We start from the raw sequence: 49,381 nt of genomic DNA on the forward strand, positions 1-49,381 counted from the left end.
GCGTTCGCCCACGCCCGCCGCGGCAGGCGCATCATCAACCAGAACATCATCCTCTCGCTGCTGATCATCACCGCACTGCTCCCGCTCGCCCTCTTCGGCATCCTCGGACTCGCCGCCGTGGTCCTCGTGCACGAGATCGCCGAGGTCCTGGTGATCCTCAACGGGCTCCGCGCCGCACGCGGGAAACGCTAGACACAGAGCCGCCCACCGCGCTCCACCACCACATCCGAGCACCGGCAGAACAGGGTGAGGTCGCATCTTCCGTGAAGATGGGGCCCCCCCCCCCCCCCCCCCGCGCGCGTGATGGGCCGATCAGCCCTTCAACAGGTCGTTGCACTCCTTCTCGGCATCGGAGAGGGCCTGGTCAACGGTCTTCTTGCCCTGCAGGGCAGCCTGCAGGTGCGGGACCAGGGCAGCCATCACCTGGCGTGCCTTGGGGTTGACCTCGCCGGCCCGGGCGTATTCCAGGGCCTTCTGGAAGGTGGCGTTCATCGGATCACTGGCGTCCACCGTGGCGTCCGAGCGGGCGGGGAAGAAGCCGGCTTCCTTGGCCAGCTTCGCGGCGACATCGGCCGAGGACAAGTACTTCAGGGCGGTGTTGGCGCTCTCGTCGTCCTTGCCGATGGAGGTGCGGGTGAGCAGGCCGGGCAGGCCGAAGGTCACCTGCTCCTTGCCCTTCAGCGGCATGCCAACCTCGACGGCGTCCTTGCCCAGCGCCTTGACCATGACCTCGGCCTCGGTCTTGTTGAGGGCGTAGCCCATGGCGGTCTTGCCGGAGGCCAGACCGCCGCCCTCAACCTTGTTCGGCTTGGTGGCTGCGTCAGCGGGCAGCCCCTTGGCCTTCTGCAGGTCGACGAGGAACTGCAGGGTTTCCTTGCCCTCGGCGCTGTTGAACGCCACGGTCTTGCCGTCCTCGTTGAAGACCTTGCCACCGGCCTGCCACAGCAGCGGGTAGAAGGAGAGGTTCAGTGTCATGGAGGGGTCACCGGAGTAGTCCATGACCGCGACGCCCTTGGCAGCGAGCTTGGGGGCGGCCGCCTTCACTTCCTCCCACGTGGTCGGCAGGGAGCTGATGCCGGCATCGGTGAACGCCTTCTTGTTGTACACCGTGGTGGTGATGGTGTGGTAGATCGGGACGGCGTAGATGTCGCCGTCGACGGTGGCTGCCTCGATCGCCGAGGGGAGGAACTTGCTCTGGTCGTCGATCCCGCCCTTGGCGGACTTGAGGCCACCGGAGGCATGGTACTGGGGGATCTGGTCCGGACCGAGCAGGACGAGGTTGGGGCCCTTGCCCGAGGCGATCGCCGTGGCGATCTTCTCGTCGCGGCCATCCCAGGGCTGCAGCTCGATGTTCAGGTCGATGTTCGGGTTCTTGGCCTCGAAGTCCTTTTCGGTCTGGGACCAGAACTGCTCGCTCTTGCCCGAGTCCGCGATCACCGGGTACATCCAGACGGTGACCTTCTTCTTCTCACCCGACGTGCCGCTCCCGTCATCCGAGGAGGAGCAGGCAGTGAGGGGAGTGATGGCCAGGGCAAGTGCCGCACCGAGGGCGACAATACGACGCTTCATGCAAACCTCCATTGGTTCACGTTCAGACATGTGGCTGCCCGGGTGAGCAGCCGTCGAAAACGTTTACTAGAGTGACTGTAGCGTGGGGCTTCGACGCCACGCAATGGGCCGCGACGAGATCGTTACAAATCCGACAACGAAGGGGTTGACCATGCTGAGGCTGGGCATCGTGGGGACCGAAAGTTCGCACTGCGCAGAGTTCCTGACCTTCCTCCGCTCACCCGAGGGGGCCAGCGCCGCGCAGCTGGCCGCCGTGTGGCCGGGGGCGGGCGAACCGGTCGAGGGCGCCGACATCGTGGGACGCCCGGAGGAGCTGCCGGGCCGGGTCAATGCGGTGGCTCTGTTCGCGCGGGACGCGCGTGAGCACCTCGAGCTCGCGGCCCCGCTGCTGTCAGCCGGTCTGCGGGTCTTCATCGACAAGCCACTCGCCGCCAGCGTCGCTGATGCCGAGCGGCTGCTGGAACTGGCCGCACGCCATGGGGGAGCGGTGACCTCGTTCTCGGCCCTGCGATGGGCACCGGAAGTCCTGGCATGGAGCCGGGAGGTGGCCCGGGCCCGTCGTGAGGGGACGCTGCTCGAGGTGGGCGCCGCAGGAGGGGCGAACCCCAGCGATCCCCACGCAGGCGCCTGGTTCTACGGGGTGCACCCGGTGGACATGCTGGCCTCGGCGGTCGGCGAATCCCTCCTGACCGGGGAGGCGACCCTGACCCACCAACCCGGCCTGGTCGAGTCGCACTGGTCGGTCGACGGAACCGAGCTCGGCCTGCGCCTGGAGGCCAACCAGGCGGCCCCCTTCAGGGTGTGGTGGGCCGCGCGTGACGGGAGCCGAAAGGAAACGGTGGTACCGGTGGGTGCCGGGTACTTCACCACCGCTGCCGAACGCATCCTCGCCTTCCTCTCCGGCAACCCGAGCGTGGGCCCCGAGGAATGCCTTGCGGTGGTCGCGCGGACCCAGGAGTTGGTGGCTACACTCCGTCCATGGCCGGAAACCTGAAGCAGGTCGCCAACCGCGCCGGCGTCTCTCTCGCCACCGCCTCACGGGTGCTGTCGGGCAGCGACTACCCGGTCAGTGCCGAGCTGCGAGAACGTGTGCTCGCCGTCGCGGCCGAGATGGACTACGTCCCCAATGCGCACGCCCGCGCCCTCATCCAGGGCGCCCAGCGCACGGTGGGCATCCTGGTCGGTGAGGTCGGTGATCCCTACTTCGATGCGATGCTCAACGGCGCCCACCGGGTCGCCACCGAGGAGTCGTGCCTGGTCACCATCGTCAGCACCGGCCGTGACCCCGAGAAGGAGCTTGAGGGGTTCCGGCTGATGCAGTCCCACGGCTCCACGATCATCGTGGTCGCGGGGTCGGGCCTGCACGACCCGGCCTACCAGGAAGCCCTGAGCGCGCGCATCCGCTCCTTCACGGGGAGGACGGTGCTGATAGGCCGCCACGCGCTCAGCGAGGGGGTCAGTGCCATCCGGGTGGAGGCCGACAACGTCGGGGCCGGCCGCATGCTGGGGGAGCACCTGCGTGAACACGGCCACCGTCACGTCGGTGTCATCTCGGGTTCGGGTCGGGTGACCTCGACCGGCGACCGGATCGAGGGCCTGGCCCAGGGGCTGGGTTTTCGTCCCCAGGTCCTGGAGGTGCCTGCCACGCGCGACGGCGGCTACGAGGCCACCGCCCGCTTGCTGGAGGGGCAGCACGACCTGACCGCCATCGTCGGCACCGCCGACCAGATGGCCATCGGTGCGCTGGCCTACTGCGCCGACCATGGCATCTCGGTGCCCCATGACCTGTCGGTCGCGGGCTGCAATGACATCTGGGTGGGGCGGGAGCTGACTCCCTCCCTGACCACGGTGCACATCCCGCTGGAGGAGATGGGGGCCGCGGCCCTGCGCCTGGCGCTGAGCGACGACGTGCGCTCCACGGTGCAGAGTTTCCCGGTACAGCTGGTGGTGAGGAACTCCACCGGCCCCTCACCCGACCTCACGTCGCCGGCGTAAGGGCTCCTTCAGGCGTGTGAGTGCAGGGGACGCCCGGCCAGCGCGAGACAGGCCTCCCCCAAGGCCTCGCCCTGGGTGGGGTGGGCGTGCAGCAGCGAGGCGACGTCCTCGGGCAGCGCCTCCCAACCGGCGGCCAGCTGCGCCTCCCCGATCATCTCGCTGACACCCTGCCCGATCATGTGGACGCCCACGATGGGGCCGTTCTCGAGCCTGAGCACCCGCACGAACCCGGACGCTCCGCGAATCAGGCTGCGGCCGTTCCCCGCGAGGTTGTAGTCCTGCTTCAGCACAGTCCCCAGCCGTTCGGCGGCGGCCGTGGTCAGGCCCACCGAGGCGACCTCGGGGTTGGAATAGGTGACCCGGGGCAGGTCCCGATCCCTGGGCAGCGTGGGGGCCCGATCAAGCCTGCCCATCTGGTGGGCGATCACCTCGGCGACGACCATGCCATGGGCGAAACCGCGATGGGCGAGCTGCAGCCCGGCGACCACGTCACCGACGCCGAACACCCCCCGCACGGAGGTCATCAGGCGGTCGTTGACGCGCAGGTGACCGCGCTCCAGGGTGACGCCGGCTTCGGCCAGCCCCAGCCCGGCGGTCCGCGGCTCGCGTCCGACGGCCACCAGCACCACGTCGGCGGCCAGCGCGGAACCGTCCGCGAGCCGAATCGTCGCGTCCGCCTCGGTGGTGTCGATGCCGGCCACCGTGGCGCCGAAGCGGGTCTGGATGCCGCGCTTGCGGAAGGCCCGCTGCAATCCCTTGGAGAGGTCGGGTTCCTCGGTGGGGATCAACCGGTCCAGGGCCTCCACGATGGTGACCTCGACGCCGAGGGAGCGCCAGGCCGAGGCGATCTCCACCCCGATCACGCCACCACCAACCACCACGGCCGTCCCCGGCAGTTCGGTGAGGCGCAGGGCGTCGTCGCTGGTCAGCACGCGCTTCCCGTCGATCGGGAGCCCCAGCGTCCTAGGCTGTGAGCCGGTGGCGACCACGACATTGCGGCCCCGCACCACCTCGTCGGCGATGCGAACACCGAGCCCCTCTCGATCACTCACCAGCGTCCCGTGGCCGCGCACGACCGTGACGCCCGAAGCGCCCTCGACGAGCCCGGTCAAACCCTTGTGCAACCGGTCGATGATGCCCTGGCTCCACGCCTGCAGCGCGCCCGCGTCCACGCCGGAAAAGCTGGTCGCCACTCCCATCGACGACCCCTCGCGGGCGAGGTCGGCGACCTCCGCAGCGTGCAGCCAGGCCTTGGTGGGGATGCAGCCCCGGTGCAGGCAGGTCCCACCGAGCTTGTCGGATTCGACCAGCGCCACGTCGAGGCCGAGCTGGCTGGCGCGCAGGGCGGCGGCGTAGCCCGCCGAGCCCGCTCCGAGGACGACGACGTCGTGGCGCTGGTTCATCGGGGGTTCCTGCTCACGAGTCAGGCTCAGAGAGCCATGTGCTGGGCGAGGGCGACCAGGGTCCGGACGCCGAAGCCGGTGCCTCCGGCGGGGATCTCGGCGTAGGCGTCCTTGTCGTTCCAGGCCGGGCCGGCGATGTCCAGATGCGCCCAGCTGATGCCGTCGGGCACGAAGGTCTGCAGGAACGCACCGGCAGCCAGCGCCCCGCCGTAGCGGTCACCGGAGCTCTTGACGTCGGCGATCGAGGACTTCAGGCCCTTGGCGATGTGGTCGGGAATCGGGAGGTGCCAGAAGGGTTCCCCGGCGACCTCGGCGGCGTCCAGCACCGTGTCGGCGGTGAGGTCGTCGTTGGCCATCAGGCCGGCGATGCGGCGACCCAGGGCGACCATGCAGGCGCCGGTCAGGGTAGCGACGTCCACGACCAGGTCGGGGTTGTCCTCCCCGGCGCGGGCCAGCGCATCGGCCATGACCAGACGGCCCTCGGCGTCGGTGTTGGCGTTCTCGACGGTGGTGCCGCCGTACATGGTGAGCACGTCGCTGGGGCGGTAGGCACTGCCCGAGGGCATGTTCTCCGCCATCGAGGCGTAGGCGATCACGCGCACCGGCAGGCCGAGGGTGGCGATGGCGGCGGTGGCGGCCAGGACGGCGGCGGCACCGCCCATGTCGCACTTCATGTCGTACATGCCGTCAGCAGGCTTGATGTCCAGGCCGCCGGAGTCGAAGGTGATGCCCTTGCCGACCAGGGCCAGGGTCTGCTTCGCGCCACGCGGGGAATACTCGGCGCGGAACAGGCGGGGCTTGCGCTCCGAACCGCCGCCGACGGCCATGATGCCGCCGTAACCGCCCTTGGCGAGGGCCTTGTCGTCGAGGACCTCCACGTTCACCTTGAGCGGCTTGAGGTATTCGGCGGCATCGGCCGCGAAGGACTCGGGGTAGAGCAGGTTCGGGGGCAGGTTGACCCAGTCACGCGCGGTGGCGACAGCAGCGGCGATGGCGGTGGCGCGCTCGACCGCGTCCCCGGCCTTCGCGTTGTTGGAGATGATCTCGATGACCGGCCCGGCAGCGCGCTGGTCGCGTCCCTGCTTGGCGATGGAGTAGGCACCCAGGATGGCGCCCTCGGCAGCGGCCTGGATCAGCTCGGGGTCGACGATGTCGAAGCTCACGGCGATGTCGCCGGTGACCTTCTCCTTGCCCACGATGCTGCGCAGCGCGCTCGCGGCGGCCTGGCGAACCTGGGCGGGGGTGACGTCGACCTCACCGACGCCCACCACGACCAGACGCCCCTCGGAGGTCTTCGGCAGCACGGTCACGGCGCCGAGTTCGCTGGTGGCACCGAGTTCGGTGGCGAGCTCCAACACGTCGCTGGAGAGCTGCTTGCTGTAGGCCTTGGAGAGGTTCGCGGGCACTCCCAGCAGGTTCGCGTCGTCACCGGAGCTGCTGGCCAGGCCCACGACGACCACGCCATTCGAGCGGGAGGGGGACTTGGCCAGCGAAACGGCTGGGGGAGTGTAGACAGTCAGTCGAGTCATGGCCCCCACGTTAGCGGGTGGGTCATGGACGGCGACGGGGTCGCTGAGCGAGTTAGGGTAACTTAACTTTCATGACCACGTCGGAGCGGACCGTTGCGGTGGGGCCGGATGCAACGGCCGCCGCGAGGCCCGCCCAGACGGCGATCTCCCGCCTGCTCGGCCCCGCTTTCGTCGCCGCGATCGCCTACGTGGACCCGGGCAATGTCGCCGCCAACCTCACCGCCGGCGCCCGCTACGGCTACCTGCTGGTCTGGGTGCTGGTGATCTCGAACGTGATGGCCGTGGTGGTGCAGTACCTTTCGGCCAAGCTCGGCGCGGTCACTGGACGCAGCCTGCCCGAACTCCTGGGCAGCTCCCTCTCGCGCCCGGCCCGGCTGGCCTACTTGGGCCAGGGCGGGTTGGTGGCGATGGCCACTGACCTGGCGGAGGTGATCGGTGGGGCGATCGCGCTGCAGATCCTCTTCGACATCCCGCTGGTGGTGGGCGGCCTAATCGTGGGTGCGATGTCGATGGCGATGTTGGCCATGCGTGATCGCCACGGTCAGCGCACCTTCGAACAGGTGGTGATCGGGCTGCTGCTGGTCATCACCATCGGTTTCGTCGCCGGGCTGCTGGTCGAGCCTCCGCACCCTGGGCAGGCCCTGGGCGGGCTGGTGCCGCGTTTCCAGGGGTCCGGGTCGGTGCTGATCGCGGCCAGCATGCTGGGAGCCACGGTGATGCCGCATGCGGTCTACCTCCATTCGGCGCTGGTGACCGACCGTCACGGTGGCGGGGGAGAGCCCTCCCGGATTCGGCAGCTGCTGCGCGCCTCCCGCTGGGACGTGGTGTTCTCCCTGCTCATCGCCGGGTCGGTCAACAGTGCGATGCTGCTGCTGGCTGCAACCCACCTTCCCGGGGTGCCGGGCACCGACACCATCGAGGGCGCGCATGCGGCGGTGGCGGCGGCGACCGGGCCGGTGGTGGCGACCCTGTTCGCGGTGGGGCTGCTCGCCTCGGGACTGGCCTCGGCGTCGGTGGGTTCCTATGCGGGGGCGAGCATCATGTCCGGTTTGCTGAAGGTTCGGATGCCGCTGCTGGTGGGTCGGCTGGTCACCCTGGTGCCGGCGATCGTGCTGCTGGCGGTGGGTGCCGACCCGACGTGGACGCTGGTGCTCTCGCAGGTGGCACTCAGCCTGGGGCTGCCGTTCGCCCTCTTCCCGCTGGTGGTGCTCACCGGTCGGCGCCGGGTGATGGGTGAGTTCGCCAATGGACGCCTGCTGGCGGCGGCCGGCTGGGCCGTCGCCGGCGTGATCGTCGTACTGAACATGACCCTGCTGGGGCTGCTTGCGTCCGGGCGGGGGGCGTGAGGACGCGGCTATCGTCGTGTCCATGCCCTCCCTGCATCCCGACGCGCTGAGCCCGGTGGCCCAGGACTACCTCAAGGTGATCTGGTCCCAGACCGAGTGGGGTGGCAGCCCGGCGACCACGTCTGACCTGGCCGCACGCTTCGGGACCTCAGCAGCGAACGTGACCGAAACCGTGCGCCGGTTGGCGTCCCAGGGATTGCTGGACTACACGCCCTACAAGCCCGTGCGACTGACCGAGGCGGGCAGGTCGGCGGCGGTGGCGATGGTGCGTCGGCACCGGCTGATCGAGACCTTCCTGGTCAACATGCTCGGCTACGGCTGGGACGAGGTGCACGACGAGGCGGAGCGGCTGGAGCACGCGGTCTCCGACACCCTCATTGAGCGACTGGACGCGATCCTGGGGCACCCGACCACCGACCCGCACGGGGACCCGATCCCCGACGCGGACGGGCACACGGCGCTCCCGGACGGGGCGGTGCTGCTGGCCGATGCCGAACTGCTGGGGAGCGTGCGGGTGATCAGGGTCTCCGACGCCGACCCCGCGGTCCTGGAACTGGCCAGGGATCACGGCCTGCAGCCCGGCCAGGCGTGCGAGGTTTCGGGGAGTACGGTGCCGGAACGGCTGGCCAGGGCCGTGTGGGTGGTGCCGCACCCCGGCGACTGAGCGTTCGTCGAGGGGGGCTCAGGCGAGGCTGGAGGAGCGGGCGTTCCCGTCCTCGTCGACGCCCGGGTCCGCGGTCAGCAAGCGGGCGATGTCGTCCAGGCTGCGATCGCCGGCATCGCCGGTCACCCGGTAGACGTCGATGGCGTCCTGGTAGCGGACACGTGCGACCCTGTGTTCGAGGAACAGCTCGACCGGGCCGGTGATGGCGCCGACCTCCTCGGTCATGATGCCGCCGGGCGGGGTTTCGATCAGCCGGCCCTCGTTGCCGTGGGCCCGGGTGGGCTCACCAACGGTCGACTCGGCTCCGTCATTGGCGCCGAAGGGCAGCGGACGCCCTGGGCCCGTGTTGGTGGTGGAGTCCGACACGTCAGGAGGGCTCGCCGGGCTGGGGATCCTCCGACAGCGGCTCGGTGGCCTGGTCGCCCTCGTCGAAGGCAGTGGTTTCGCCCTCGGCGGCGCGATCGCGAGTGTCCTGCTCGGGCTGCTGCGGTTCGCTCACCACGTTGCCGGGGATGGCGTCGGCGTCCAGCTCACCGGCGGCGTTGACGTTGTCGTCGTTCAGGTTCTGGGTGCTCTCAGTCATGGGTCGACTCTAGGACGCCTGCGGCGGGGTGCGCGGGCGTTCGGCGCAGATCGCAGGTTTTGCGCGTGGTCGGGGAGGGGGCGTATCATGGTGCGTCGCGGCTCGGGCCGCACCCGCTGAGACCGCTGGTCGAGGCGTCGGGGCTATGGCGCAATTGGTAGCGCACCTGCTTTGCAAGCAGGGGGTTAGGGGTTCGAGTCCCCTTAGCTCCACATTGGGGTGTCACAGACAAAGACACCCATCCCCTCCAAGAAATGCCTTGGTCAGGGGCCTGTTTGTCATCGGACTTTGACACGCCGTCAGGCTACGTCACGAGCGCTGGTTCAAGCCGTGAGCGGCACCGCGTTGTCCATGATCAGGGGCGTGGCCAAATCCACGCTTCTGACCACCAGGATGGACCGGCCTTCCAATGTCACGACTCCCCCTTATGCCACTCGATGCGGTGCCGGACGTCGAAGTGCGCTGGACTGCCGAGCCTCCGAAGGGTGCGTGCGAGTTGGGTGGTGTGTACGACGGCGACCGAGGGCCCGCGCTGATCACCATTCGTCGGTACCGGAACGACAGTCGCAACTACTTCACCTGTCTCCACGAGTTGGGCCATCACCTGTTCGCCCTGGACTAGATGTGGCAGTACGACGTTCTTCCCCTTCTGGGGAGCACGCTCGACTCACCGAGGACAAGATCGTCAACGACTTCGCGGCCTCACTCCTCATCCCCGAGGATCGGGTTGTCGAACACCTCGGGACCGGGGTGACGGCGGGCGGCATTGTGGCTCTGGTGCAGCAGACCCAAGCATCCGCCACTTCGTGCTGCGTTCGAGCCCTCTATCGACCCGGGGAGCGCCTGATCATGCTGGCCGATCATGCGGGCCACATCTGGTGGGCCGACGCCAACGGTTCCCCCTTCAACCCGGGGAAGAGAGTTCACCAGCCCTCTCTCCTCCGCGCCATCCAGCGAGCGGGAGAGGACGGGGTGAGCACACAGTGATCGGAGGAGAAGGGATCCGTTACTCCTCCGGGAAGGCAATGACGGACGTCAGGATCGAGGTGGCGCTCCACGAGGGGCTCGCCATCGCCGTCGTCACCTCGACGAACCCGCAGACCCGACACTGGGTCGACTCGCAGTGGGAGGAAACCTGCGGAGCGTGCGGGGCCGACTTCGAGATCAGCGACTCTCCAGGTCACTGCGACAAGTGCGACGCCTGGAAGTGTCCTGACTGCCGTGCTTGCGAGTGCGCTGTTCACAAGCCGGTCTACTGCATGAAGTGCTTCATGCAGATGTCACTGGTGGAATCCGCTGGAGGACGCACCGAGCACGACGGGTGTCCCTGAGGAGGGCCAGTAGAGGGCCAGCATCGCCGTGCCGTCGTCGGAGCAGGGCGGTGGCGTGAACGCCACCGGCCGGGGCGGCTTGGACAATCCACCGAATCCCTAGGGACCAGACCCCACCGGAGGGGGCGCATTGTCCCTATTCAGAGGTTCACGGAAGATCACACAAACAAACCGCAGGTCAGAAGCCCTTTCCCGATTCGGGGCCGGCCTCTGTCGTGTCACCAGATGGCTCGACCGCGTGGTCCCCGGTGGTATGAGAACGGTCGAATCCAGTTGTTACACGTGTTGGGCTGGGTGCGTCCCGTGCGTCCCCGGGATCCGCGGAATCACGCGGAAGGCGACCCGGTGATTCGACCATGTGCGTCCTCGGCGAGAGCCGCGATCACGGGGCCTTGCCGGGGCCCCGCGTGGGCCCCGTATTCGTGCCGCGTCGCGGGTTAGCGTCGATGCATGGCTGGCATCGCTGACTACTTGGCGACGCGGGAGGACGCCGTGCGAAGAGGACGCGGTTGAGCGGCACATGGAGGACGGGTAGACCCGTCTCCTAACGCCGAAGGAGGCTCAGCCTCACCGGGCGCGCATGCCGTCCACCGGAGGAGACGAGTCGATCAGGACCCCGGCTGCCGCGAGGTCAAGTACGTCAGGGTGACTTCAATGAGATCGACCAGATCGCGCGCGGTGGCTGTCCCGAAGTCGATCTCGGCGATGGCTTGGAAGCGCAGCGCGCCGTCGCCATAGAACCCGGGCGCAGTGCGCTGCCGGTTGTTCTTGCGTCCGTCCAGGAGCGGTGCGTTGGCAAATCCGTGAGTGATGACCGGCTCCCAGTCACCTTTGGACTTCGGTCGGCTCGGCCGGTCGCGCCGAAGCAGCGTCGCGAGGTCGGGTCGTGACTCGGTGATTGCGGCCTTCAGACTTGCGTACTCGAGATCGGCATCCATGCTCATCGCCAGGTCGTAGGCCGCGCGGCGTACGACTTCGTCCTCGACACCGCCGGGCCGCGGCTTGAAGTCGACGCCGAACCGGAGCTCGCCACCGGGTTTGGTCTCCCACCACCGGATCTCGGCGATGAAGGCTCGCTCGTCTGTCTCCCCACGCACGTTGGTCCATGCCTGAACCAAGGGCAGCCCACCGCCGCTGGTCACCCCGGCCCATGCGCGCCGGCCACGCTCGGCGATGTCGGATGCGACCCGTCGGGTGACGACTCGCGCGAAGAACTTCTGGTCGAGCGAACTGAGCGGCTGCGAGTCCTCGGCACCGCGGCGGGCGAACACCCTGGCGATCGAATTGTCCCAGCTGCGAAGCACGGCTGCCGCCTCGCGCGCGAGGACACGAGCTGACTCGTCGCTGGAGTCCTCCCACGCGCCGACGAAGTCGCTCAAACAGAGGAAGCGCCAGCGCGCGGCGTCGGCGTCCACCCTCCCGGCGTCGAAGCTGAGCGCTGCTAGGTAGAGGTCGGGCTGGGACGCAAGGACCTCGTACTTCTTCTGCTGCTCCGCACTCATCGAGTGGCCGAGCTTGACCTCGATGACCGCACGTCGCGCGGCGCTGGACAAGAGCAGATCGGCGTGGTTCGCATCGCGTGCTTCGCGGCTGACCGTATCGGGTACGAAGCCGACGAGGTCCGCCCACGGTGATGGATCGCGATCGCTGAGGAACTGGACGACATCCGAGATGTTCGTTTCCTGGGCTAGAAGTCGACCCATCCCTCGCGCTCTGACCCACGGCGCTGCGTTGTTGCTCATACGACCCAGCATCGCATGGCGGCAGATAAGGGCCTTTATCCGGGCATGGATGACCGCGGGTGTACGTAAGCCGCTGACGGCCCCTGGGTTCCACCATCGTGCACAACAACGACCCTCTCGGAGGCACAACTCACGCATCAAGCGGTGGCTAACCTGAGATCGTCGACCGAAACAACACGGTCTTATCAAGGGCAGATCCAAGGGGGCTCGCGACCGTGACCTGGATCGAACGGACCTATCACCGCCGTCGCCGACAAGCCCGACTCGGCCGGCTCACACCCATCGAGTTCGAAATGGTTCAATCAACACAGGCGGCTGCCGCCGCCTGACTCTTCGTGTCAATCAAACTCGCGGCAGACCCCCACCTCAATCGCGTGCTCATTCCGCGCCCAGGACCGTCGCCCCACGCCACACATCACGTCCCACAGCGGTCAGGACTTGATGACCTCGTCCACCCGCTCCGAACCGTCCAGCGACAGCCCGAAGCCGCCGTTGATCGAGTTCCCGATCCCGGTTCCACCGCCGTTGTGCAGTGCCACCAGGCTCATCCCGCGTGCCGCATTGCCGGCGAAGCACTGGGTGGCCATGTCGGCCATCACGTTCGACCCGTCCTTGATGTGGGAGGCCTCGGTGGAGAACCGGTAGCTGACTAATCGTGGCGGTCGCGCGCAAGCACAGGGGGTCCACGTGGCTAGCAGGGACCCCGACGATCCTCTCGAAATTGCCGTGCTCAGCGCAGTGCGCCCCCGCTGGTCAGCGGAGGCGCACTGTGGAATGACGTGGGACTGATCAGGGTTGGCCAGCGTTTTGGTTCCCCCCGACATTGCCGCAGCCCGGTCGTCCTCGGTTCGACTTGTTGTTGTCGCCGTGGTTGCCGCAGCCCTTCTGGTTGCGAACCACCACCTGAACCAGGCGGGTGCCCTCGACGTTGCGGTCACGGTCGATCGACCGGTACTCGACGCTGTAGGTGCCCCCAGAGGGGAAGGTGATGGGCTTGGTATAGGTCTGCCACGGTCCACCGTCGACGCGGTACTGCGTCTCAGCAACACCAGCCCCGGAATCCCTGGCCGTCAGGGTGACGGAGACTCGGTCAGGGCGCTGGCCAGCGTTGGCGACAGTCGCCAGGGTCGCAGGCGCTGTTCCGTCGACAGTCCTGGCGAGGTCGAAGTTCCATCGGAACAATCTGGAGACTCGGCCGTAGTAGAGGTTGCCTGCTCGATCCATCGTGAGGTGGCGGACGCCATTGCTCGCCATGCGAATCCGCTCGAACGACACACGGTCCACTCGCCAGAGCGACCCGGCGCTCGTGGCGTAGAGATAGCCATCGTCACGGATGACGATCTCCTGCTCGGCGCCGTACATGGTGTTCGTCCTGGGGAACACCTGCTCGATCGCCTCAAATCGCCGCTGCTCCGGATCGAACTTCAGCAGGGCACCGTTGGCGATGGCCCAGAGCTTGCCGTCAGTGTCGAACTCCAGCGCGGCGATGCTGGTCGCGCCCGGGATCGGGGCGCTCTCGAACAGCTTCTTGCCGGTTTGGGGGTCGAGGATGATGAGCTTGGCGTCCGTTGCGACCGGGTCGATCCCGTAGCCGCCGTTGATACTGGTCCCCGCGTAGATCAGCCCGTCCTTCTCGGCCAGCGACACGATGGACTGGTTCTCGACGATGTCGTTGAAAACGCGCATGGCCCCGGTCAGCGGGTCCCACATGGTGATGGCACCGCCGAGTCGGCCCGACTTCGGGACGGAGCTGACGGCCACCTCGTTGCCCACACGGACCATCGATTGTGGTCGATCCTGCTCGAAGCCGATCGAGAGCGGTTCACGCGGGTTGCTGCCGTTGGCCCAGGGGCGGGTGGTGTCGTAGGTGGCGAGCAGGCCGTTGGGGTAGCGACCCATCAGCAGCAGGTCATCGAAAGTTCCCAGGCCTTCCACCTGGCCGGCTCCGGGCAACTGGGTGAAGGTGTCCGTGGAGGGGTCGAACTGGGCCATGCTCGGGGGCGACAGGAAGCCCGGCACGTAGATTTTGCCGTCAGGGCCCGTTCCGATGGTCTGGATCGGGTTTGGTGTCGGTTCCAGTTGCGATTCGCCCAGGTAGGCGCTCTTGCGGGTCTGGAAATTGTAGCTGTAGGCGCGACCCCGGTAGAAGGTCATCACCATCGTGAAACCGGGGAAATTGACCTGGTCGTCGAAGCGATGCCAGATGAATGCGCCAGGCAAGGCGTTGGGGTTGAAACCGGAGTACTCGACGCGGTGGTCGGCCAGGTAGTAGCGGTAGAGGCCGGTCGGCGTGACGCCATTGGCCATCCGGAACAGGACGAACGAGCCGGTGGGATCCAGACCTGAGATCACCCGTCCGGTGACCTTCTCCACCGTGTTGACCACCGAGAGGTTATCAAGGTCGTAAACCACGATGGTGTTGGCAGACTCGACGCGCGCGAACAGGTACCCACCGGCGACCGTGAGGTCGTAAACGGCGTTCTTGGACGCGACAGGGACCGCCATCTCGATCCTCGCGCCCGTGCGGCGGTCAACCCGCGCCAGCTTGGCGTTGGGCTGGCTGCCGACGTAGACGTAGTCGTCGTCAGCAGCGATGGAGCGGACATAGGTCTCGCCCTCGTTGACCTGCCCCAGGCTGGTGACAGTGCCAGTCACGCGATCGAAGGTGAACAGCAACCCGCCGGGGTAGGTGCCGCCGTAGATCGTCCCATCCGGAGCGGCAGCCAGACGCCAGATCCCCTGACCGGGGAAAGGGATCCCGTGCGATGTGATGGTTGTGTCACCCGGCGCCCACGAGTACAGGTGTCCCTCGGTCGAGGCGAAGTAGAGCCGCTTCTCCACCTCGGAGTAGACGTTGGCCCAGGAATTGATGCCGGCTTCAACGCGCTGCTGGAAGACGACCTTCTGGCGCTCGACATCCATGACCTGCAACATCATCGGCACTTCGGAGTTGCCATTCGACACGTAGAACGCGAGAAGGTTGCCTTCCCCGTCCACGCCCAGCGACGACTCTGGAGACAGGAACGAGCCCGGGATGGCGTGCCCCAGGCCCTCCTCGGCACCCGTGACCGGGACGGAAACGGGCAGATCGGGGGCTGTCTCGGCGCGAGCGCTGGAGCTCGGGTTCAGCAGCGACATGACCATGGCGATGGTCACGCCAAATGCGATGAGTGGGTTACGCATCTCTCCTCCTTGAAAGAAAACCTTTGCTGAAAAGTAGCATTGTGCCGGCGGGCAGGGAAGAGGCCACCTTTTACCGAAGCAGGTGCCAGTGCGTCCCGATGACGGTCCGGTCGCCGGGGAACGGCGCGGTCGCCACGGTGTGACACTTCGAACAACATGGACGCGTGAGTCGCCAACAGAGCGGGTTCGTCTGCACTTGGCATTACCATGACCTACATCCAGCGGATCGACGAGCTTCCCATGAGGACATGCTCCCCCGCACACATCGTTGTGCTGCCCGGGAGCCAATCAGGTGCCGTCCTCATTGTTGCGAGTCTCCGCTCGCGAATTCTCCTCAGTAGAAGCCGCATTGGCTGAAGTGTTGACCGCGAACATGGTTCATCAGGTCGGTCATCGACCGAGCCAGGGGGAGCTGCGATCGTGGCAACGTAGTGCGTCCGTACTCGCAGCGGACCTCCTACGGGCAGGGCGACCAGGCGTGGAGATTCTGTTGGAGTACCAACTCCCGTTCACGTCCAAGCGTGCCGATGCCGTACTCGCCGGCATTGACCGTTCCGGAGCGCCCAGGTACGTCGAGGTAGAGCTGAAGCAGTGGTCCGGCGCGGCTCGTTTCGAGGACAGCGACGACCTCGTCACCGTCGAGGGTTATGGGCTCAACCGGCCTGTCACCCACCCGAGCGAACAGGTGCGGAGCTACTGCGAGTACCTCACTGACTACACCGTCGTACTGTCAGAGCATCCGTCATCGGTCGCGGGGGTTGCCTACCTGCACAACGCGACCGACCTCGGCGTCGCCGATCTTCTGGACGCGCCGGCAGCTTGGGCAGCCAAGCTCTTCACCGGGCAGCGACGCGGTGAGTTCGTCGACTACCTGAGATCGACTTTCGCCGACGCCGATGGCACCCACGCCGCGGATGCACTGCTCGGAAGCAAAGTCACCCCGTCGAAGCAATTGATGGCGCTGGCCGCGGAGGAAGTGCAACGTCGCGAAATGTTCGTCCTGCTGGACGAGCAGCGTGATGCCTTCAACGCTGCGCGCCATGCGGTGGACAGCGCGCGCCGAGCGAACACGAAGACGGCAGTGCTGATTTCGGGCGGGCCTGGGAGTGGCAAGAGCGTGATCGCGCTCTCGCTCCTCGGCGAGCTGGCGCGCCAGGGAAGGCCGTCGTCCACGCGACTGGTTCACGTTCGTTCACTCAGACTCTGCGCAAGGTGGCCGCCAAGGGTGCTCCGCGTGTGCAGAAGAGCTTCCAGTACTTCAACTCCTTCATGCAGAGCGAGCCGAACGACCTCGACTGCCTCATCCTGGATGAATCTCACCGGATCAGGGAGACCTCGGCGAACCGTTACACGAAGGCAGCGCTTCGCACCGGGAGACCACAGATCGACGAGTTGCTCAGCGCCGCCCGGGTCCCGGTCTTCCTGCTGGACGAGAACCAGGTGGTGAGGCCAGGGGAGCTGGGCACCGTCGAAGACATCGAGGATGCTGCTGGGGAGCGAGGCATCGACGTCATCCGCATCGACCTGGACGCGCAATTCCGCTGCGGTGGATCGCAGAGGTACGTGGACTGGGTCGAAGGATTGCTCGGGCTCAAGGGAGAAGGCCCTCATCGGTGGCAGTCCGACGGACGATTCGACGTGCAGGTCGTGGATTCACCCGAGGACATGGAAGAGCGCCTCGCTGCCCGGGCACGGGAGGGCTTCGGAGCGCGCATGGCAGCTGGCTACTGCTGGCCCTGGAGCGATCCCAGGCCTGATGGCTCCCTGGTGCCCGACGTCCAGATCGCCGGCTGGGCTCGACCCTGGAACCTCAAGGGGGACCGATCAACCGGAGGTGCTCCTCCAGCCGCTCTGTGGGCAACTGACCCGGCCGGTTTCGGTCAGGTGGGCTGCGTGTACACCGCGCAGGGCTTCGAGTACGACTATGCAGGGGTGATCATCGGCCCGGACCTGGTGTGGAGGACAGACAGGTGGGTCTCCGTTCGTGATCGCAACCGTGATCCCGATTTCCGGAATCGCTCGAGGGTTGAGGATGCGTTCTTCGACCGCTTGGTGAGGAACGTGTACAAGGTATTACTCACGCGTGGGCTATTGGGAGTCGTGATCTACAGCACGGATGCCGAAACCCGGGACATGCTGCGGGGACTGGCGGGTCAGACATCCGACGGCGTACCCTCCACATCGAAACCTGCGGCATCGTCACGATGAGCACGGGGTACGTCGCGGACGGCAGCGCTGCCATTGCAGGGATCAAGAGTCCCTGGCCTGCAACCGGGCCGGGCGTCGTGCTCAGAAGGCCCAGTCCTCGTCCTCGGTGTCCTCGGCGCGCCCCATCACGTAGCTCGAGCCCGACCCGGAGAAGAAGTCGTGGTTCTCGTCAGCATTGGGGCTCAGGGCTGCCAGGATGGCGGGAGAGACGGCTGTGGCCTTCTTGGGGAAGAGCGCCTCATAGCCCAGGTTCATCAGGGCCTTGTTGGCGTTGTAGCGCAGGAACATCTTCACGTCCTCGGTGAGGCCGAGCGGGTCGTAGAGGTCCTCGGTGTAGGACTCCTCGTTGTCGTAGAGCTCGTACAGCAACTCGAAGGTGTACTCCTTCAGCTCCTGGCGACGTTCGGGCGAGGCGTCCCTGAGCGCTTGCTGGTACTTGTAGCCGATGTAGTAACCGTGGACGGCCTCGTCGCGAATGATCAGGCGGATCAGGTCGGCAGTATTGGTGAGCCGGGCGTGGCTGGACCAGTACATCGGGGCGTAGAAGCCTGAGTAGAACAGGAAGGACTCCAGCATCGTGGAGGCGACCTTGCGCTTCTCGGGGTCGTCGCCGTAGTAGAAGTCGAGCACGATGCGCGCCTTGCGCTGCAGGAACTCGTTCTCCTCGCTCCAGCGGAAGGCCTCGTCGATCTCCTCGGTGGAGATCAGGGTGGAGAAGATCGAGGAGTAGCTCTTGGCGTGTACCGACTCCATGAAGGCGATGTTGGTGTAGACGGCCTCCTCGTGCGGGGTGCGGGCATCGGGGATCAGGGAGACCGCTCCGACGGTGCCCTGGATGGTGTCCAGCATCGTCAGGCCAGTGAAGACCCGGGTCGTCATCAGCTGCTCGGGCCTGCGCAGGCTGCGCCAGGAGGGGATGTCATTGCTCAAGGGCACCTTCTCGGGCAACCAGAAGTTGGAGGTGAGGCGGTCCCACACCTCCAGGTCCTTCTCGTCCTCGATCCGGTTCCAGTTGATCGCCTGGACGCCGCGGAGGAGGGGGATCGTGGGGTTCATCTGTGGTCCTTTCACAGCATGCAGCTGACGCAGTTGTCGACCTCGGTGCCCTGCAGGGCGAGCTGCCTGAGGCGGACGTAGTAGAGGGTCTTGATGCCCTTGCGCCAGGCGTGGATCTGGGCGCGGTTCAGGTCGCGGGTGGTGACGGTGTCGGGGAAGAAGAGGGTCAGCGAGAGGCCCTGGTCGACGTGCTGGGTGGCGGCGGCGTAGGTGTCGATGATCGCCTCGGGCCCGATCTCGTACGCGTCGCGGTAGTACTCGAGGTTGTCATTGGTCATGTAGGGCGCCGGGTAGTAGACGCGGCCGATCTTGCCCTCCTTGCGGATCTCCACCTTCGCGACGATGGGGTGGATGGAGCTGGTGGAGTGGTTGATGTAGCTGATCGATCCGGTCGGCGGGATGGCCTGGAGGTTCTGGTTGTAGAGCCCGTGCTGGGACACCTCCTCGGCGAGGCGTTGCCAGTCCTCGGGGGTGGGCAGCTGCACCCCGGCCTGCTCGAACAGTTCGGCCACTCGTGGGGTGCGCGGCTCCCACGTCCCCTCGATGTACTTGCGGAAGTACGAGCCGTTGGCGTAGTCGGAGTTCTCGAACCCGGCGAAGCTCTGTCCGCGCTCCCGGGCCAGGCGGCAGGAGGCTGCGATCGCGTGGAAGGTGATCGTGTAGAAGTAGAGGTTGGTGAAGTCCAGGGCCTCCGGCGAGCCGTAGTGGATGCGTTCGCGGGCCAGGTAACCGTGCAGGTTCATCTGGCCCAGGCCGATGGCGTGGCTCAGCTGGTTGCCGCGCTCGATGCTGGGGGCGCAGGCGATGTTGGACTGGTCGGAGACCGCGCTGAGGGCGCGGACGGCGACCTCGACGGTGCGCCCCAGGTCGGGGGAGTCCATGGCCTTGGCGATGTTGAGCGAGCCCAGGTTGCAGGAGATGTCCTTGCCGATCGTCTCGAAGCTGAGGTCCTCCCGGTAGGTGGAGGGGGCCGAGACCTGCAGGATCTCCGAGCACAGGTTGGACATGGAGATGCGCCCGGCGATCGGGTTGGCGCGGTTCACGGTGTCCTCGAAGACCATGTAGGGGTAGCCGGACTCGAACTGGATCTCGGCGATGGTCTGGAAGAGTTTGCGGGCGCTGATCTTCTTCTTGGCGATGCGCTTGTCATCGACCATCTCGCGGTACTTCTCGGTGATCGAGATCTCGCTGAAGGGTGTGCCGTAGATGCGTTCGACGTCGTAGGGGCTGAACAGGTACATGTCCTCGTCGTCGCGGGCCAACTCGAAGGTGATGTCGGGCACGACCACACCCAGCGAGAGGGTCTTGATGCGGATCTTCTCGTCGGCGTTCTCACGCTTGGTGTCCAGAAAGGCGAGGATGTCGGGGTGGTGGACGTTGAGGTAGACCGCCCCCGCTCCTTGGCGTGCCCCCAGCTGGTTGGCATAGCTGAAGGAGTCCTCCAGCAGCTTCATCACGGGGATGACCCCGGAGCTCTGGTTCTGGATGCGCTTGATCGGGGCGCCGGCTTCGCGCAGGTTCGTCAGGCACAAGGCCACCCCGCCGCCGCGCTTGGACAACTGGAGTGATGAGTTGATGGCGCGGGCGATGGATTCCATGTTGTCCTCCACCCGCAGCAGGAAGCAGGAGACCAGTTCCCCGCGGGAGGCCTTGCCGGCGTTGAGGAAGGTGGGGGTGGCTGGCTGGAAGCGCCCGGCCATGATCTCGTCGACGACCTGCTCGGCCAGGGTGCGGTCACCCGCGGCCAGGGTGAGCGCGACCATGCAGACGCGGTCCTCGAAGCGTTCCAGGTAGCGGGTGCCGTCGAAGGTCTTGAGGGTGTAGGAGGTGTAGTACTTGAAGGCACCCATGAACGTGGGGAAGCGGAACTTCACCGCGTAGGCGCGCTTGAACAACGACTTGATGAAGTCGAAGTCGTAGCGGGCCAGGACCTCGGGTTCGTAGTAGCCCTCCTCCACCAGGTGGTCGAGCTTCTCGCGCAGGGAGTGGAAGAACACGGTGTTGCGGTTGACGTGCTGCAGAAAGTACTGGTGGGCGGCCTGCCGGTCGGCCTCGAACTGGATGTGGCCGTTCTCGTCGTAGAGGTTCAGCAGGGCATTGAGGGCGTGGTAGTCGGGCTGGGTGACCGGTTCGGTCCCGACGTCGGTGACAACAGTGGTTTCCATGTGTGGGAGAGTCCTTCTCGGACAGCGGCGACGTCCTCGCCCGTGCCCATGAGTTCGAAAGTATGGAGTTGGGGGACGCCGCACTTGGCGGCGATGATGCGTCCGGCCAGGCAATAGGCGGAGCCAAAGTTGGTGTTGCCGGCAGCCACGACCCCGCTCAGCAGAGAGCGGTTGTGTTCGTCGTTGAGGAAGCCGATGACCTGTTTGGGGACGGCGCCGCCCTGATGTCCACCGCCATAGGTGGGGACGATCAGGACGTAGGGGGCCTCGACCCGGAGGGCGGGGGTGCTCCGACGCAGCGGGATGCGTTGGGCTGGTAGACCCAGCTTCTGCACAAAGCGGTGGGTGTTCTCCGAGGTCGAGCTGAAGTAGACGACCTGGGTCATCGGTCAGGCGACGCGTCGGGCTACGGCCTTGATCAGGTCTGGCCGGAACCCGCTCCAGTACTCGCCGTCGGCCTCGACGACGGGTGCTGCCTGGTAGCCGCGGGCCATGAGGTCGAGCAGGGCCTGCTCGTCGGTGGCCAGGTCGACGACCTCATATTCCAGGCCCAGCTTGTCCAGTGCTCGATAGGTTGCCGTGCACTGCACGCACGACGGCTTGCTGTAGACCGTGATTGCCATGTCTGCTCCTCGGAGACGTCAACGGTGGCGCGAGCAGACCTGGAGGCGGCGGGGGATTGTGGTCCCGCGGCCGGGCCCTCCGAGGGGCTGCACGTGCCGGCGCCCTGCGGTTGCAGGACGGCGAGGGCAGGTCTTCGGACTCCCGGGCATGGCCACGTGGTGGCTGGCCTACTGGCTGTCGCTTCCCAGAGCTGGCTGCTCCAGTGCTTGGTGACGGCGTTCGTTCCCGGTTACCGCTGCGGGACAGTTCCGGATTCTCACCGGATTCCCTCTTGCGACGACCCACCTGGGTGGGTCGAACCCTTGCGTGAACCACTATATGCAGTGAATTACACGGGTGCAACTACCCGTATCTTGTGTCTGTCGGTTCCGCCGGGTCCGGTCGCAGCGCCGGGATGAAGGGCCCTGTCGTCCGAACCCCTCCGGAGACTAGAATCACCATCTCCACGTGCCCAACTCGGGCCCCACGGAAGGAGCGCGGTGAACCAGCTCATCGGAGTCGTCAGCGAATACCTGTGGTACGGGGTCTTCATCATCCTGGTCGGGGCGGGCCTCTACCTGACCATCGCCACCAGAGCAGTCCAGATCCGTCTCATCCCCGAGATGTTCAGGGTCGTGAGGGAGAAGTCCATCGACGACGACCAGGGGCGCAAGCAGATCAGCTCCTTTCGGGCCTTCACCATCTCAGCTGCTTCCCGCGTCGGCACCGGCAACATCGCCGGAGTCGCCATCGCCGTCAGTCTGGGCGGTCCCGGCGCCATCTTCTGGATGTGGCTGCTGGGTCTGCTCGGCGGTGCCTCCGCGTTCATGGAGTCGACCCTCGCCCAGGCCTACAAGGTGCGCATCAACGGCGAGTACGTCGGCGGCCCGGCCTACTACATGGAACGCGGCCTCAACAAGCGCTGGATGGGCGTGGCCTTCGCCCTGATCATCTGCGTCACCTACGGTTTCGTGTTCAACTCGGTGCAGTCCAACTCGATCATCGCTGCCCTCGGCAACTCCCTGGAGATCGCCCCCGACACCTCCCAGCGCGAGGTGCTGGGCATCGTCGTCGGAATCATGCTGGCCATCATCACCGCCATGATCATCTTCGGCGGTGTCCGCAAGCTGTCGGCCTTCACCCTGGTCGCCGTTCCCGTCATGGCCCTGCTCTACCTGGCCCTGGGGATCGGCGTGGTCGTGCTCAACATCGAGAAGGTGCCCGGCATGTTCGCCGACATCGTGCTCGGCGCCTTCGGAGTGCGCGAGTTCGTCACCGGCACCGTCTTCGGCGTCTTCCTGCAAGGACTCAAGCGCGGCCTGTTCTCCAACGAGGCCGGCATGGGCTCAGCCCCCAACGCGGGAGCCGCCGCCTCGGTCAGCCACCCCGTCAAGCAGGGCCTGGTGCAGTCCCTGGGCGTCTACTTCGACACCCTGGTCGTGTGCAGCATCACCGCCTTCATCGTGCTGCTCTCCAACCCCGTCTACGGCGACAAGGCCCGCGGCGCCTCCCTCACCCAGGACGCGCTGGCCACCCAGCTCGGCGGCTGGGCCGTCCACTTCCTCACCATCGCGATCTTCCTGTTCGCCTTCAGCTCGGTGATCGGCAACTACTACTACGGCGAGTCCAACATCCGCTTCCTCACCCGCAAGCAGGCACCGCTGGTCGTCTACCGGGTCGTCGTGTGTGGCTTCGTCTTCCTTGGTGCGGTGCTCAGCCTCGACCTGGTCTGGAGCCTGGCCGACGTCTTCATGGGCGTCATGGCCACCCTCAACCTGGTTGCCGTCCTGATGCTGGCCAAGGTTGGCATAGCACTGATGCGCAACTACACCCAGCAGCGTCGCCGCGGCGCGGAGCCCACCTTCCACGCCGACGACCTCGGCGTCGAGGGGATGGAGACCTGGGACGGCTCCGACCCGGTCACCCGTCCCCTCGAGCAGGCTGCTTCCTGACCAGCTGCACCTGCAGCACCACGCCCACCGGCCCCGCCCCCAGCCATTCCGCCCCGGGCCATTCCGCCCCACGCCATTCCGCGTTTGCACGTTTTCCAAGCCCTCGCTCGCGACACAGCCCGGGCAGGAGCACATTTCGCGGTTAGTGCGAGATGACAGGGGGGAGGGGGCCGGGGGAGCGTCGATGCCCCATCGCTGGGAAGATGGTCGTATGAGCAATCATCCGTGGGACCGAGGGTTCGCCGGCCGCGTGAAGGCACTGCTGTACAGCAATCGGGGGACGCTGCTGCGTCCGCTGCACCGCGCGTTGACCTCGACGATGCTGTTCGGCGTCGGGGCCGTCGATGCCTGGCGCCACCGCGGGGAACAGCCCGACGCGAGGCTCGCGCAGGAGGTGACCATTGCGGTTAAGACCTTTGAGCGTCCCGAGGCGGTGAAGCGGTTCGTGCGCAGCGCACGACGCGTATTCGACGGACGGATCGTCGTCGCTGACGACTCACGCGAACCGTGGCGGACGAGCGAACCTGGTGTTGAGGTGGTCGAACTCCCATTCAATTCCGGCGTGACCAGGGGGCGCAATGCGGCCCTGGAGAGGGTCGAGACTCCCTACGTCATCGTGGCCGACGACGACCTCGTCTTCACCCACGGCACCGACTGGGTGCGGGCGCTGGACTATTTGGAGCGCAACCCTGAGGTGGACGCCGTGGCGCCGATCCTGGTCGAAGTCCCGCGGTGGTACACGATCATCTTCGACGACGACCAACTGTTCGCGAAGCGGAAGGACCCGTTGCGGGAACCGGGAGAGGTCATCGACGGGCTACCGGTGCGGCTGAAGACCCCGCAGGTGTACCTGGCGCGGACCGAGTCGATTCGCCGGATCGGGTGGGACGAGCAGATCCGCATGCTGGACCACAAGGACTTCTTCAGCCGCGCGAGCGGGGAACTGGTCTTCGTGCAGGACGAGGCGATCATGGTCTTCCACGCCCGGACGCCCTGGAACCGGGAGTACAACCGCCACCGCAACGACGTCGAGGCGGACCGGCGCTACCTGCAGCGAAAGTGGCGTTGAGCCTTTCCGGTTCCAGCACCTCCGCATCCTTGCCTGCGTCCCAAGCCCCTGCCCGCGATATGTCGCGAGCAGGGGCACACGTGTGAGGCACACGCGGGGAGGCGGGTCAGCTGGTCAGCGGCCGGTGTCGGGGAGCTTCGGGGGCTTCGGGCCCGTGGTGGGCTGCTCCGAGGTCGGGGCCGGGCTGGTCGGAGCTTCGGACGAAGGGGCCGAGCTGGACGGGGCCGGGCTGGACGGGGCCGGGCTCGACGGGGCCGGGCTCGACGGGGCCGGGGTTCCGGGGTCAGTGGGCTCCGAGCCCTGGAACAGCTTGCCCAGGTTCAGGAACACGGTCTCGCCGTTGTTGTCCTTGAGCCCGTCGTTGTCGGTCACGATGTACACATCACCGTTGGCGGCGATGGTCATGCCCTCGAGCTTCTCCTGGGTCCAGCCCCTGGTGGCCTGCAGGTCCGGCAGGACATCGCGGACCAACGTCTTGGCCAGCATGTCCCCGGCCTTCTGGTCGGCGGCGACGGTCACCTCGTAGATCCGCTTGATGCGGGCATCGGGGCCGGCCAGCTTGTCGCGCTCGATGACGGCCAGGCGCACACCGCCGGCAGCGTCCTCACCGACGTAGGCGATCTCCGACAGGCCCATCCAGTCGCCCTCGACGTCGGTCTTCTCCAGCTCGTAGCCGAAGGAGGTCCAGGTCTTCGACGCGAGGTCGTAACGGACGATGCGGGTGTTCTTGGAGGCGTCCAGGTCGCGCTGCAGGGCGATGTAGAGGGCCTTGCCAGCGGGGTCCGCGGTGATGCCCTCGATGCCCCACTTGCCCAGGGACGCGGCGATGTCGGCGGGCAGCGAGATCTCCTCGGTCACCTGGCCGTTGGCGTCCACGCGCACGATCTGGTTGGGGACGTCCTTGCCGTCACCCTCCGAACCGATCCAGAAGCCATCCTTGCCGCCCTTGACGGCGTAGAGGCCCTCGATGTCGTACTTGGTGGCCTTGCCGTCCTTGGTCACCGGCAGCGCCTTGGTGATCAGGGCGGGCTGCTTGTCGGTCTCGATGGTGTAGATCTTGTTCGGCTTCAGCGCCACATCGGAGGCCGAGTACAGCGTGTTGGGCTCATCAGACGCCGCCAGCGCACCCAGGGCCAGCCACGGCAGCGGCTTGCCACCGTCGTTGAGCGAGGTGATGTAGGGGTAGACCGGCTTGCCGGCGCCCAGCTCGTACAGGGCGACCGTCGAACGCACCGGAGTCCCGGGCTCGTCGACCTCGGAGGAGACGGCGAGCAGGTTGCGGCCGGGGATCGGCAGGATGCCCTCGGGGCCATTGGTGGTCGGCAGCATCTGCTTGTACACCGGCTTGGCGGGGTTGCTCAGGTCATAGACGGCCACGAAATTGGAGCGCTCCGAGCCGACGAAGGCGTAGCGGACGCCGTTGTAGGTGGCGACGGCCAGGCCCTCGGGCTCGGTGCCCTTCTTGGCGGCACGGGAATCGTCCCAGTGGCCGTTGGCGATGGCCTGGTACTCGAAGGAGTTGCCGGCGTCCCACACCTCGAGGCCGGTCATGGCCTGGAAGATGGTCCAACCGCGGGTGCCGCCCTTCCAGTCCCCCTCGTTGGCGGTGGCGACGTGGTTGTTGTCGACCCAGCCGATGGAGTCGGGCTCGCGGCGGGCCTCCACGGTGGTGCCGTTGAGGATGATCTGACCGTCCTTGGCGGTGTCGGTGTCGTGAACCAGGCTCACCCCGGCGCTCCAGGAGGACAGGACCTTGTGCGATGCGGCGTCCACGATCACGACGGCATTGTTCTCCTGCAGGGTGACGGCGATCTTCGAACCGTCGGGAGAGAACTTCACGTACTCGGGCTCAGGATCAGACGCCTCGACCAGGCCGGGCAGGCCAACGAGCGAGATCCTCTCGACCTTCCAGGTCGTGGGCAACCCGGCCAGGTCGATCACGGCCAGCTCACCGGCGGGGGACTGGGGCAGGTCACCCTTCTTGCCCTTGCCGAGGTCGTTCATCGCCTCCTCGTCGCGCTGGTTCTCGATGGCGATCACGGCCTGGTGGCCGGAGATGTCGATCGAGTCGGGCTGTCCGCCCAGGTCGATGCGCCGCACCTCGGCCAGGGTGGAGGCGTCCAGCACCGAGACGTGGCCAGAAGGCTTCGTGAAGTTGCCGTCGGTGGAGTCGACGACCACCAGCACATAACCCTCGTAGGCGTAGACGCTGGTCGGCTCCCCGCCCACGGCCACGGCGCCGAGCGGCCGGGGGTTGGTCGGGTCGGTGATGTCCATGCGGCCCACGCGCTTGCCACCGGCGTCGGTGTAGTACAGCGTCGTGCCGTCGGGGGAGACGGTGCTGATCTCGGCGACAGCGACCTCCGCCTTGCTGGCGTTGAGGTAGGCCGCGGTGGTCGAGACGCGCGTGAACGACGCATCGAGCTCGGCGTGGGCAACCGGCGCCGCGGCCAGCCCGAAAGCCAGCGCAGCAGCGGACGCGGTCGCGAGCACGCCCCGAGTAATGCCGGGGGAACGCGTGAAGCCGGGGGACATGGACCCTCCTGGGTGAACGGTGATTCGAACGAGAACGGTGATCGGGGGTGGAACTGGGTGGGCACAGGGTGCAGCCACTCGCGTGAATCCAACCGCACTTGTGTAACGTCCACGTGAACAGAGCGTGACCCTTCGGGTGCACCGCTCTGACAGGGCGCTGCCATGGGAGGAACGTTGTTCGGTGACCGTCGTTGATCTGAACGCTGATCTTGGGGAATCCTTCGGACGCTGGAGTCTGGGCGACGATGCGGGGATGCTTGGGCTGATCACCTCGGCGAACATTGCCTGCGGCTTCCACGCCGGTGACCCCCTGACCCTGCAGCGCACCTGCTCCGAGGCAGTCGCGAACAAGGTCGCCATCGGGGCGCACGTGAGCTACCGCGACCTGGCGGGTTTCGGCCGCCGCTTCATGGACGTCCCCGCCGACGAGTTGTACAGCGACGTCCTCTACCAGCTGGCCGCCATCGACGGAGTCGCGCGCACCGTCGGCGGCAAGGTCACCTACGTGAAGCCGCATGGGGCTCTGTACAACGCCATCGTCCACCACGATGACCAGGCGGACGCCGTGGCGCGGGCGGTGGCCGACTTCTCCGCCGGTCGCCAGGCGGCGGTCAGCCGGGCGGAGCCGATCGGCATCCTCGGCCTTCCCGGCGCCAAGGTCCTCGACAAGGCCGCCGAACTGGGCCTGCCCACCCACCGGGAGGCCTTCGCCGACCGCGCCTACACCGCCGAGGGGACGCTGGTCAGCCGGCGCCAGCCCGGCTCCGTGCTCCACAACCCCGCCGAGATCGCCGAGCGCGTCGTCGCGATGGTGATCGAGAAGCGCGTCACCGCCATCGACGGCAGCGAGATCGAAATGGACGCCGACTCGGTCTGCGTCCACGGGGATTCGCCCGATGCCGTCGCGATGGCCCGCGCCGTGCGCGAGGCGTTGGACGCGGCCGGTGTCTGCCTGCGCCCGTTCGTGAGCTGGACGTGATCCTGCTGCCCTGCGGGGAGAACGGCGTCCTCGTCGAACTGGACGATGGCACCGAACGCCGCCGGCTGGACAGCGCCCTGCGCCACGCAGCGGTGCCGGGCATCACCGAGGGTCTCATCATCGAGCAGGTGCCGGCCACCCGCACCGTGTTGCTCAGGACCGACAACCCGCAAGCCGTGGTCGATGCCCTGCGGGAGGTCGACATCCACAGCCTGCCCGAACCCGACGAGGGCTCCGCGGAGAATGTGACCATTCCGGTCAGCTACGACGGGGAGGATCTGGCGGAGGTCGCCGCCCTGCTCGGTATCACCCCCGCCGAGGTCGTCGAGCGACACACCGGCCAGGTCTGGACCGTCGAGTTCAGCGGTTTCGCACCTGGCTTCGGCTACCTGCTCGGCGAGCACCACAACCTGTCGGTTCCGCGCCGTTCCAGCCCCCGCACCCGCATCCCACCGGGATCGGTCGGCCTCGCGGGAGACTTCAGCGGCGTCTACCCCAAGGCGTCCCCCGGCGGGTGGCAGCTGATCGGACGCACCGAGGTCGCCATGTGGGACCCCGACCGCCAGGAGCCGGCGCTGCTCGCCCCCGGCAAGCGGGTCCGTTTCGTGTCCGTGGACGCCCCGGTGGGGGCCGACGTGGAAGCGGAGGGGACCCGATGACGACGATGCAGGTCCACGCCGCGGGTCGGTTGAGCCTGGTCCAGGACCTGGGACGCCCGGGGCAGGCTGCCCTGGGGGTTCCGCGCGGAGGGGCCGCCGACCACCGCTCGCTGGCGCTGGCCAACCGTGCCGTGGGCAACCCGGGTGAGGCGGCCGGTGTCGAGGTGCTGCTCGGCGGGCTCGAGGTCGAGTTCGACCACAGCACGGTCGTCTGCGTGACCGGAGCGCCGCTCGGGGTGACCGTCCACGGCAAGCCGGTCGCCTTCGGTGCGCCGGTGGTCGTGCCAGCGGCCCAGCGGCTCACGCTGGGGGCTCCGACGGCCTCCCTGCGCAGTTACCTCGCCATCCGGGGCGGCGTCTCGGTCCCGCATGTGCTGGGCAGCGCCGGGTCGAGTCCGACGGCCGGCATCGGACCGGCCCCGCTGAAGGCAGGAGACGTCCTGACCGTCGGGGCGGGGGAGCGCACCATTGCGGCCGGTGTCGGCAGCGAGCTGGTGGCCGCCATTGGCGATCCCCACGGTGACCTGGTGCTCATGGCGACCCTGGGGCCACGCGATGACTGGTTCGCCCCGACGGCGATCCGCTACCTGACCACCGCTCGGTGGAAGACCACCCCCCAGGCCGACCGTGTCGGCGTCCGGTTGGAAGGGCCGGTGCTGGAGCGGGCGGTGACTCACGAGTTGCCGAGCGAGGGTGTGGTGCCCGGGTCGGTGCAGGTGCCGGCGTCCGGACAGCCGATCGTGTTCGGGCCGGACCACCCGACCACGGGCGGCTACCCGGTGATCGCGGTGGTGCGGGAGGCCGATCTGGCGGCGCTCTACCAGGCCAGACCCGGCACTGGCCTGCGCTTCCGCGTCATCGCCCCCCGCTGGCACTGAGACCATTCCGCCACAAGCAAGGGGGGGCAGCCTCGCGATTAGGCCGGGGTCCCCCCGGTAACCAGATCACGGCAGGGTAACGTCGAACCGGCAGTTGACCACCTGTCCTGCCAAGACACATCACGTTGGCCCAACAGACAAGGACGTCATGAGCAACGCGGACAAGCAGTCGGCCGTACCCGAAGTCGACACACAGTGCAAGGATGTCGCCACCCCGGTCGGCACCCTCGCGGGGGCCGCCGAGCCCGACAACATCGGCATGACGGACACTCGTTCCCCGGCCGCGATCAACCGCAGCTGGGTGATCAGCCTGTTCGGCACCGCTGTGGGGGCGGGCATCCTTTTCCTCCCGATCAACGCGGGTGCCGGTGGCCTGTGGCCGCTGCTCGTGGTCACCCTCCTGATCGGGCCGATGACCTACTTCTCGCACCGTGCGCTGTCGCGGTTCGTGTGCCTGTCCCCGCGCCCCGGCGAGGACATCACCCTGGTCGCCAAGGACTACTTCGGCAAGGTCGGCGGCGGCCTGATCACCGCGCTGTATTTCCTGGCGATCTACCCGATCGTGCTGATCTACGGCGTCTCGATCACCAACACCGTCGACAGTTTCATCGTCAACCAGTTCCACGGGCCCCACATCCCCCGCGCGCTGCTCTCGCTGGTGCTGATCACGCTGATGATGCTGGTCATGATCTTCGGTGAGCGCCTGATGCTGCTGGTCACCGGAGCGATCGTCTACCCGCTGATCTTCCTGCTCTTCGCCGTCTCGCTGTACCTGATCCCGCAGTGGAAGCTGGGCAGCTTCACCGAGGCACACTCCTTCGGCACCACGCTGAAGTACATCTGGTTGATCATCCCGGTGCTGGTCTTCGCCTTCAACCACTCCCCGGCCATCTCGCAGTTCTCGCTGGCCATGCAGCGTGCCCATGGTGCCGACGCGGAGCGCAATGCCTCGAAGGTGCTCAAGCGGACCGCCTTGATCCTGGTCACCTTCACGATGTTGTTCGTCTGGTCCTGTGCGCTGACCCTGGGCAACGATGGCCTGGCCAAGGCTCGTGAGGAGAACATCACTGTGCTCTCCTACCTGGCCAATGTGAATGACTCCCCGATCATCTCCTTCGTGGGGCCGGTCGTGGCGATTGTGGCCATCGTGTCCTCCTTCTTCGGCCACTACCTGGGGGCAGCCGAAGGTGCCGAGGGTGTGGTCGCCTCGATTGCCCCGCACGCCAACAGGAAGGCCGTCAAGACCGGTGTGACCGCCTTCCTGTTCCTGACCACCTGGCTGGCCGCGATCCTGAACCCGAGCATCCTCGGCCTGATCGAGTCGTTGTCCGGGCCGGTCATTGCTGCGATCCTGTACCTGATGCCGATGTACGCCATCTACAAGGTCCCCAGGCTCGAGCCCTACCGCAAGCAGTTGTCGAACATCTTCGTCATCGTCATGGGCCTGGTGGCGATCTCCGGCATCTTCTTCACCCTCATCCGCTGATCTGCTGAAGGGAACGACTCATGGACGTCAGCCTGTTCGAACTGTTCAGTGTGGGGATCGGTCCCTCCTCCTCCCACACGAACGGCCCGATGACCGCCGCCTGTGACTTCGTGGATCGGCTCCGCGAGCAGGGTGGGCTCGAGCGCACCGCGCGCCTCGAGGTCACCCTCTACGGGTCACTGGCAGCCACCGGACGCGGCCACGGAACCTTCGGTGCGGTCCTGCTCGGCCTCGAGGGCAATCGCCCCGAGATCGTGCTGCCCGACCACGTCGACAAGCGCCTGGCCGAGCTCGACGAGGGCAGCCCGCTCATCCTGGGTGGGGATGGGCCGCAGCTGGACTACGGGATCAAGGACATGATCCTCCAGCCCAGGATCCAGCTGCCCCGCCACCCCAATGGCATGACCATCAAGGCCTTCGACGCCAACGATGAGCTGATCTACGAGCTCACCTCCTTTTCCATCGGTGGTGGCTTCGTGGTCCACGAGGGCGACGAGGATGCGTCCGGAGGCAAGTCGGACGCTGCGGGGGACCCAGCGACTGCAGAGAACTCGGGCGGCGCCTCGCCGGAGGCGTCCCCGCAGGGTCGCGACGTGCCCTACCCCTTCTTCAACGGTGACCAGCTGCTGGCACGTTGCCAGGAGAGCGGGCTCGACGTCGCCGGCGTGATGATGGCCAATGAGGCGAAGGGACGCAGCGAGGAGGAGGTGCGCGAGGGGGTTCTGCACCTGTGGCAGGTCATGGAGGAGTGCAAGAACAACTCCCTCAAGCGCAGCGGATGTCTGCCCGGAGGCCTGAAGACCCGTCGTCGCGCACCGGAATGGCACAAGCGACTCAGCATCTCCGACCCCGAGTTCGACATCTGGTCGTGGGTGGAGTGGGTCAACCTGGTCGCGCTGGCAGTCAACGAGGAGAACGCCTCCGGTGGGCGCATCGTCACCGCCCCCACCAATGGTGCGGCCGGTGTGATCCCAGCGGTCATCTTCTACGCCAACCACTACACCGACCGGGCCCGACAGGGGGGGCGCGCTGCCCGCCCGGACATCGTCGTCGACTTCCTGCTGGCGGCTGGAGCGGTGGGTGTGGTGATCAAGCAGCAGGCCTCCATCTCCGGAGCCGAAGTGGGCTGCCAGGGCGAGGTCGGCTCGGCGGCGTCCATGGCGGCCGCCGGTCTGGCGCAGGTGATGGGCGGGTCCCCCGACCAGGTGTCCAAGGCGGCCGAGATCGCCATGGAGCACCACCTGGGCATGACCTGTGACCCCATCGGCGGATTGGTGCAGGTGCCCTGCATCGAGCGCAACGCCATCGCCGCGGTGACCGCGGTGAATGCTGCGCGGATGGCGCTGATGGACCCGGAGGGTTACATGGTCAGCCTGGACCAGGTCATCGCCACGATGAAGTCGACCGGCGCGGACATGTCCTCGAAGTACAAGGAGACCGCGGAGGGCGGCCTGGCCGTCAACGTGCCCTACTGTTGACCGCCCCGGCCTTCACCGCACCCCGGCCTTCTCCGCACCCCGGCCTTCTCCGCACCCCGGCCTTCACCGGTTTGCCCGGGAAATATGCCCCTGCTTGCGACATATCGCGGGCAGGGGCATATCTTTCGGGCGAGCGCGCAGGGGGGCGATGGGGGACGCCCGGAGGCGCCGATCGGAGAGTTTCGCACGGGCGCGGGGATGTCCGACACGGGAGAGCAGCCCTGCGCAGGAAGCAACGCACGCACCCGCCCCAGGCGTCCCGGACCCATCTGATGGGAGGGAAGGATCGGCATGGCACCGCTCACAGAGAAGGAGACACGCGCAAGCAGTTCGCCGTGACCGTGAACGGCGCCTTCCACTGCACGCGTGCGGGGGTCGTGCTCTGAGTCATCAGTCCTTGGCGGGCAGCTCCTCGACGGGGTTGCCCGCCTTGCTCCACGCGGTGAAGCCGCCCTCCAGATGGGCAACGTCGTCGCGGCCCATGTCTTTCAGGGCCTTGGCCGACAGGGCCGAACGCCAGCCGGAACCGCAGTAGAGGAGCAGGCGACGGCCATCGTCCAGGGCGTCCTTGTAGTAGGGGGACTCGGGGTCGACCCAGAATTCGAGCATCCCGCGGGGGGCGCGATAGGCGCCGGGGATGGTGCCGAGCTTGGCCAGTTCGCGCGGGTCGCGCAGGTCAACGAAGAGCCAGTTAGGGTCGTCAAGCAGCTCCACGGCCCGCTCGAGCGGAACGGTCTCGACCTGCTCATTCGCGGCGTCCACGAGCGCCTTGGAGTTGGTGGGGAGCGGACTGCCGGGTTCGCGCGTCATCGGTGACCTCCACGGGGTGCGGGTGATGCGGACCACTCTAGGACGGCGTCTTGGCAGGGGCTAGGCTTGAGGCAATCGTTCAGCCCGCCCCGACCTCGGGAGTGGGCTGGATCTCTTTTCGAGCACCCTCACTATTCCGTGGCTAACTAACGGCCTGGACCGCGTCCAGTTGCCCGGTGATCAGCAGCAGCGCCACCACGGCGGCCAGGATCAGGCGGTAGATGACGAAGGGCTTGAAGTCGTGGGTGCTGATGTACTTCAGCAGCCAGTGGATCACCGCCAGGCCGATGGCGAAGGCGATGATGGTGGCCACGATCAGCGGGCCCCAGGCCAGGCGCGGGTCGCCGGGGACGTCCTTGAGCTTGAACAGCCCCGACATGAACACCGCCGGGATTGCCAGCAGGAAGGCGTACCGGGCAGCCGCTTCACGCTTGTAGCCCATCGCCAAACCAGCGGCGATGGTGCCGCCACTACGGGAAACACCGGGGATCAGAGCTGCAGCCTGGGCGAGTCCGTAGAGCAGGCCGTCCTTGACGGTGAGCTGGTCGAGATTCTTGCGGTTCGCGGCGTGGCGGTCGGCCAGCCAGATGATGATCGCGACACCGGCCAGCATCGTGACGGTGATCCACAGGTTGCGCAGGCCATGGTCGATCTGGTCCTTGAACAGCACGCCCAGCACGCCGATCGGGAGCGAACCGAGGATGATGAGCCAGCCCATCCGGGCGTCCGGGTCGCTGCGGTCGATCTTGCCGAACAGCGAGAGCCACCAGTGTTTGAGGATGCGACCGATGTCCTTGGCGAAGTACAGGATGACTGCGGTCTCGGTGCCGAGCTGGGTCACCGCGGTGAAGGCCGAGCCGGCGTCCCCGTCGAAGAAGAGCTGACCGGCGATCAGCAGGTGTGCGCTGGAGCTGATCGGCAGGAACTCGGTGAGGCCCTGCAGGATGCCCAGGATGATCGCTTCGGTCCAGCCCATGTGTGTCCTTCGGTTGAGGTGGTGCGTGACAACGATAGGCCCGAACCTGCCCCGGAGCGCACTCACACTCTGTCAGGCAGCTGATCCTGGCCCGTGGTCGTGGGTCGGGTCGGACGGAATGGTCCATAGTCCGGTGCCGCCATGGGCTGCGCCGATACCGTGGGACGCATGGACCTGAGCACAGCATGGACCTTCCACGGCCGCTGGCAGGGGCAGGTGGTCGCCACTGCGATCCACACTGGTCACGACCTGCGGCCCGAGGTGGCGCAGGCGATGGTGCTGCCCGAGGACGACCGGTTCCGCGAGGAGGACCCGTTCACCGACGAGTTGAGCGCCCGGATCGCTGACCGGGTGGTGGTGCACCGTTCCCGTTTCGAGGTCGACCTCAACCGCGGCCCGGCCGACGCGGTGTATGCGACGCCTGAGCAGTCCTGGGGCATGAAGGTCTGGCATGCGGACGCCCTGGACCCCGCAATCGCTGAGGTCTCCCTGGGGCAGCGGCAGGAGTTCTACCAGGAACTGGCCGCGCGCCTGGACGAGATCGCCGCACGCGGCCCCTTCGTGCTGTTCGACGTCCACAGCTACAACCACCGCCGCCACGGACCCGAGGCCGAGCCCGAGCCGCAGGCCGACAACCCCGACATCAACCTGGGCACCGGATCGATGGATCGGAAGAAGTGGGCGCCGGTGGTCGACACCTTCCTGTCGACCATGGCGGAGGGCATGGTCGATGGGCGTCCGCTTGACGTGCGCGAGAACGTGAAGTTCCAGGGTGCCGAGATGTGTCGGTGGGTGCATGAGCGCTACCCGGACACCGGCTGCGCGCTCGCCATTGAGTTCAAGAAGATCTACATGGACGAGTGGACCGGCCAGCCCCATCCCGAGGTCATCGGTCAGCTCGCCGACAGTTTGGGACGCACGGCCGAGGCGCTGGTGCCGGTTCTGCGCGGCGGCCTCGGATGAGTCCCGAACTGGTGGAGGAGCCCATCGAGGGCATTCACGTGGAGGGGCCAGCGCCCCTGCCCGCCGACGCCGCCGGAGGGAACACGTCTGCCGACCGTGGCCAGGCCTCCCAGCAACCGGCTCCCCAGCAAGAGGCACCCCAGCAGCCGGCACCCCAGCAGCCGGCCCGGGGGAGCGTCCCGCTTTCTGCGTCGGACCTGGCGATCGACCACCAGATCGCCCAGATCTCGACGAGCTTTGAGTTCTTGACCTCCTTGACACCGATCAACTCGGCGGAGGCCCGGCGGGCCTACCTCAACGAGGGCATCGCTCCGGTCTTCGAGTACCCCGAGTTGGCTGTCGACCCGGACGTGGTGGAGGAGCAGCTCAAGGGGATCGACGTCAGCACGGTCGAGGACCCGATGGTCCGCCAGCTGCTCAGCAGCAAGCACCGCGAGCTCGAGCTGCAGGTCGACATGTTGCGCGCTCGCGACACCGAGGACTTCCTGCCGCTGTCGATCGAGCTGTTCGGCAACATCTCGCCCCGGCTGCGTGAGCGCGCCGAGAAGCTGCTCGACTGGGTGCCTGACAAGCCCGAATCCATCGACCAGGTCGATGCGGAGGAGTTCCTGGCCCTGGCCCAGGCCGAGGTCGACCACTATCGCGGACTGGACTCGAGCCTTGCGATGCACGCCGAGATCACCGAGGACGCCGCCGGTGTCATGGTGCAGGGCGACACGCTGCTGGTGCCCCCGACCACGCATGTGGAGACCCGACGTGCGAACGCGCTCATCCAGCACGAGGTCGGCACCCATCTGGTTACCCGCGCCAATGGTGCCGCCCAGCCGCTGAAGGTGATGGGCGCTGGACTGGCCGGCTACGACGAGACCCAGGAAGGCCTGGCGGTGCTCGCCGAGATCGCCTGTGGTGGCTTGACGGCACCCCGGCTGCGCACCCTGGCCGCGCGCGTGGTCACTGTGCACCGGCTGGTGGAGGGGGCCAGTTTCGACGACTGCTTCCACGCGCTCACCAAGGCCGGGTTCAGCGGGGTGTCGGCCTTCACCACCACCATGCGCGTTTTCCGCTCCGGCGGTTTCACCAAGGACGCGGTCTACCTTCGCGGTCTGACCGACATCCTCGACCACGTCGCGGCCGGCGGACGTCTGGACCTGATGTGGCTGGGCAAGTTCAGCCTGCACGACCTTCCGCTGGTGGAGGACCTGTGGAATCGTGGCATTCTCCACGAGCCGCGGGTGTGCCCCCACTACCTCTCGGACCCCGAGGCCGAACCGCGCATCCAGCGCGCGGCACATGCTGAATCGTTGATCGACATCTTCCAGGAAGGACCCCACGAATGAGGATCGGATTCGTCGTCAACGACGTTCACACCGAGGACGCCGGCTACACCACCACCCGGCTCGCCATGCAGGCCCACTCCATGGGCCACGAGGCCTACCTGATGGGCATCGGCGACTTCACCTACGAGACCGACGGCTCGGTCGCCGCCCACGGTCGCACCTGTGGGGGCAAGAGCTATCGCTCCCTGGAGCGCTTCCTGGCCGACGTGCAGCGTCCCGAGCGTGACGAGATCATCAACATCCACGACTTCGACGTCGTGATGCTGCGCTCCGACCCGGCGGTAGACGCGACCGACCAGCCCTGGGCCAACAATGCCGGCGTCGCCTTCGGACGCCTGATGGTCGCCGGTGGGGTGCTGGTCGTCAACGACCCCACCAGCCTGGCGCACGCGCTCTCCAAGGCCTACTTCCAGCACTTCCCCGAAGCCGTGCGCCCCAAGACACTGATCTCACGCGACCAGGAGCGGCTCCAGGAGTTCGTCAAGGACCTCGGTGGGCGGGCGGTGCTCAAGCCGCTGCAGGGATCGGGCGGGGCCGGGGTCTTCCTGGTCACCAAGGAGGAGGCCCCCAACCTCAACCAGATCATCGAGGCCATCGCCCGCGATGGCTACGTCGTCGCGCAGGAGTACCTGCCCGAGGCCGCCGAGGGCGACGTGAGGATGTGGCTGATGAACGGCGAGCCGCTGAAGGTCAATGGCAAGTACGCGGCCTTCCGTCGCCGCAATGACACCTCCGACATGCGTTCCAATGTGTCGGCGGGCGGTTCCGTGGTCGAGGCGAAGGTCACCGACACGATGCTGGAGATCGCCGACATCGTGCGGCCCAAGCTGGTGGACGACGGCATGTTCCTGGTCGGCCTGGACATCGTCGGCGACAAGCTGATGGAGGTCAACGTTTTCAGCCCCGGGGGCCTGGGCATCAGCCAGAAGCTCTATGAGGAGAACTTTGCCGAGGCAGTCATCGGTGACCTGGAGCGCAAGGTGGGGATGAGGCGCCACTACCCGACTGGGGTCACGAACAAGTCGCTGGCCACGCTCTGAGCGTGGCGTCCAGGCAGGATCAGAAGTAGTCGTCGGCCTCGTCGAGGGCCTCGCGGATCTTCTCAGCCTCGTCCTTGGTGATCTGCCCGGACTTCTCCCGGTCGTCGATCATCTTCTTCAGATTGTTGAAGGAGTTGTCACGCTGGGCGGTGTTGCCCTGCTGCTGGGCGGCCATCACCGACTCCCATTCCTTGAGCAGGTCGTTGGACGCCGTGGGGTCGGCGACGGCGACGATGCTGGAACTCACCGCCTGGTTTGCGCTGGTGGCGTTGTCGGTATTGCTGGGTTCGGTCGGCGGGACGCTGGAGGCCATCGTCTGGGTGGTCGCTGGCGGGCTGCTGGGCGGTGTGCTCTCCGGCGACGGCGTCGGGGTGGCGGTCTCTGTCTTGGTCACGGTGGCGGTCGGCGAGGGCGTCGGTGTCGGTGTCGGTGTCGGTGTCTGTGACGGCGACGGGGTCGCTGAGGCGGTCGGTGTCGCCTGGGGGGTGCTGGAAGGCGGCGGTGTGCTGGGGGGAGCGGTGGTGCTTTCGTGGGTGACCGACGGTGTCGGGTTCCCGGTGACCCCACGCTGGGGCTTCTTGTCGCCGAAGGGCTGTGCGATGGCGAAGTAGGCGCCCACCGCGATGACCAGCGCCATCAGCGTCATGATGATGGGCGCGGCGAGGTTCTTGCGGCGGTCATCCTCCTCGGGGGAGACCGGGGGCACCAGGACGTTGTCCTCCACGTGCGGGGTGGTCGGGGCGACGCTGGCACCTGCAGCCACGGGAGGGATGAGGCGGGTGGTCACGTCCTCGGGCAGGACTGCGGCCGGGACCGTCGACAGTTGGGCACCGTCTAGGACGGCCGCGACCTGGTTCAGGTCGGGCCGATCATCGTGATCCTTGGCGAGCAGGCGGGCAACCAGGTCGTCGATGTCGTGCGGGGTGTCGGCCCGCACCTCGCTCAGGCGCGGGGGAGTGTCATAGACCTGGGCGCGGACGACGGCGATCTGGTTCTCGGCGGTGAACGGCGGGGTGCCGGTGGCCATCGCGTAGAGCAGGCAGCCCATCGCGTAGGCATCGCTGGCGGGGGTGACCTTCTGGCCCTTGGCCTGCTCGGGGGAGATGTAGGCCGCAGTACCGATGGTCATCGAGGTCTGCGTCAGGCCGTCGGCTGCAGCCTCGGACAGGCGGGCGATACCGAAGTCGAGCACCTTCGGGGTGTTGCCCTCGAACATGATGTTGGCCGGCTTCACATCCCGATGGATCACACCATTGGCATGGGCCGCGGCCAAGCCGGCGGCCACCCCGGACCCGATCTGGCGGATTTCGGACCACGGCATCGGGCCGTTGTCCCGGAGGCGCTGGCGCAGGTCGCCGCCGCCCAGCAGCTCCATGACCAGATAGGCACGTTCCCCATGCTCATCAGTGCCCGCATCAAAGATGGTGGCGACGTTGGGGTGGGTGATACCCGCCATGGTGACTGCCTCGCGCTCGAAGCGCGCGCGCACGGTCGGATCCTCCCCGGTGAGGGCGACCAGCTTCACAGCGACCTCGCGGCGCAGGGTCAGGTCGAGGGCCTTCCACACCTCACCCATGCCGCCCCGCCCGAGTCGCTCCAGGAGTTCATAGCGTTCGGCGATGACATCAGACACGCTTCCATCCTTGCAGGCCCGGCGAAAACTCGGGCGGTAGTCGACGGGACACCGCCTTCGGGCCATGGGCCGACCGGTCAGGCGCGTCGGCTGCGTGCCTGCCCCTCCACCACTTCCTGGAGGAGGGTGACGGTTTCCTCCAGAAGGTCCACACCGACCAGCCGCGCATGACGGGTCAGGTGGAGCCGTAGCCGATCGACTTCGGCGTGGTCGCCGGTGAGGTGGGCGACCTTGATCTTGATGCCCATCAGAAGTTCGTCCTCAGGGGCTGCCTTCAGCGCGCGGTTGGCCGCCCATCGGGCTGTGTCCAGGTCCTGCTGGGAAAGGGCGCGTTGCCCCAGCTCCACGCCGACGTCGCGGATGGCCGACACCATGTCGCTGCGCCACTCCTCGGCCCAGTGCCATTGTCCCGGTGCCGCGTCCGCCAGGGGTGCCCCTCGGACCAGGGTGAGCGCATCGACGAGTGCCTGGCTGGAAGCCCGATTCGCCCCACCGGATACCAAGGACTCGAAGTCCTCCCAGTCGCAGCTGACCGAAGGGTGGAGGCTGATCCGGCCGGTGTAGGCCTCGGGGAGGTAGGGATACCCCTCATCCGAGGCACCGAGCCACGTGCGGAGTCGGCTCATGTTGGAACGGCGTGTCGTCTCGGCGATGAGGAGAGCCTGCACCATGGCGGAAGAGGACAGCCCCGGATTCTGCAGGATCCAGCCGCAGTACTCCAGACATTGGCGCACGGCTCGACTCGGTTCCGGGCCGCGAGCGCCCCGCAACGCCACGGGACCCAGAACCATCAGCTTCGGTGACTCGTCCATCGTGGAGTCCTTCTCATCGTCGGCGGGCAGGACAACTTGCTCTCTGGCAGCGAGCCGGGTGGGCTCGTCGATCCCTTCAGGGGGGTGGTGCCACCACGGCGCCGGTTCGGTCCTCGTGTCGAGCGCGGCACCATTGAGCTGGATGAGGGCTCGTCGGGCCGGCTCAGAGATCAGCTGCGGGGTGAAGGAGACCTCGCGCCCGTGTACCGACGCATCGGTTGTCGACACCTCTACGACTTGGAGGGCTGCGGATGACCGTTGCGTGATGACGGCCGACATCTTCGGGTGTGGATGTGAGGAGATCGTGTCCATCTCGGCGGAGGTCAGGTGCTCGCTGAAGAAGTACACCTCGGGTGCGCTGTCATCTTGCGCGGACTCGAACTGGCGCCGCTGCTCAACCGTCTCGACCCACCGTGAGACTGCGTCGTGGGAGGATTCCGCGACAGTCAGGCAGGGGTGGTCCAACTGGCTCACCCAGGCAAGTGAGGGACCCGAGACAACGCAGTGGACGGACTGGGACCACTCAGCACACACCATGGACGTCACCAGCCCCCCCAGGAAGTCGTTGGTGCACTCCCGCTCACCAAGGACACTCGTGACCCGTTCAGCGCCAAGGTTGAGCAGGAAGGGATTCCCGTCGATGTCCCCGGCGACTGCGGAGGTGCACGACACCGGCCGGTCTCTCTCCGGGTTCGCCAGATGACCCAGCGCCGTCTCGAACTGCGTCGCTTCGTGCCCGGGGTGGAGGACTCTGCGACCGACTGGCCGGCCCATCTGCTGTTGACGCCGCCGAAGGGCCAGGAGCGTCAGGATCGCGGCGGCCGTGCCGGCACCGACCTGACCAGTGATCTCGCGCGCGAGCTGCGACGCGGCCAACTCGGGGGACGGTTCCCTCGCGGTGGAGGCCGGTCCTGCAGGAGGCGCGTTGGGGGTCGGCTCTGGCGCCGAGGTGGAATGGCTGCTGGGCAGGTCGTCGTCGGGGCGTGTAGAACCCGGGGCAGGTTCGGTCTGCTCCTCGAGCACCATCGGCGATTCCGCGGCGTTCTGGCTCTGCGGCGCGGGCGCCGGGTGGGGGATGAGAAGTCGCCAGCCGATCTCGATCTCATGCGGGTTGTCCACCAGAGCCTGGTTCGCAGCGGCGATTTCCGGCCAGCGATCACCGTCTCCCAGATGCTTCTGGGCCAGGCCCCAGAGGGAGTCTCCCGCCCTCACCGTGACCACGGTGCCTCCAGCCGGGTCGTCCAGCGGCAGTGTCGTTCCGGCGGGGAGCAGGATGGCACTTCCCACCGCCGGGGCCTGGTGGGTGGCACTCGGATTGAGCTGGGCCAGTTCGCGCCACCGCGATCCGTCACCCAGATATCGATCGGCCAGGCTCCAGAGGTCCTCGCCGGGCTCCACCCGATGTACGTCGTGACCTGCGGTGCTCGCGGTGGGCTCCGCGTGGGGGGCCGGTTGATCGGCCGTAGCCAGCTGCGTCGCCGTGATGGGGGGCGCTGCTGGTGGCGCGGCCATCGCGTGCGCCCGCATCGTGGACATGGCGAGCACGGCGGCGACAAGGACGGACGTCATTGGTCGCACCCAACTGGTCGCCCGAGGGCGCCACGAGATGCCTCCACGCGTCAGCTGATGCACCAGGTCGCTGAGGATCTCGACCACGAGGGCGAGCCAGAGAACCCAACCAGCCAATGTGGCTGCAACCGAGACCAAAGACCCGTCGTCAGGTTGGAGGAGGCGGCCCAGCACGTGCGGATCAATGCGTCCCACGTGGAGAAGAAGGATGGGCACACCGACGACGAGGAGCAGCAGGACCAGCAGCGAGCCCAGTCCTCGGGCAAGATTTCTCATCGTCGCCTCTCTCGGTAGGTGTCCAGCGGGGCAGACGCCGTGACGGTGATGGTTCGGTGGCCGGGGAGCCCCGGGACGATCAGGTCGCCCAACGGGATGTGGCACGTGAGGGTGACCGTGATGGAGGCCGGTTGGCCGGCCGGGATGGTGAATCCGCTCAACTCGCTGCTGATCTGGGGGTGGGGGCAGGCAGAGCGGTTCGCCTGGACGACCTGACGAATCTGCTGTTCGGCCGAGCTCGCGGATCTCGCCAGGCTGCCCGCCCTCGCGGCCGCCCCCGCCACCTGGTGGAGATCCGTGCGGGTCTGCCAGACGCGGAAGCCGGCCACCATGAGGGAGAGGATGATGACCACCGCCGGTAGGACGAGGGTGGCCTCCACCGCTGTGCTCAGCCCCCGCGATGGGCGGGCGGGAGTCACGGCCGCTCCAGCGGGATGCTGGCTGTTCGGCTGACACGACCCTGGCCGAAGTTCAGGAAGGTGTTCGCCGATGCTGTCACAGTCACCACGGCCATGCCGCCGGTGCGGTGCACTCGCACGTGGACGTTCTCCAGCCCGCCCTGCTGGGCGATCTGCTCAGCCACAGTGCGGCCGGACCCAGCGGGGGCCTGGAAGAGGGCCTCCGCCTCGGCCCCGGAGATCGCAGCCTGACCCGCACACTGACGGGCCTGCAACCACACGGCCGCCTGCACCAGACCCACGATCGTGAGCATGATGACAGGCGCCAACAGGGCCCACTGGATGGATTGGGTCAGACCACGATCGCAGTGGCCTCGGCGAAGTCCTCTACTCACTTGGGCAGGTTCTTGGTCACGTAGGCACCGACGGTGACCAGGACCGTGGCGGCCAGGGCCGCAGCGCCTGCAAGCAGGACGGCGTTCTCCGTGGACTGGGAGAGGCCGCGCTCATCCTTGCGAGGGGGAAGGGTCAAGGTCACCCAGGTGAGCAACAGGAAGGCGAAGAAGCGATTCATGGAATGGATCCTTTCGAAGGGGTGGTGTGCAGGGTGTTGTCCGGACAGGCGAAGGTGTTGTCCGTTCACGGAGGCTAGGAACTCAGCATCCGTAGCAAAGGGGGAGCCAGCAGGATCAGACCGAAGACCATCGCAGGGATGACCATCCAGATCGTCAGCGACTCACTGACGCGTTGTGCCTCGATCTTCTGGGCCATCAGATGGCTGTCACGAAGTTCCCTGAGACGGGCCCGGAGGGTGTCTCCGAGCGCTGCGCCCTGTTCATCCAGACGCATCACGTCCGCGATGTCACGCAGCGCGGGCACCTCCAGCCGGTTGGCGACCTCCTCCAGGGCCTGCCAGGCCGGTCGCTGCTCCAGCCGGGTCCGCTCGAGGGAAGTGCGCAATTCCCTGAAGAGCACGTTGTCCGAGAGGACGGCGGCTCCCGTGAGCGCCTGGGAGGACGACTGATTCGCGAGTCTCTCGAGGACCACGAGGTCGATGTAGGTGAAGACCGCCTCGTTGGCCGCCGTCTGTACGAGGGCGCCAGCACGACGGAGCCTGAGGTTGGGGACGAACCACCCGATCACCAGGCCCAACACCGTCAGCGCCCCGGGGAAGGAACCGAGGGGCGCACCAATCGCCCAGCTGAGTGAGGCCGCGACCCCCGGGGTCAGGCCCACGATGAGTGAAAGAACCAACTTCTCGGCCATGAAGTCACCGACGCTGCGGGCCTGCACGTGCAGCATCGTCAGAATGCGTTCGTCCTGTGGGAAGCGGCGAGCCAGGAGGCTCCCTGTTCGGTCCATGAGGCCCGCACCCTCGGGCGCGGCGGTCGTGACCTCGAGGCTCCGAGGGGGGCCGGAGCCTCGGCCGAGGGCGTCCGAGAGTCGCACCGGGCGCTGCCGGAGGCCTGTGAGCACCAGGAAGAGACCGCCGACGAGGATGCCACCCCCCAGCAGGGGGAGCAGGTTCCACCAGGGGAGGAGCCCGGGGAGAGAGGCGCTCATGGTCGAGCTCCCGTCAGGATTCGTTCACGCCGAGGCGGAGTGGTGCGCAATCGCAGGACCACCAGCGCGCCCACGTAGAGCAGCAGCAGGAGTGCCAGGATCACCTGGCCCAAGGGCGTCCCATAGGGGGCGAAGAAGCTGCGGCCCAGGAGGAGTGCCACTGCGAGGACGACCAGCGTGATGGTGGTGACCTGCCGGACGACGATGCGTGGCTTGGCGCGTTCGGCCTCGACCTCGCGGAGCGCGCGCAGCCTGTCCTGGGTTGATTCGGCGAGCCCCTTCAAACTCTCACTGGCTCCGACCCCGCCGCGCTGGGAGGCGAGGATGAGCGCGGCGATCACTGCATCGGCGTCCGGCGAATCGAGGTCGTCGGCCAGCCCACGGAGCGCGTCCGTGCTGGACCATCTGGCCTCCATGCGGCGCACCGCCAACTGGACCGAGTCCGAGATGACTGCCGGTGCCTGCTTCCGGGTGGCGCGAATCGCGTCCGGAACCGACTTCCCGGTTGAGATGGAACTGGCCAGCAGGCGAACCCATTGGTCGAGCGCCTGCAGCAGGGCGATGTCGTGCTGCGGTGGAGAGCTGAGCAACCAAGGGAGCCCCAGAACCACTGCCGGGACAAGCGCGAGCAACACGACCCACCCCGTCACCGCGAACACGATGACACCTGCGGCCAGCGCAACGCCCACCAGTGTCTGCCACCTCCTGCCCAGTTCCTTCCAGCGTGTGCGAAGGGTCCTGGACGAGCCGCTGTGGCGCACTCTGCCAGAAGTAGTGGGTTGCAGGCCCAACACAATGAGCAGAACCCCGAGGCATGTGGCCAACCCCGAGGCGAGGACCAGGGAGCCGCTCATCGGGCGACCTCGACCGGCAGGTCCGGCACGTCCGCCCGGGGTAGTTGCATGAACTCTGCCAGGTCATCGAGCACCTCAGGGGTGGGATGGAAGAGTTCGGGGTCCCCGCCGCTTCCGGCCCGGTAGAGGAGGTGGGTGGTGGGTCGGCCGCTCTCCATACCACCGGTCAGGATCCTGACTTCGGAGATGAAGCGACGCCGTTTGCCGCCGCGCCACGTGTCATCGACGAGTTTGACGTGGATGAGGAAGTGGAGGTTGTGGGCGATCTGACGGAAGGCCTCATCCATCGTGATCACGCCGCCCTGCGCGACGCGGGAGGCGAGTCGATCGATGGTGGACGCTGCCGAATGGGAGTGGGTCGTGCTGAGGCTGCCGGCGCCTGACTGCATCGCCTGGAAGAGGGCTCCGGCCTCCTCTCCGCGGACCTCACCCACGACGAGGCGGGTCAGGTTCTGGCGCAGGGCCTCGGGGATGAGGTCGGCGACCGTCCAGGCGCCCAGGCTGCGGCCATCCACCTGCTCGCCCAGACCCACTCGTGCCTGGAGAGCCAGCATGTTGCGGCGCCGGGGTTGCAAGTGGGTCAGGAGTTCGTAGTCAGTCTCCAGGGTCCCGAAGCGTTCGGTCTCGGGAATGGCGTCGATCAGCGCGCGGAGCAGGGTCGTCTTGCCAGCGCCCTGGTCTCCTGAGATGACCATCGACTTCCTGGCCAGGACGCCAGCACGCAGGACGTCGGCGAGTTCGCCGGGGAACATGCCGGCCGCAACCAGGTCGGTCAGGCTGACCTCGGTGAGACGGTGCTGGCGGATCGTGATGGATGGGCGGTAGCTCAGTCCGAAGCCGATGGCGTGCAGGCGAAACCGATTGCCCAGGGCGATGGTCATCATCGGATGCGCATCGTCGAAGGGGCGTGGAGGCGATGCCGTTTCACCCAGGAACCGAATCGCCTCGACGAGTTCCTCGTCGCTGTCAGCGACCGGGGCGTGCTGCACTCTTTCGCCGGTGGTGTATTGGACCATGACAGAGTCCCAGCCGTGGATCTCGATGTTCTCGGCTTCCTCGATGTCGAAAAGCGGTTGCAGCCGTCCGTAACCGAAGATGGCCGAGTCCACGGCCACGCGGTAGGCGCTCTCGTCGGAGGCATCCCACAGCTGATGGCCTGCGGTCGCCAACTCCTCAGCTCGATGACGGACGACCTGCGCGATGACGCTGCGCCCCAGCATGTGACGGTCCTCGGGGCTGAGGGGACGCCGGTGCTCTGCCTCACGGGAGGTGAATGCCTCGGTCATGTGTTCAGCGGCCCGACGACGCATGATCACGACCTCGGCCCAGTCAACGCGGCCGGCTCCCTCTGTCGGATCAGTGACTGGGGATGCGGGTGGGGTCGGAGTCGGGTCGGCGTCGGTCTCCCGACGCGCTCTGCGCGACTCACCGGAGATCTCGGCCCGGGACGGCAGGGGAGGGGCGTCCAGACGGGCCAGTGCCTGACTGAGTGCCTGCTGGGTGTCCAACTCCTGGGGGAGCGGTGCAGGGATGGGAAGTGCGCGCCTCATGCCGACCACCGCCCATCGCCGACCACATCGTCGCGTTCGTCGAGTCGGTCGTGGACTGCATCATGAAGTCGTTGCGCTGATCGTGCAAGGCTGCTCACGAAGCCACCTCGATCGAAGCGACGTGGCCGGGGGCCGGCATCGCTGAGCACCGCAGCATCCAGCGGCGCCCATTCCACCTGGACGTCCACCGGGATCGAGAACTGCGAGGAGATCTCTGCGGCCGAGTACGGCCGGCCGGAGCCCACGAGGGCGAGCCCGATCGAGCACGAGGCGGAGGTGCTCTCGACTCGATCCTTCATCTGGGGCAGGTGGACGCCCAGACCTGCGAGCGATCGGAGGCTCGAACGGGTCGTCATCAGGAGGCGGTCGGTGCTGCGCACCAGGTCGAGTGGCGGTCCCTCCGGGCCGCAGCGGCCCATGTCGATGATCACGTCACGGTCGGGAAGGTGGTGGAACTCCTCGGCAAGCGCCGCCCATCCCGTGAAGATCCCTGCCGCTCCGGGTTGGGTGAATCCTGTGAGGATCCGGACCCGACCAGTCGCGTCGAGCTGTTCAGCATGCTCCAGGACCTGCTCCCTGATGGAACCCTGGCGACGCACGCTGTGGAGCAGGCCCATCATTCCGCCGACCCCATGGCGTCCACCGAGGAAGCCGGTGGAGATGGCCATGGGCGCATCGCGGTCGCAGTCGGCCAGGAGGACGGGCCGTGGCCACTGCAGAGCCAGTCCCAGTGCCGTCGTCGTGGTGCCCGGGGCGCCGGTTGCCGAGCAGAGCATGATCACAGCCATCAGTTGGTCCGAACCACGACGAGACGACCGGACGCCGCCAGAGCTGCGACCTCTGCTGCTTGCGCGTCCTTCAAGTTGATGTCCATCACCCAACTGGCCCCGTCGGGCAAAGCGACAGGGGCAGTAGTCACCGTGGCGGGATAGGTTCGCGCGGCTTGTCCCGGTGTCTCGTTGCCAGCGGCATTCTGAGCGGCGGCCGCCGCGGCTCCGCGGGCCCCGGGGGCGTCCACCTCCACCAGGAGGACCCTGGTGCCGGGCGGTAGTGCGGCGACTGGGAGTCGGCCCGCCTCGAGCTTGAGCCCCAGCAGCGATGTACCGGTGGGTACTGCGGCCTGCCCCACCATTCCCGGGCCCACGAGGCTGTTCGCCGGAAGGTCGACAAGGGCAGTCTGGCCCACCAGAGCGGACAGGTCCGTGGACGGAATGGTCTTGATCCCCGGAACCGCGCCGATCGTGATGACGGTGAGATCGGCCTGGCTCACCGTCTCGCCGCGAGCAACCGTGCGGCTCATCGCCACGACGCTGGCGGTGTCGTTCAACTGCGAGAAGGCCATCGAGATGCCCAGCGAGCCCAGAACAGCACACAGCAGCCCCAGGACGATCAGTCGCGGACTCCGGCGTCCGCGCAGACTCGCGGCAGGTGCGCGCATCGGCTGGGGGTTCGCTGCGGGCGGCGTCGCTGGGGTTGACGGCCACACTCCGTTGTTCTGGCTCACGAGCATTACATATGCCACCGGAAGGGTCAATTTCGAGAGCTGATGCACAATCTGTGGACAAGTTCTGGCTTCGTTATTGAAAAGTGACCGGCTGTTCATCTCTCCGACAGCCAGATCCCGATGAGTGGACGCCGGGACTGCGCGGTGTGCCGTCTGCCCGTCCCGGCGCGTGAACCCGACTGCACTGTGGAGGCATGAGCACAAGACCGAGGCAGGATCCATGGCCTCGCCGAGCTTTCACCGCTTGACCGAGATGGTCGAGACGCACCCAGATCGAACGAGTTCGGAGCCGCCCGGCCCGGTGCGTTACCCTCGACGGAGCCCGATCGTCCCCAAGGAGAACGCCATGTCCGAGCACCACGCGCGCCCCTGGCAGCGCGGTCTGCACATGGCCATCATCGTCCTGGGGCTGGGGATTGCGCTCTTCGGCGTGGTCTGGTTGACCACCGGCAAGGTCACCTGCCGCGGCGTCGAGATGCAGCCTGGCGACGTGTGCACCAAAAGTTCGTTCACCGACCTGACCACCACCCAGACGCAGAGCTATGAGCAGCGGCGCCACGCGATGCGCCAGTCCCAGCCGACGGTGATCGGGTCCGGACTGGTGATCGCCGGCTTCGGTGCCCTGATGCTGTGGCGTTCGGGACGCCCACCGGTCAGCGCGGAGGAAGAACGCCTCCTCGCCCGGCACTGATCCTCGGCTCAGTCACCCGTGCCGGGACGGGCAAACCGCAGCAGGGGCACGGAACGGCCCCGGGGCGGGCCGGTGGTCGGAGCCCGTGGACGGGGTCGAGCAGGATGTCAACCCGGCTAGCCAACGCGCTGTTCACCGTAGTTGTCCACAGGCCGTCCACGTCTTTCCACACCTTGGAGAAGGGCGGAACGTCAACGAAAACCCGCCTTCCTGGCCGCGGGAGGGGGTGGTTGTCCACAGCTTCGGCGTGTCGGCTGTGGAGAACCCGGCGACACGCGCAGTCAGTGCGTCCCGAACCGGGGCGAAGCCATCACTCGGCGGCCAGTGACATCGGCCCATAGACGAGCCGATCCTCCTCGTACAGTGAGACCTGGTCGACGCCCAGGTCGGTCAGCTTCAAGTAGTTCTCGGTCAGCCACGCCTCGGCGGCGGCCTGATCCTCGAAGCGCTGGCCGATGCCGGCGCCGGTCAGGTCGTCGGGAGTGACATCGGCGCCGGCGCCGAGTTCGGCGTCCCAGTACCAGGCCATCTCAGTTCTCCTGTCGCTGGAGCTCAATAGGACTCGCCACGCTGGACGCGCGGGGCAGGGTTGCGGAAGCGGCGGATGCTCATCATGCGGGAGTTCATCTCCATCAGCACGCCGCGGAAGTTGGGGTTCTTGACGCGCTCGTGGGCCTCACGCTTGTACCCACGCCAGAACAGGGTGGTGTTGAGCAGCCAGGCAGCCAGCAGCACCAGCATCGCGATCATGATGACCATCTGCACAGTGGCCTGGCGCGGGAAGGCGAAGCTGAAGGCCATGAAGACCAGCATCACCGGCAGCACGAACTCGGTGACGGTCCAGCGCGAATCGACGTAGTCACGCATCAGGGCGCGCTCCGGGGAGGACTGCTGGCGTTCCCAGGCACCCTCGCGCTGTTCGCGGCGGGCGGCGGCCGCCGCGCGACGTCGCTCCTTGGGGGTCTGGTTGGGGTGGAGCCGCGCCATGCGCT

General features: G+C 67.1%; 45 protein-coding genes, 1 tRNA gene, 2 pseudogenes and 1 riboswitch (1 of these 49 cut by a window edge). Of the genes and pseudogenes, 20 read left to right on the forward strand and 28 right to left on the reverse strand.

The features are described 5' to 3' along the window. Positions 1-192, forward strand: the final stretch of a protein-coding gene (locus M3G03_RS09650; protein ID WP_259809488.1) for a cation-translocating P-type ATPase. It extends 1,704 nt beyond the left edge of the window; 192 of the gene's 1,896 nt are visible here — the last part of the coding sequence; its start codon lies beyond the left edge, outside the window; it ends in the stop codon at positions 190-192. Between the two features lie 120 nt (positions 193-312). On the opposite strand, the gene M3G03_RS09655 is transcribed toward M3G03_RS09650, so the two are convergent. Then, positions 313-1,569 (reverse strand): extracellular solute-binding protein, encoded by a 1,257-nt coding sequence (locus M3G03_RS09655; RefSeq protein WP_259809489.1) that lies wholly within the window; start codon positions 1,567-1,569, stop codon positions 313-315. A 151-nt stretch (positions 1,570-1,720) separates the two neighbouring features. On the opposite strand from M3G03_RS09655, the gene M3G03_RS09660 reads away from it, so the two are divergent. Continuing rightward, a complete protein-coding gene (locus tag M3G03_RS09660; protein ID WP_259809490.1) occupies positions 1,721-2,563 on the forward strand; it encodes a Gfo/Idh/MocA family oxidoreductase in 843 nt (280 codons plus the stop codon). Continuing rightward, positions 2,548-3,564, forward strand: coding sequence for a LacI family DNA-binding transcriptional regulator (locus tag M3G03_RS09665; RefSeq protein WP_259809491.1), 1,017 nt, complete (start codon positions 2,548-2,550; stop codon positions 3,562-3,564). Before M3G03_RS09660 ends, M3G03_RS09665 begins: the two co-directional genes overlap by 16 nt. Positions 3,565-3,572: 8 nt before the next feature. Here M3G03_RS09665 and lpdA read toward each other — a convergent pair whose 3' ends face one another. Further along, positions 3,573-4,967: a dihydrolipoyl dehydrogenase gene (lpdA, locus tag M3G03_RS09670; RefSeq protein WP_259809492.1), complete on the reverse strand. Its 1,395-nt coding sequence runs from the start codon at positions 4,965-4,967 to the stop codon at positions 3,573-3,575. Between the two features lie 26 nt (positions 4,968-4,993). Beyond that, positions 4,994-6,496, reverse strand: coding sequence for a leucyl aminopeptidase (locus M3G03_RS09675; protein ID WP_259809493.1), 1,503 nt, complete (start codon positions 6,494-6,496; stop codon positions 4,994-4,996). Positions 6,497-6,567: 71 nt separating this feature from the next. Between M3G03_RS09675 and M3G03_RS09680 the strand changes: the two genes are divergently transcribed. Beyond that, positions 6,568-7,842, forward strand: a complete 1,275-nt coding sequence (locus M3G03_RS09680) for an Nramp family divalent metal transporter (protein WP_259809494.1) — start codon at positions 6,568-6,570, stop codon at positions 7,840-7,842. 22 nt (positions 7,843-7,864) lie between these two features. Next, the gene (locus tag M3G03_RS09685) at positions 7,865-8,506 is read left to right on the forward strand and encodes a metal-dependent transcriptional regulator (protein WP_311197530.1); all 642 of its coding nucleotides are present in this window, start codon (positions 7,865-7,867) and stop codon (positions 8,504-8,506) included. Positions 8,507-8,524: 18 nt separating this feature from the next. Here the strand turns inward: M3G03_RS09685 and M3G03_RS09690 are convergent, their stop codons facing one another. Both M3G03_RS09690 and M3G03_RS09695 read right to left on the reverse strand, forming a co-directional pair. Then, positions 8,525-8,872, reverse strand: a complete 348-nt coding sequence (locus M3G03_RS09690; RefSeq protein ID WP_259809495.1) for a hypothetical protein — start codon at positions 8,870-8,872, stop codon at positions 8,525-8,527. Between the two features lies 1 nt (position 8,873). Next, positions 8,874-9,089: a hypothetical protein gene (locus M3G03_RS09695; protein ID WP_259809496.1), complete on the reverse strand. Its 216-nt coding sequence runs from the start codon at positions 9,087-9,089 to the stop codon at positions 8,874-8,876. A 139-nt stretch (positions 9,090-9,228) separates the two neighbouring features. On the opposite strand from M3G03_RS09695, the gene M3G03_RS09700 reads away from it, so the two are divergent. After that, positions 9,229-9,301, forward strand: a tRNA-Ala gene (locus M3G03_RS09700). Between the two features lie 813 nt (positions 9,302-10,114). Then, positions 10,115-10,420, forward strand: a complete 306-nt coding sequence (locus tag M3G03_RS09705) for a hypothetical protein (protein WP_259809497.1) — start codon at positions 10,115-10,117, stop codon at positions 10,418-10,420. A 608-nt stretch (positions 10,421-11,028) separates the two neighbouring features. Here the strand turns inward: M3G03_RS09705 and M3G03_RS09710 are convergent. Then, positions 11,029-12,162 (reverse strand): hypothetical protein, encoded by a 1,134-nt coding sequence (locus M3G03_RS09710; protein ID WP_259809498.1) that lies wholly within the window; start codon positions 12,160-12,162, stop codon positions 11,029-11,031. 158 nt (positions 12,163-12,320) lie between these two features. Between M3G03_RS09710 and M3G03_RS09715 the strand changes: the two are divergent. Further along, positions 12,321-12,491, forward strand: a pseudogene (locus M3G03_RS09715) (IS3 family transposase); the annotation flags it as partial. A 36-nt stretch (positions 12,492-12,527) separates the two neighbouring features. Here the strand turns inward: M3G03_RS09715 and M3G03_RS09720 are convergent. The 3 genes and pseudogenes from M3G03_RS09720 to M3G03_RS09730 form a co-directional block, all read right to left on the reverse strand. Beyond that, positions 12,528-12,847, reverse strand: a pseudogene (locus M3G03_RS09720) (urocanate hydratase); the annotation flags it as partial. A 104-nt stretch (positions 12,848-12,951) separates the two neighbouring features. Further along, positions 12,952-15,345: an OmpL47-type beta-barrel domain-containing protein gene (locus tag M3G03_RS09725; RefSeq protein WP_259809499.1), complete on the reverse strand. Its 2,394-nt coding sequence runs from the start codon at positions 15,343-15,345 to the stop codon at positions 12,952-12,954. 742 nt (positions 15,346-16,087) lie between these two features. After that, entirely contained in the window at positions 16,088-16,531 is a 444-nt protein-coding gene (locus tag M3G03_RS09730; protein ID WP_259809500.1) for a hypothetical protein, read from the reverse strand. A gap of 26 nt (positions 16,532-16,557) precedes the next feature. On the opposite strand from M3G03_RS09730, the gene M3G03_RS09735 reads away from it, so the two are divergent. Next, on the forward strand, positions 16,558-17,553 hold the full coding sequence (locus M3G03_RS09735; RefSeq protein WP_259809502.1) for a DUF2075 domain-containing protein: 996 nt from the start codon (positions 16,558-16,560) through the stop codon (positions 17,551-17,553). A gap of 81 nt (positions 17,554-17,634) precedes the next feature. On the opposite strand, the gene nrdF is transcribed toward M3G03_RS09735, so the two are convergent. From nrdF to nrdH, 4 genes are read right to left on the reverse strand one after another with little or no spacing between them, the layout of a single operon-like run. Continuing rightward, positions 17,635-18,609 carry a class 1b ribonucleoside-diphosphate reductase subunit beta gene (nrdF, locus tag M3G03_RS09740; RefSeq protein WP_259809503.1) on the reverse strand — a complete coding sequence of 325 codons (975 nt, stop codon included), beginning with the start codon at positions 18,607-18,609 and terminating at the stop codon, positions 17,635-17,637. Positions 18,610-18,620: 11 nt separating this feature from the next. Further along, positions 18,621-20,774, reverse strand: a complete 2,154-nt coding sequence (gene nrdE / locus M3G03_RS09745; RefSeq protein WP_259809504.1) for a class 1b ribonucleoside-diphosphate reductase subunit alpha — start codon at positions 20,772-20,774, stop codon at positions 18,621-18,623. After that, positions 20,696-21,160 carry a class Ib ribonucleoside-diphosphate reductase assembly flavoprotein NrdI gene (nrdI, locus tag M3G03_RS09750; RefSeq protein WP_259809505.1) on the reverse strand — a complete coding sequence of 155 codons (465 nt, stop codon included), beginning with the start codon at positions 21,158-21,160 and terminating at the stop codon, positions 20,696-20,698. Before nrdI ends, nrdE begins: the two co-directional genes overlap by 79 nt. 3 nt (positions 21,161-21,163) lie before the next feature. After that, a complete protein-coding gene (gene nrdH, locus M3G03_RS09755; RefSeq protein ID WP_259809506.1) occupies positions 21,164-21,397 on the reverse strand; it encodes a glutaredoxin-like protein NrdH in 234 nt (77 codons plus the stop codon). A gap of 107 nt (positions 21,398-21,504) precedes the next feature. Then, a riboswitch (cobalamin riboswitch) is annotated at positions 21,505-21,717 on the reverse strand. Between the two features lie 160 nt (positions 21,718-21,877). Here nrdH and M3G03_RS09760 point away from each other — a divergent pair. Together M3G03_RS09760 and M3G03_RS09765 are read left to right on the forward strand one after the other, a co-directional pair. Continuing rightward, a complete protein-coding gene (locus tag M3G03_RS09760) occupies positions 21,878-23,329 on the forward strand; it encodes a sodium:alanine symporter family protein (protein ID WP_259809507.1) in 1,452 nt (483 codons plus the stop codon). A 211-nt stretch (positions 23,330-23,540) separates the two neighbouring features. Next, positions 23,541-24,398: a glycosyltransferase gene (locus M3G03_RS09765; protein WP_259809508.1), complete on the forward strand. Its 858-nt coding sequence runs from the start codon at positions 23,541-23,543 to the stop codon at positions 24,396-24,398. 114 nt (positions 24,399-24,512) lie between these two features. On the opposite strand, the gene M3G03_RS09770 is transcribed toward M3G03_RS09765, so the two are convergent. Further along, entirely contained in the window at positions 24,513-26,933 is a 2,421-nt protein-coding gene (locus tag M3G03_RS09770) for an esterase-like activity of phytase family protein (protein ID WP_259809509.1), read from the reverse strand. Between the two features lie 181 nt (positions 26,934-27,114). On the opposite strand from M3G03_RS09770, the gene M3G03_RS09775 reads away from it, so the two are divergent. The 5 genes from M3G03_RS09775 to M3G03_RS09795 all read left to right on the forward strand — a co-directional run bounded on the left by M3G03_RS09775 (position 27,115) and on the right by M3G03_RS09795 (position 32,413). Continuing rightward, complete coding sequence (locus M3G03_RS09775; protein ID WP_259809510.1) at positions 27,115-27,912, forward strand: LamB/YcsF family protein; 798 nt, start codon at positions 27,115-27,117, stop codon at positions 27,910-27,912. Further along, positions 27,909-28,571, forward strand: a complete 663-nt coding sequence (locus tag M3G03_RS09780; protein WP_259809511.1) for an allophanate hydrolase subunit 1 — start codon at positions 27,909-27,911, stop codon at positions 28,569-28,571. The genes M3G03_RS09775 and M3G03_RS09780 overlap by 4 nt, the downstream gene beginning before the upstream one ends. Further along, a complete protein-coding gene (locus M3G03_RS09785) occupies positions 28,568-29,449 on the forward strand; it encodes a biotin-dependent carboxyltransferase family protein (RefSeq protein WP_259809512.1) in 882 nt (293 codons plus the stop codon). The genes M3G03_RS09780 and M3G03_RS09785 overlap by 4 nt, the downstream gene beginning before the upstream one ends. 148 nt (positions 29,450-29,597) lie before the next feature. Further along, entirely contained in the window at positions 29,598-30,935 is a 1,338-nt protein-coding gene (locus M3G03_RS09790; protein ID WP_259809513.1) for an aromatic amino acid transport family protein, read from the forward strand. 20 nt (positions 30,936-30,955) lie between these two features. Continuing rightward, positions 30,956-32,413 carry an L-serine ammonia-lyase gene (locus tag M3G03_RS09795; protein ID WP_259809514.1) on the forward strand — a complete coding sequence of 486 codons (1,458 nt, stop codon included), beginning with the start codon at positions 30,956-30,958 and terminating at the stop codon, positions 32,411-32,413. Between the two features lie 390 nt (positions 32,414-32,803). Here M3G03_RS09795 and M3G03_RS09800 read toward each other — a convergent pair whose 3' ends face one another. Both M3G03_RS09800 and M3G03_RS09805 read right to left on the reverse strand, forming a co-directional pair. Further along, positions 32,804-33,223 carry a rhodanese-like domain-containing protein gene (locus M3G03_RS09800; protein WP_259809515.1) on the reverse strand — a complete coding sequence of 140 codons (420 nt, stop codon included), beginning with the start codon at positions 33,221-33,223 and terminating at the stop codon, positions 32,804-32,806. A 142-nt stretch (positions 33,224-33,365) separates the two neighbouring features. Continuing rightward, positions 33,366-34,199, reverse strand: coding sequence for an undecaprenyl-diphosphate phosphatase (locus M3G03_RS09805; protein ID WP_259809516.1), 834 nt, complete (start codon positions 34,197-34,199; stop codon positions 33,366-33,368). A 168-nt stretch (positions 34,200-34,367) separates the two neighbouring features. Here M3G03_RS09805 and M3G03_RS09810 point away from each other — a divergent pair, with 168 nt between their 5' ends. Genes M3G03_RS09810 through M3G03_RS09820 form a run of 3 tightly spaced genes read left to right on the forward strand, consistent with a single transcriptional unit; the run spans position 34,368 to position 37,539 of the window. Further along, positions 34,368-35,162 carry an N-formylglutamate amidohydrolase gene (locus M3G03_RS09810; RefSeq protein ID WP_259809517.1) on the forward strand — a complete coding sequence of 265 codons (795 nt, stop codon included), beginning with the start codon at positions 34,368-34,370 and terminating at the stop codon, positions 35,160-35,162. After that, positions 35,159-36,499, forward strand: coding sequence for a flavohemoglobin expression-modulating QEGLA motif protein (locus M3G03_RS09815; protein WP_259809518.1), 1,341 nt, complete (start codon positions 35,159-35,161; stop codon positions 36,497-36,499). The genes M3G03_RS09810 and M3G03_RS09815 overlap by 4 nt, the downstream gene beginning before the upstream one ends. Continuing rightward, positions 36,496-37,539 (forward strand): glutathione synthetase, encoded by a 1,044-nt coding sequence (locus M3G03_RS09820; protein WP_259809519.1) that lies wholly within the window; start codon positions 36,496-36,498, stop codon positions 37,537-37,539. Before M3G03_RS09815 ends, M3G03_RS09820 begins: the two co-directional genes overlap by 4 nt. 19 nt (positions 37,540-37,558) lie before the next feature. Here the strand turns inward: M3G03_RS09820 and M3G03_RS09825 are convergent, their stop codons facing one another. The 10 genes from M3G03_RS09825 to M3G03_RS09870 all read right to left on the reverse strand — a co-directional run bounded on the left by M3G03_RS09825 (position 37,559) and on the right by M3G03_RS09870 (position 47,632). Further along, positions 37,559-39,172, reverse strand: coding sequence for a serine/threonine-protein kinase (locus tag M3G03_RS09825; protein WP_259809520.1), 1,614 nt, complete (start codon positions 39,170-39,172; stop codon positions 37,559-37,561). 77 nt (positions 39,173-39,249) lie between these two features. Further along, complete coding sequence (locus M3G03_RS09830; RefSeq protein WP_259809521.1) at positions 39,250-41,829, reverse strand: LysM peptidoglycan-binding domain-containing protein; 2,580 nt, start codon at positions 41,827-41,829, stop codon at positions 39,250-39,252. After that, complete coding sequence (locus M3G03_RS09835; protein WP_259809522.1) at positions 41,826-42,248, reverse strand: TadE family protein; 423 nt, start codon at positions 42,246-42,248, stop codon at positions 41,826-41,828. Before M3G03_RS09835 ends, M3G03_RS09830 begins: the two co-directional genes overlap by 4 nt. Further along, complete coding sequence (locus M3G03_RS09840) at positions 42,245-42,622, reverse strand: TadE/TadG family type IV pilus assembly protein (RefSeq protein ID WP_396121938.1); 378 nt, start codon at positions 42,620-42,622, stop codon at positions 42,245-42,247. Before M3G03_RS09840 ends, M3G03_RS09835 begins: the two co-directional genes overlap by 4 nt. Next, positions 42,619-42,801, reverse strand: coding sequence for a hypothetical protein (locus tag M3G03_RS09845; protein WP_259809524.1), 183 nt, complete (start codon positions 42,799-42,801; stop codon positions 42,619-42,621). The genes M3G03_RS09840 and M3G03_RS09845 overlap by 4 nt, the downstream gene beginning before the upstream one ends. A gap of 74 nt (positions 42,802-42,875) precedes the next feature. After that, positions 42,876-43,790: a hypothetical protein gene (locus M3G03_RS09850; protein ID WP_259809525.1), complete on the reverse strand. Its 915-nt coding sequence runs from the start codon at positions 43,788-43,790 to the stop codon at positions 42,876-42,878. After that, positions 43,787-44,479: a type II secretion system F family protein gene (locus M3G03_RS09855; RefSeq protein WP_259809526.1), complete on the reverse strand. Its 693-nt coding sequence runs from the start codon at positions 44,477-44,479 to the stop codon at positions 43,787-43,789. The genes M3G03_RS09850 and M3G03_RS09855 overlap by 4 nt, the downstream gene beginning before the upstream one ends. A 161-nt stretch (positions 44,480-44,640) precedes the next feature. Continuing rightward, positions 44,641-46,194: a CpaF family protein gene (locus tag M3G03_RS09860; protein ID WP_259809527.1), complete on the reverse strand. Its 1,554-nt coding sequence runs from the start codon at positions 46,192-46,194 to the stop codon at positions 44,641-44,643. Further along, positions 46,191-46,982, reverse strand: a complete 792-nt coding sequence (locus tag M3G03_RS09865; RefSeq protein WP_259809528.1) for a hypothetical protein — start codon at positions 46,980-46,982, stop codon at positions 46,191-46,193. Before M3G03_RS09865 ends, M3G03_RS09860 begins: the two co-directional genes overlap by 4 nt. Continuing rightward, positions 46,982-47,632, reverse strand: coding sequence for an SAF domain-containing protein (locus tag M3G03_RS09870; RefSeq protein WP_259809529.1), 651 nt, complete (start codon positions 47,630-47,632; stop codon positions 46,982-46,984). The genes M3G03_RS09865 and M3G03_RS09870 overlap by 1 nt, the downstream gene beginning before the upstream one ends. A 412-nt stretch (positions 47,633-48,044) precedes the next feature. Between M3G03_RS09870 and M3G03_RS09875 the strand changes: the two genes are divergently transcribed. Continuing rightward, complete coding sequence (locus M3G03_RS09875) at positions 48,045-48,389, forward strand: hypothetical protein (RefSeq protein WP_259809530.1); 345 nt, start codon at positions 48,045-48,047, stop codon at positions 48,387-48,389. Positions 48,390-48,699: 310 nt separating this feature from the next. Here M3G03_RS09875 and M3G03_RS09880 read toward each other — a convergent pair whose 3' ends face one another. Next, positions 48,700-48,918 (reverse strand): hypothetical protein, encoded by a 219-nt coding sequence (locus M3G03_RS09880; protein ID WP_259809531.1) that lies wholly within the window; start codon positions 48,916-48,918, stop codon positions 48,700-48,702. Between the two features lie 23 nt (positions 48,919-48,941). Then, the coding region (locus tag M3G03_RS09885) for a DUF3043 domain-containing protein (RefSeq protein ID WP_259809532.1) at positions 48,942-49,381 on the reverse strand (440 nt) is incomplete at its 5' end.

It is taken from the genome of Aestuariimicrobium sp. p3-SID1156 (assembly GCF_025144225.1).
Taxonomy (GTDB): Bacteria; Actinomycetota; Actinomycetes; order Propionibacteriales; family Propionibacteriaceae; genus Aestuariimicrobium.

Excerpts from the sequence above, each read along its gene's own strand:
- M3G03_RS09845 (WP_259809524.1), bottom strand. The coding sequence starts at position 42,801 with ATGAATCGCTTCTTCGCCTTCCTGTTGCTCACCTGGGTGACCTTGACC.
- M3G03_RS09860 (WP_259809527.1), bottom strand. The coding sequence starts at position 46,194 with ATGAGGCGCGCACTTCCCATCCCTGCACCGCTCCCCCAGGAGTTGGAC.
- M3G03_RS09810 (WP_259809517.1), top strand. The coding sequence starts at position 34,368 with ATGGACCTGAGCACAGCATGGACCTTCCACGGCCGCTGGCAGGGGCAG.
- M3G03_RS09820 (WP_259809519.1), top strand. The coding sequence starts at position 36,496 with ATGAGGATCGGATTCGTCGTCAACGACGTTCACACCGAGGACGCCGGC.
- M3G03_RS09800 (WP_259809515.1), bottom strand. The coding sequence starts at position 33,223 with ATGACGCGCGAACCCGGCAGTCCGCTCCCCACCAACTCCAAGGCGCTC.
- M3G03_RS09685 (WP_311197530.1), top strand. The coding sequence starts at position 7,865 with ATGCCCTCCCTGCATCCCGACGCGCTGAGCCCGGTGGCCCAGGACTAC.
- M3G03_RS09875 (WP_259809530.1), top strand. The coding sequence starts at position 48,045 with ATGTCCGAGCACCACGCGCGCCCCTGGCAGCGCGGTCTGCACATGGCC.
- nrdI (WP_259809505.1), bottom strand. The coding sequence starts at position 21,160 with ATGACCCAGGTCGTCTACTTCAGCTCGACCTCGGAGAACACCCACCGC.
- M3G03_RS09850 (WP_259809525.1), bottom strand. The coding sequence starts at position 43,790 with ATGAGCGCCTCTCTCCCCGGGCTCCTCCCCTGGTGGAACCTGCTCCCC.
- M3G03_RS09710 (WP_259809498.1), bottom strand. The coding sequence starts at position 12,162 with ATGAGCAACAACGCAGCGCCGTGGGTCAGAGCGCGAGGGATGGGTCGA.
- M3G03_RS09725 (WP_259809499.1), bottom strand. The coding sequence starts at position 15,345 with ATGCGTAACCCACTCATCGCATTTGGCGTGACCATCGCCATGGTCATG.
- M3G03_RS09680 (WP_259809494.1), top strand. The coding sequence starts at position 6,568 with ATGACCACGTCGGAGCGGACCGTTGCGGTGGGGCCGGATGCAACGGCC.
- M3G03_RS09770 (WP_259809509.1), bottom strand. The coding sequence starts at position 26,933 with ATGTCCCCCGGCTTCACGCGTTCCCCCGGCATTACTCGGGGCGTGCTC.
- M3G03_RS09815 (WP_259809518.1), top strand. The coding sequence starts at position 35,159 with ATGAGTCCCGAACTGGTGGAGGAGCCCATCGAGGGCATTCACGTGGAG.
- M3G03_RS09795 (WP_259809514.1), top strand. The coding sequence starts at position 30,956 with ATGGACGTCAGCCTGTTCGAACTGTTCAGTGTGGGGATCGGTCCCTCC.
- lpdA (WP_259809492.1), bottom strand. The coding sequence starts at position 4,967 with ATGAACCAGCGCCACGACGTCGTCGTCCTCGGAGCGGGCTCGGCGGGC.
- M3G03_RS09765 (WP_259809508.1), top strand. The coding sequence starts at position 23,541 with ATGAGCAATCATCCGTGGGACCGAGGGTTCGCCGGCCGCGTGAAGGCA.
- M3G03_RS09655 (WP_259809489.1), bottom strand. The coding sequence starts at position 1,569 with ATGAAGCGTCGTATTGTCGCCCTCGGTGCGGCACTTGCCCTGGCCATC.
- M3G03_RS09790 (WP_259809513.1), top strand. The coding sequence starts at position 29,598 with ATGAGCAACGCGGACAAGCAGTCGGCCGTACCCGAAGTCGACACACAG.
- nrdE (WP_259809504.1), bottom strand. The coding sequence starts at position 20,774 with ATGGAAACCACTGTTGTCACCGACGTCGGGACCGAACCGGTCACCCAG.
- M3G03_RS09830 (WP_259809521.1), bottom strand. The coding sequence starts at position 41,829 with ATGAGAAATCTTGCCCGAGGACTGGGCTCGCTGCTGGTCCTGCTGCTC.
- nrdH (WP_259809506.1), bottom strand. The coding sequence starts at position 21,397 with ATGGCAATCACGGTCTACAGCAAGCCGTCGTGCGTGCAGTGCACGGCA.
- M3G03_RS09660 (WP_259809490.1), top strand. The coding sequence starts at position 1,721 with ATGCTGAGGCTGGGCATCGTGGGGACCGAAAGTTCGCACTGCGCAGAG.
- nrdF (WP_259809503.1), bottom strand. The coding sequence starts at position 18,609 with ATGAACCCCACGATCCCCCTCCTCCGCGGCGTCCAGGCGATCAACTGG.
- M3G03_RS09785 (WP_259809512.1), top strand. The coding sequence starts at position 28,568 with ATGACGACGATGCAGGTCCACGCCGCGGGTCGGTTGAGCCTGGTCCAG.
- M3G03_RS09705 (WP_259809497.1), top strand. The coding sequence starts at position 10,115 with ATGACGGACGTCAGGATCGAGGTGGCGCTCCACGAGGGGCTCGCCATC.
- M3G03_RS09865 (WP_259809528.1), bottom strand. The coding sequence starts at position 46,982 with ATGGCTGTGATCATGCTCTGCTCGGCAACCGGCGCCCCGGGCACCACG.
- M3G03_RS09675 (WP_259809493.1), bottom strand. The coding sequence starts at position 6,496 with ATGACTCGACTGACTGTCTACACTCCCCCAGCCGTTTCGCTGGCCAAG.
- M3G03_RS09695 (WP_259809496.1), bottom strand. The coding sequence starts at position 9,089 with ATGACTGAGAGCACCCAGAACCTGAACGACGACAACGTCAACGCCGCC.
- M3G03_RS09880 (WP_259809531.1), bottom strand. The coding sequence starts at position 48,918 with ATGGCCTGGTACTGGGACGCCGAACTCGGCGCCGGCGCCGATGTCACT.
- M3G03_RS09870 (WP_259809529.1), bottom strand. The coding sequence starts at position 47,632 with ATGCGCGCACCTGCCGCGAGTCTGCGCGGACGCCGGAGTCCGCGACTG.
- M3G03_RS09805 (WP_259809516.1), bottom strand. The coding sequence starts at position 34,199 with ATGGGCTGGACCGAAGCGATCATCCTGGGCATCCTGCAGGGCCTCACC.
- M3G03_RS09665 (WP_259809491.1), top strand. The coding sequence starts at position 2,548 with ATGGCCGGAAACCTGAAGCAGGTCGCCAACCGCGCCGGCGTCTCTCTC.